Here is a 56,969-nt window from a genome sequence, read left to right on the forward strand (position 1 = left end):
ATCGCGGCGGTCGCGGTGGGCGGCACGCTGTTGAGTGGCGGAAAGGCCACAATCATCGGCACCCTGCTGGGCGCACTGACCATCCAGTTGGTGCGCTACACGCTGCTCGCCAATGGCGTACCCGACGCCGCTGCGCTCGTCGTCAAGGCCGGCATCATCGCATTCGCCGTCTGGCTGCAGCAGCAACACCGGGTGTAATCCATGAACAGCGCCAGACTGGTTCGCATCATCGGCACTTACGGTGTCGTCATCGCGCTTGCAGCCCTCGTCCTGTTCGGATTCCTGCGCTACGACCGCTTCCTCGGCCTCTTCAACGTGATGAGCGTTCTGCGCTACAACTCGATGTTCGCGCTCGTCGCGCTCGGCATGTGCTTCGTGATCATGACCGGCGGCATAGACCTGTCCGTCGGCTCCGTCGCCGCCTTGGGCAGCGTCGCGTCAGCCCTGGCGAGCCCGCACGGCATCGTGGCAGGCCTTGCAGCGGGCGTTGGCGCCGGCCTGGCAGCCGGGCTGATCAACGCGCTCCTGGTTACGCGCGGCAACCTGATGCCTTTCATCGCCACGCTTGCCACCATGCTGGCCGCAAGCGGCTCGGCGCTGCTTCTGGCCGGCAACCAGACCGTTTCGGTGTCTTACGATTCGGGTTTCACCGCCATCGGCCAAGGGAATTTCTGGATTTTCCCGATTCCGGCAGTCATCGCCCTGGTTGCCTATGCCGTCGGCTCAGTGGTCCTGAACTACACCAGCACGGGACGGACGGTGCTGGCCATCGGCGGCGGCGAGGATGCCTCGCGGCTGATGGGGCTGCGCACTGACGGCGTCAAATTTCTCGTCTATGTCGCAAGCGGGTGCCTGGCCGGGCTCGCCGGCGTCGTCCTCGCTTCTCAGTTCGGCGCAGGCCAGCCGATCGAGGGCGTCGGCTGGGAACTGTTTGCCATCGCAGCGGTCGTCGTGGGCGGGACGCTGCTGACCGGCGGCTCTGGCTCGGTGTTGACCACGCTGGCCGGCGTGCTGTTGCTCGGCATCCTTTTCAACGTCCTGAACTTCGAAAACGGCATGGGCTGGATTTCGCTGTCAGCCTACTGGCAGTCGGTGATCCGCGGGCTGTTTTTGCTCGTCGTCGTCCTTCTCCAGGCACGGCTTACGGCAAGGCGCGAAACTGCCTGAGGATGGCGAGCGCCTTCGAGCACGATGGCGCTGCAGAATCAGTGCGCGTTGCGCACCCGGCCGATGAGCGCATCCCGCAGACTTTCTGCGGCGATGCTTCCCCGGTGCACCTGGGGTCCGACACCCTTGGAGCAGGATCCGCAAGCGGATCCTGGTGCAGTCACATGGCCGTCCTGGAGACGGTCATTTCCCGGCGACCGCCACGAACACGGACTGCCCCTGCCTTTCCAGCCGAAACAGGATGGGCTTGCTCTGCCGGCGAGAGTTCGCCCACTCCTCGACGATATCCGAAGGCTCCGTCACGCGGCGATTGTTGGCCGATATGATGACATCGCCGGGCTGCAATCCGCTCCGGGCGGCAAGGCCATCGGGAACCACTTCCACGACGAAGACGCCGGTCGTTCCTGATTTGATGCCTAGCTGCTGACGCGCCTGATCCGGAATCGGGCTGAGGGATAGGCCGAGGCCTTCGGCCGCCGACTTCTTGTCGGGAACAGCGCCGGTCTTCACCTCCGCATCCTTGCGCTCACCGATGACAAGCGCGATCTCCTGGTCCTTTCCGCCGTTACTCCGTGTCAGAGTGGCCTTGCTGCCAGGCTTCTGGCTAGCCGTCGCAAGCGTGAGGTCATGGACACCCTCAATGCCCTTGCCGTTGAACCGGGTGATCACGTCACCCGGCTTCAAGCCGGCTTTCTCCGCCGGGCTGCCGGGCTCGACCGAAGCAACCAGCGCGCCCTTGTCATCTTTCATCCCGAGGGCCTCAGCCAGCGACGGCGTGATGTCCTGCAGGCGGACCCCGATGAAGCCACGCTCGATCCGGCCGGTTCTGATCAACTGGTCGGCGATGCTTTGGGCGGTGCGCGATGGCACCGCAAACCCGATCCCGATGCTGCCGCCGGACGGCGAGACGATGGCGGTGTTGACGCCGATCACCTCGCCACGTGCGTTGAACAGCGGACCGCCCGAGTTGCCTCGATTGATCGACGCGTCCGTCTGGAGAAAATCGTCATACGGCCCGGCTTGAATGTCTCGCGAGCGGGCCGAAAGAACGCCGACAGTGACAGTCCCTCCGAGCCCGAAGGGACTGCCGATCGCGATTGTCCATGCGCCCGGCTGCATTGCATCCGAGTCACCCCATTTGGTCGTGGTCATGTTGGGCCGCGGGTCGACCTTCAGCACCGCTATATCGGTGGCGGGGTCACGGCCGACCAATTGCGCCGGCGCCGTTTCCTTGTCGGAAAATACGACATGGATCTCTGTCGCATCGGCAACGACATGGTTGTTGGTGACGATGTAGCCGTCGGCACTGATCACAAATCCGGAGCCAAGCGCCTCCCTCACCTGCGGCTGAACGGGTCCGAGGCCCTGGCCGTCGAACGGACTTGTAAAGTCGCCCGCCGTCGTCTGGTCCTGGACAACCTCCCGGGTCGTGATCGCGACCACGGCCGGCAATTTCTGCTGGATGATCGCTGTGAAGTCGGTCGGGGTATCCTGGGCCAGGACAGGCGCCACGCCACTGGCCGAGAGCATCAGCGCAACCGCGATCAAGCGCGTTGCAAATCGTCTTTGCATATCGTGAGACATTGCTGGACCTCCTGCCGGACAGCCCCGGCCGCTCGGCCGCGCCGCGCGGAGCCGGTGCTCCGGACGCTAGAACTGCCAACAAAGCTGTTTGTTTCAGCCCCCCGGAAAAATGGCACGGCCAGGAAAAATAGCCCGACCGCGGGGGTCCGGAAGGCAGCAGCCGGGAACCATTGAGGCCGTCGAGTTCAACCGTCCACAGGACTGGTCCCGGACGTGGCAGAAATCAGCAAAGCGACTGCGTCAGCTCCGGCAAATGCCCGATATGCCGATGGAGCCAACCTAGCGGCTGAGGTGCCTCTACCGGGCCTGGTGCGAAAAGGATCTGCAATGAAAGAGGGAGCTCCACAGCCGCCGAGAGACGCGGCTGTGATCACCACCGCTCGAACTCCCTCAAGGGAACAAAAGGGTACCAACTAAGTTCGGCCCCCATAATGAGGATGCCTATATGGACCTGTTGCCCCAGTCAGCCGAACACACCGTCTCCCCGCCGCCCGCTCCAGACCTTCACCGGCTTTTGTTCGATCCAAACTTGCGTATACACGGCTTGATTGATGACACTGTCGTCACCAAAGCCTTGGACGATTTGAAAGCCGTGCGTTCCGGGGAAGACGATCTCTACGTTGAAATCGACACGCCCGGAGGCGACGCCGACGGCGCGCGACGTCTAGCTCTAGAGTTCAAACTTTTTCTGAAACACTCGGGCCGCAACGGCTACATCATTGGCAAGAATACGGTTTACTCTGCCGGGGTAACGGTCCTTGCCGCTTTCCCGAAAGCCTGCAGGTTCCTTTGCCCGCAAGCAGTCCTGCTGATTCATGAAAGAAGGCTTGAGAAAGACTTGGTTCTGAATGGACCAATTCGAAGCTGTCTTCAGATCGTTCGCGAACAACTTGCGCTGTTGGAAACGGCAGAGCGACTCGAGAATGAAGGGTTCGCCGATCTCGTCCAAGGTTCTCGAACATCGCTGGAAGAGCTGCGCGACCATGCCCTGAACAGCTGCTACCTGATGGCAGCAAGAGCTTTGGAGCTAGGCCTTGTTGAAGACATTGCCCATTAACTTGATGCCTCGATGCAAACGGCAGAGCGGAGTCCAACACGCTTCCCTCACTCATGTCGGCGGCGACCATGAACGACGAGGTTGACAAGATAGAGCGGACCGGCGGCTGTCTTTGCGGGTCTGTGAGGTATGTTGTTACCGGCGCGCCGTTGCGCGTTGGCTTGTGTCATTGCCAGGATTGCAAGCGAACCAGCGGCAGCACCTACAGTGCCTTTGCCGTGTGGCCGCGGTCGGCTTACCAGTGCAAGGGCGAGCTTGCGGCGTTCAACGGCAGAGGTTTTTGTCCGGCATGCGGGTCGCGCGTGGTGAATCTCCGCGACGACGAAGCCGAGATCATGACCGGCACTCTCGACGATGCGCCAAACGACCTTCTCCCGACATACGAGCTTTGGACCCCCCGGCGCGAAGCCTGGCTCCACAACCTGCCTTGGGCTGACCAATTCGCGGGCGATCGCACCGAAGAAGGCCAAAATTGGCGCGAAGCCCGACGAGTATGACCATGCTCGAATGGCCCTCCACCCCGTGAACCGTGAAAGTCAGCTTGATGCGCGATGAATCACTCAAGTTCTTGAAGGAAATTGTGGCGACCCCGTCGCCGAGCGGCTTCGAGCAACCCGTAGCGGAGCTTTTCCGCGAGTATGTTCGTCCCTATGCCCACAGGTTGACGACGGACGTCATGGGCAATGTCACGGCGATCATCAATCCTGAGGCGTCTATGCGCTTCATGTATGCCGGGCACATGGATGAGGTCGGCTTCATCGTCCATTACATCGACGATGACGGCTTTCTTTTCTTCAGCACCATAGGTGGAACGGACGTTGCCACTGAAATCGGCCAGCGTGTCTGGGTGCACGGCAAGGAGCCGATCCTGGGCGTCGTGGGTCGCAAAGCAATCCAGACCTTCAAAGCCTCTGACACGTCTCAGACTCCCTCGCTGATGGAACTGTGGATCGATATCGGCGCGAGTTCGCGAGAGGAAGCGTTGAAGGTCGTAGAGGTCGGCAGCGCGGTCACTATCCACGGCGAGTTTGCGGCGCTACAGGCCAACCTTGCTGTCGGACGAGCGTTCGACAACAAGGTTGGCCTCCTCATCGGCGCCGAGGTCCTGCGCTGCCTCTCCGAGGAGGGAGGCGTTCACCCCGGCGTGGGCCTCTATATCCTGGGTACGGTTCAAGAGGAAATTGGGTCCCGAGGCGCGATGACCTCAGCGTTCAACATCGCACCTCGAACCGGCCTCGCAATCGATATGGGCGTGGCGATGGACTATCCGCGCGCTCGCGCCGAGGATCAGGGCAAACTGGACCTTGGGAAAGGGCCGGCAATCACTCAAGGCGCGAACACCAACCCGGTGGTGTTCAATCTGCTGAAGTCGGTGGCCGAGAAAGAGGGCCTACCTTATCAGCTTCAGGCGGTGGGCAGCTCAAGCCCTACCGACGCGCGTGTCATGCAGCAGAACCGAGGCGGCGTGGCAAGTGGAGTGCTCTCCGTGCCTGTGCGTTACATGCATACCCCGTCCGAAGTTGTTTGCCTGGATGATGTGCAAACGACGATTGACCTTGTTTGTGCATATTGCCGGCAATTGACGCCGGAGATCGACTTCACGCCAAGATGATCGCGGCGGGATTGATTGTGGAAGTCCTAGCTCCAACAGTCGCTGATCTGGTGCCTGTCGGCCACCGCCTGGTGCGTCGGTCACCGCGCACCTGAGAAAACCCAACTGCAGTCCACTGGGGAGCGCGCCTCAGGTCACCCCCACCGCTTCCACCAAACGCCTGAGGAAGTCCGTCAGACCGGCTTCAGGATCATCACCTGCGCCAACGAGCACCGAAATACCCCAGCGCCCAAGCACGGCCTCCTCCACAGGGTTGCGGCTGGGCATGAAGATGAACGAAGGGGGACGATCTTTCTCATATCCAGACCGGTGCCAGGTCTGCCAAAGCCGGTGCAACAGCAGCCGGATGTTTGGATCGGAGAGGCTATAGCCAATGAACAGGATCGTGCTGCCGAGAGCATCGGAGCGAAAGCGGACATCAAGGGGAGAATTGAAGGACAGGCGGTCAAGATAGTCGGTTTCGGTGAGGACAAGGGAAGAGTCCTCGTCAAAGTCGCCGTGAAATTTCACGATGTGCGTTACGCCTCGACGGGCCTGCGCAACGTGCCGTGCGTTGGCCACTTTCACGTACTCTCGACCGTGGATTTCAAAAGCGAGTTCCAGGTTCCGGTCATAGTTCGTCGTATAGATGACGGGAAAATCGAGCGTCACGATGAGTCGGTGCAATTCCGATTTCTCGATCCGTTCCTTGGCGACAGACCAGTTTCTGTCCATCCAACTGCGAAGTGGTCCGATACTGCCATGCTTGATCCGATAGTATTCGGCCAAGGTCTGAAAACGATCGCGTCGCGTGGAAAATTCATCGTCGACGCCGAGCTCCTTTGCCATTCGCTCGATGAGCTTCTCCCAAGACGGAAGTCCGACGCTGATCGATACCCCCGCCCCCACAAACAAAATTGCGCTGCGATGACGAATTGCATTGGCGAGCGAATCTATAGGATCATCATCGTTCATGGATAGGTCCTCCGAAGCCACTCGCGTGGGCCGGACCTAAAGGTGCGTGCCCCGTGAGCGGATCGTGGACGCGGCCCCGCAATTCGAGCCAGCACGGCGCACTGCGGGAGCATCGTGCTCCGCCCTCATCGACGAAATCGGATCGACCACGCACCAGCCAGCCCAGAGGGGGCGGCCCTTGCAGTCCTGCCGAGCCGCTTGCCACCCGAACCGAGGTAGCGGCCGCGAGGACACTGGCTGTGAACTGGAACCGGCGGTGTTGCGGTTTACTGGCCACGTTGATTCAGTTCTGCGCCAGCCATATTGCGCAAAACTCTATCGAGTTTCGCATTCACCAAGAGGTTGCGCCGCTTCGCGCCGATAAAGATGGCGAGAGAGTAAATCATTGTAAGAACAGAGATCATCGTCATTCCGGCCTAAACATCAGCGGCCGGAGATGTTCCATGCGCCCGGAAATATTCCAGTGCAGGTGTTTTTAAATCGCCGAAGCTACGCGCTCAATGCGCGGTTGGTTTCGTGTCCAGGGCGGACGAATTAGCGCAAGGCGGTATTCATCCTCCCACATCGGCGGCGGACTGAAGCGAAATGCTGGTTGTGTCCCCCAGAATTGCAATGAAACGCCGATGCTTTGCATGCGGCCCGGAACAAATGCTCGCTTGCACAGTTCGAGCCATGCAGCGGTCGACCCCCGCGCTGCAAGATCGGTAGCCCGATCGCCCGCGCCGGCCCCTCCCACGGCGCGGGCTTTCGTTTGAATTCACGCTGTCGGGGTTGGAGTCGCTCCGCCGTTGTCGCGAGCCGGCTGATATACGCGCTGTCCGGGGCTCGCGGGATGCCGGCGACATCGGCATTCGCGCAGTCCGGCAGGTCAGCCGATGCACGGGAACAACGCGGCACTGTGATGGTTTGGTGGCCTCGGAAGGTGGCAGAGAACGATGGGCAAAAAGCCCAAACAGCACGCAAAATCCACGGCGGATCGCGAAAAGGCGATCGAGGCGCTCTACTTCGCGCGCAAGTGCGGCCTTACGAAGGAAGAGGCACTCAAGATGCTTAGGGAAGCCCCGATCGGGATCGATGATGAAGCCGAAGAGCGCTCCGGCAGTTAGACGCGATCGCCGGTCGCGCGTCGCAGCCGGCCGCGGCGCATGATCTTCTTCACTTCCGATACGCATTTCAACGATCCGCGCATTCTGCGCCTCGACCGGCGTCCCTTCGCCTCGTTGGTCGATCATGACCAGGCGCTGGTTGCGTTTTGGAACGAAACGGTTGGCCCGAACGACGAGGTCTGGCACCTCGGCGATTTCGCCAAGGGTCCAGCCGAGACCGTGTCTTCACTGCTGTCGTCTCTTAACGGGTCCAAGCACCTGATAATTGGCAACAATGATGGCGCCGCCACCATTGGCGACCCGGCCTGGGCGAGCGTGCACCACTACATGGAGCTTCTTGTCGAGGGCAGCTTGCTGGTTCTGTGCCACTATCCTTTTCGCACCTGGAACCAGATCGGCAAGAGGTCGGTAAACCTGCACGGTCATTCGCACGGTCGTCTGAAGCCGATGACGCGCCAGCATGATGTCGGCGTCGACGCATGGGGGTTTCGTCCGGTAACCTTTGCTGCCATTCAGGCCAGTCGCCGGCGGGGTTAGCCCGACAGAACGCCGGGCGAGCGAAGGTCTTCAGCTTAGCGGGATTGGAGCCGACGAGAGGCCGTCTGTAATCCTGCCGGACCCGCAACAATGCGACAATTCTGGTTGGGCGACTTCAAATAGGAGAACTGCTTCATATATGCGGTTTTCGCGGTACGCGGACCGCGCCGCACCATCAGCTTGAGTGTGGCGAAGTCTTACGGAAGCCCTACCGGCCGTCGCAGCGCGAGATCGAACCCGTCGCCTGAGCTCAGCACGTGAACCCTAAGATCATGGATGGAAAGGGCGGCATCAGGCTCACCTTCCGCGATGTTGGAATGCGTCACGCCGGCTGCATCGACCAGATAGACAGCGCCGCTGCCGATGACCTTGAACATCTCGCCCTTCACCACGATCGCGGTGTCTTCATCGATGCCGATGCCGAGGACGCGCGGGTTCTGCGACACCGCCCCGATGAGCCGCCCAATGCGGCCCCGTTCCGCAAAGTGCTGGTCGATAATTACATTCGGCAGCAGGCCCAGTCCCGGCGCCATCCGAATGTGGCCGATCCGAAAGGAGGCTGCGTTCGGCCCCTTCACCATCATCGTGTCGCTCATGACCGACGCGCCCGCGGAGGTGCCGGCAATGACGCCGCCGGCTTCATAGATTTCGTGCACCCGCTCGTCGATGGGCGTGTCGCCGATCTGGCTGGTGATCCGGAGTTGGTCGCCGCCGGAGAAGAACACCGCGCTCACGTTTGCGAGCGCACTTATTTTCTTTTCATGAGCTGCCTCGAGGCGGTCGTTGACGTAGAGTTCGATGACATCCTTGATGCCCAGCTCACCGAAGGACCTCTGATACTTCTCGAGATAGCCATCCGGCTCATGAGACGCTATGGTGGCAAGCACCAGGCGGCCGTTCGGAACCAGGCTCGCTACCTCCTTCAAGATGACACGATCGCCATCATGGTCCTCGTGGCCGCCGATGATGACGAGCGTTCCAGCTTTACCGTTCGAGGATCGTTTTTTCTTCTTGTCGGTCATTTGCCCACGTCTTTCTTGCGCAGGAAAACGTGCGGGTGGTTGTCCTCGCTGGTCATGAAAGCGACTGCGAACTCCCTGCTGTTATGCGCCCATCCAGACACGCCGGTCGCGGTAAGCACGATGGCTCCGGCTTCGCCGCCGATCGCCTCGACTTCCTTGAGCGCGGGATTCAGCACCTGCTCCAGGCCGCCTTCAGCCTGTCCCGAGGACAATGCCTGCCGCGCCGAGAGTGACTGCATGACACGGGCCGCGAGAGCCTTTCGCGCAATATGCTCACCGTCTCCCGAGAAGGCGACGGCTCCCAACCGGTTGTCGGCATAGTAGCCGCAACCGGGTTGCGGAGAATCCCCCACACGACCCGGAGCACTGCCGTCCAGTCCGCCGGTCGAAGTGCCCACGGCGATGTCCCCGTACTGATCCAGGGCAACCACACCGATCGTATCCTTCGCCTCCGACTTGCTGGAGGCGTCGCGCTGCTGCGGCGTGATCAAATCCGCCGGATCGCAAAGCTCCAGCTGCTTGTCGGCGGCGAAACGCCGGGCCCCCTCCGACGCCAGCAGGATCGGCTCCTCATGCAGCATTGCCTTCGCGACACTGATTGGATGGCGCACGCCCTTGATCACTGCGACGGCACCCACATTGAAGTCCCTGCCCTCCATCAGGCCAGCGCACATCTCGACCTCGCCGTCCGAATTGAGGGCACTTCCATATCCCGCATTGAACGTCGGGTCCGCCTCGAGGATGCGACCGGCCGCTTCCACGGCATCGACCGCCGTTCCGCCGCCGGCCAGGACGGCCCGACCTGCCTCGAGTGCCTCGATGCATCCGTTGCGATGCGCCTCCTCCTCTTGCGGATCGATCTCCTTGGCGCCGCCGTGCAGGATCAGCGACCACATCAGCCAGCCCTCAGATGGCGAATATGGGTCTGATCGGGCCCTCCCCTCGAAGGCGTCGCGCCTCCGAAGCCGGTTACCTGCCGCCACACGGCTTCAACGTCGTCGACGGTCAGCACGACAAGGTCGTTTTCCCGTGCAAGCCTGAGACACACGTCGACGGCCTCCTTCTCGGGACAGACGGCGTGAATGCGGCCTGGGGCGCAGCCGGCGTTCAAGGCACCTTCCCGCAGCAAGCCGGCGATCGCTCCGGGGGCTCGGCCGCGCAGCTCCTGCTCATCCTCCTTGAAGACGATGACGTCGAATATCCGCGAAGCGATCGCGCCCATCTCGCGTATGTCGCAATCGCGGCGGTCGCCCGGTATGGCGACCAGGCCGATCGTGCGCTGATAGCCGCGCCTCATGTGGGAAACGAGCTTTCCGAGCGCCTTCAGCCCCTCCGGATTGTGCGCATAGTCGACGATGGTGCGGAAACCATGTCCGTCGAAGACGTTGAGGCGACCGGGAGATTGCTCGAACGAGGTGCCAAACTCGGCCAGCGCCGCCCGGATCGTTGCCGCCGGAACGTCGTGGCAATGCGCCATGGCGACGGCTGCCAGGCTGTTGGCAACGTTGAATTCGGCCGAACCCTCGAAGGTCGCGGGAATTTCGTCGACGCTCATCAAGAACATCGATTCCCCATCCTCGTGGATGAAAATGTCCCAGCCGTCGCTGCTGGGCTCCCGCGTCACGGCGCGGCCGCCTTCCGCCAGGTGGCTGCGCAAGAAACCGGGCCACTCGCTCCTGCTCGCCAGCGAGAAGTAGCAGATCCTGCCGCCGGCATCGCGCGACATTGCGGACGTATGGACGTCGTCGGCATTGAGAATGCTCCATCCGCCGCGGCGGACGGACTCGACCACGACCGATTTCACCTCCGCCAGGTCCTCGATTGTGTCGATGCCCCTCAGCCCGAGATGATCGCCGTGGACGTTCAGCACCGCGCCAACATCGCATGCATCGAAGGCAAGCCCTTCGCGCAGGATGCCGCCGCGTGCACATTCCAGCACCGCGACATCGACACCCGGCTCGCGCAGCACGATCCTGGCGCTCTGCGGGCCTGAGCAATCGCCTGTGATGATTCGTTCGCCGTTCAGGTACACGCCGGTGGTCGAGGTGAGCCCGACGGTTGCGCCATTCGCCTGCAGGATGTGCGCCAGCATTCTGGCAGTGGTCGACTTGCCGTTGGTCCCGGTGATCGCGAAGATCGGAATCCGGCCGTCCTTGCCGCCTTTGAAGAGAAGATCGAGCACGGGCCGTGCGACGTTGCGGGCGCGCCCCGACGAGGGTTCGAGATGCATGCGAAAGCCAGGACCGGCATTCACCTCTATGATGCCGCCGCCGGTTTCGCTCACCGGCCGTGAGATGTCGGGACAGACGAAGTCGATCCCGGCAATGTCGAGGCCGACGATCTGTGCCGCCCGCCTGGCGATCAGCGCGTTTTCGGGATGGATTTCTTCCGTTCGGTCGATCGCGGTCCCACCGGTGGAGAGATTGGCGGTGGGCCGCAAGAGCACCATTTGACCCGGCGCTGGAACGCTCGCCAGGGTGAGCTGCGATTTTGACAGGAAATGCTCGACACATTCGTCGATCTCGATGCGGGTCAATACCGAGGAATGGCCCTCTCCCCTTCGTGGGTCGCGGTTCGTCTCCTCGACGAGCTCGGCGACAGAACTCCGGCCATCGCCGACCACATGGGCCGGAACCCTCTCGGCGAGCGCCACCACCTTTCCGCCGATCACCAGGATCCTGTGGTCCGAGCCGACGAAATGCTGCTCGACTATAACGCTACGGCTGTGTTCTCGCGCCTGTTCGAAGCCCCAGCGGACCTCGTCTTCTGTTGCCAGACCGATGTTGACGCCGCTTCCATGATTGCCATCGAGTGGTTTGGTGACCACGGGGTAGCCCAGCCGTGCTGCCGCCGCGACTGCGTCCTGCGCCGATCGCACCAGCTCCCCGCGTGGCACCGGCAGGCCGGCCTGTTGCAGCAGGAATTTGGTCAGGTCCTTGTCCGAGGCGATCTCGGTCGCAATCTCGGAAGTGAGGTCGCTGCAACTGGCGCGGATCCGCTTCTGATGCTTTCCGTGACCAAACAGCACGAGGCTGCTGTCGTCGATCCGCGCGGCGGGTATGCCCCGCCTCTCGGCCTCGCGCACCAAGGAAGCAGTCGTAGGCCCCAAGGCACGCTCGGCGGCCAGACGCTTGAGCTGCTGCAGCCTGGCTGCGAACTCGAATGGCCCCTGCGTTTCCGCAATGTCGCCGAGCCCCTCGACACCATGCAGATTGGCCGGCAGCAGGCTGTCCACCAGTTCGAGCGCGACGCGTCCGGCGAGCAGCCCGACAAGCTCATCCTTGTAGGCGAACATGACGTTATAAGTGCCGGGACTGCCTTTGACCGACCGTGTCTTTCCTCGTGTCACCCGGTGACCGAGCATGCTCTGCAGTTCCAGGGCGACATGCTCGACGACGTGGCCGAGCCAGGTTCCTTCCTGCATGCGGCGGACGAAGCCGCCGGCGGCGCCATAGCTGCAGCCATGGCCCGCAAGGCCGGGCAACAGTCGGACGATTTGTTCGGAAAACCCGGGCAGTTTGTCTGTCGGGAACGCCTCAAGGGCTCCGAGGTCGATCCGAATCTGGACCATTGGCGTCATACTATAGAGGTGCGGCCCGCGAAACACGCGGGCGTCCACGACGCGGATAGGGCGAAAACGCGAGGCGCCCCGATGAATTTCTTTGTCCGACATAGTCCGTTTCTCCTGACTAACTCCGCAACATCCGGAGGATCGGTTAGTTCCCGGCTCTTTCAGCCCAAATATTTTTGCAGGAGAGAGAAACAAAAGTGGCCGTTAACATATGTTGGCCCAAGAACACCCTCTGGTCATCTCGGCCACGTGCGGTCGCTGTTCTGAGGGCTACTTATCTCTCGGGACGAGGCGGGCCAGGCATTCGCTCGTTTTCACAAGCATTCGCCGGGCACATCGCGCCCGTTGAGCTAGTGCCCGGCTTTAGCTCATGGCGACCCATTGTGCGGGTCCAGCACTGAGGCATTAATCTTCAGCACGCCTTCGGCACCCGGGAACATTTCCAGACGCGTCAGGTTTGGAACCATCCTTGCACCGGAACTACAGCCATGCAGAGTCGAAAATCGGTGAAGGCCGCGCTCGTCAAGGAGATCGACGCGGTCCGCCTTCGTATCTCGCTGCTTGAAAGCGAGCTATGCAGAGATGGCAGACCCAGGCAAATTGGATGGCGTTCAGGATACGAACTGAACGCCCACAAAGCCCGCCTTGTTCGACTGGAGACCGTGCTTGCCCACTATCCGTCGGCACCGACGGCCCGGGCATCGAAACAGCAACAGCTTGAGTTGCGCGCAAGGCAACCAAGTAGTTTTGGGGAAACGCCATGGCTGACAGACCCTCAATCAGAACTCCGCTAGCTCGAGTGCGGGGCCTTGGATCGGCGAAACACGGAACCGAAACGTTCATGCTGGAGCGGCTGACATCTGCTGCCCTGTTGATCCTTGTCATTTACATCGTCGCGGTCGTTATAATGCTGGTCGGTGAGCCTCGAGACGCCGTCCTCAGCGTCGTAGGATCGATCTATGTCGCGCCAGCCCTTATTGGCTTCATTCTCGTAAGCTGCGTTCACATGCGGCTTGGAATGCAATCGATCATCGAAGATTACTGCCATGCCACCGTGCTCAAATCGCTTCTTCTGATCGCCAATTGGTTATTCTGCTGGGCAGTCGCGCTCGCAAGCTTGTTCGCTGTGCTGTTAATCAGCTTCAGATAGCGATCCGGTTCTCAGCTGCAGCCAACGTCTGCCACCAGCAGGCTGAAGTTCGCCTCAGCGGCGAACCGGGCTGGCTTGCGCAAAGGAGTTCGACAACCCGGCCTCATCTGATTTGCGGCAGCCTGTCCCATTGATGGAAAGGGGGTGGAGAGGTCAGCTCCCACTCCAATGTGGTAGCTCCTGGCCCCCATGGGTTCATGCCGGCGGCTCTTTGCCGGTAGAAAGCTTCCAAGATGCCGAAGAGGAAAATCACGACACTCGCGGCCGACAGGTACGATCCATACGAGGACACCATGTTCCAGCCGGCGAATGCGTCGGGATAGTCGACATAACGACGCGGCATGCCAGCCAATCCAAGGAAGTGATGGGGGAAGAAGACGAGGTTCACGCCGACGAAGGTCGTCCAGAAATGGACCCCAGCCAGAAGCGGGTTGTAGAGATATCCCGTCATTTTCGGAAACCAGTAATACCAGCCCGCGAAGATGCCGAAGATCGCTCCCAGTGAAAGTATGTAGTGGAAATGCGCGACGACGAAGTATGTGTCGTGCAGTTCACGGTCGAGGCCGGCATTTGCGAGTTGAACGCCCGTCACCCCGCCTACGGTGAACAGGAATATGAAGCCGAGGGCCCAGAGCATCGGCGTCCGCAGGCTGACCGAACCGCCCCACATGGTTGCAATCCAGGAGAACACCTTTATCCCGGTCGGCACTGCGATCACCATCGTGGCGAAGGTGAAGTAGCGCTGCGTGTCGAGGCCTATCCCGCTGGTGTACATATGGTGGGCCCAGACGACGAAGCCGATCACCCCGATCGCCACGATTGCGTAGACCATCCCGAGATACCCGAAGATCGGCTTTCGCGAGAAGGTCGAGATCACCTGGCTGACGATGCCGAACGCCGGCAGGATCATGATGTAGACTTCCGGGTGGCCGAAGAACCAGAAGAGATGCTGGTACAGCAGCGGGTCGCCTCCGCCGTCCGGCGCGAAGAACGTGGTTCCGAAATTGCGATCGGTCAGGAGCATGGTGATGGCGCCGGCCAGCACCGGCAGAGCCAGCAGCAGCAGGAAGGCGGTGATGAGGATCGACCACACAAACAGGGGCATCTTGTGCAGGGTCATCCCCGGCGCGCGCATGTTGAAGATGGTGGTGATGAAGTTGATGGCTCCCAGGATCGAGGAGGCGCCCGCAATGTGCAGAGACAGGATGACCAAATCCACGGCGGGACCGGGATGGCCGGAGGTCGACAGCGGCGGGTACAGGAACCAGCCGGTCCCAGGGCCATAGCCGCCGGGGACGCTGGGCATGAAGATCGACAATAAAAGCAACATCAATGCCGGCGGCAGCAGCCAGAACGAGATGTTGTTCATGCGCGGGAAGGCCATGTCGGGGGCGCCGATCATGATCGGAACCATCCAGTTGGCGAAGCCGCCGATCAGGGCGGGCATCACAGTGTAGAAGATCATGATCAGCGCGTGGGCCGTGGTGAAGACGTTGTAAAGCTGCTTGCCGGCGTCGATCGCTGCGTCGCCCTGGTAACCGTAGATCATCGACGCCAGTCCGGGGAAAAACTGGATCCCGGGTTGCTGCAGCTCGATTCGCATGCTCACCGACAAGAGCATGCCGATCACCCCCGCGATGAAAGCGAAGACCAGATAGAGTGTGCCGATGTCCTTGTGGTTGGTCGAAAACAGCCATCGGGTGATGCCGGTCGGCTGGTGGCTGTCGAGACCGTCCGGATCTGCCGCCGTATATTCGTTCATGACCTTCTCCGCTTGAGCCGTCCGTCGCCAGCATCGAACCGTGCTGGAACTTGATTGTTCCCTCCACCGAACCGGCGGTAGGAACATTCCACGGAAGCCGCGGTTAGGTTCCGCGCGGCCGACCCTGCGCGGCTGAGGATCGACGTCCATGCTGGCGATAATTGCTGCGACACTGGTTCTGACGACGGTGGTTGGTGGGCTGATATCCGCCTTCTGGCTCGAGGCGCGTCATGGTTTCCATGACCCCATGCCGCCGGACATGTCGGTGCCCAGGCAACTGAACGCCCCGGCCTGGAGCCGGTGGTCCTGACATGGACGCGATCACCGCGACACTCGACCCGAGAACGCGAGCCGGCTGGCTGCTGCTCGGCTTCGCGCTCGGCGGTTTCTTCGACGGCATCGTCCTGCATCAGATCCTGCAATGGCATCATCTTCTCTCGGGCGTCGCCGATCCGGTGGGTTCCGACCTGCGCTTCCAGATCATGGCCGACGGCCTCTTCCATCTTTTCATGTATGTGCTCGCCGTCGCCGGCACGGTGCTGCTGGTGGCCGCGAGGGCGGCCGGCGCGCGGCCCGGGACCACCACGGAGATCCTGCGGCTCGCCTTCGCCGGGTTCGGCGTCTGGCATGTCGTCGATGCCGTCGTGTTTCACTGGCTGCTGGGTCTGCACCGGATCAAGATGAACAGCGACTTGCCGCTCGCCTGGGATATTGCGTGGCTGGTCATCTTCGGCATCGTGCCGCTTGTGTTGGTGCTGGTGCTGCCCAACCGCGGCGGACCGGCACGCGGTGCTTCGGCAGCGCTTACCAGCATCGTCCTGCTCGCGGGATTGGCAGCCGGCGCCGGCCCGTTCTTCAACGGTGCCGCCAATTCCATCATCGTCTTTCGGGCCGGGATGGAACCGGCGGCGATGATGCGGGCCGTTGAAGTCGCCGACGCCCATCTCAAATGGGTCGACGCCAGCGGCACCATCTGGGCGGTCGACCGCGTCTCATGGCGCGGGTTGGTATCCCTTCACGCGCGCGGCGCCCTTGTGGTCAGCACGACGCCTGTCATTGCCGGATGCCTCGCCTGGACCGATGCCGCCGGAATGAGCAGTAGCTCCAGCCAGCAGCGAGGCACTCCTGCCAGGCTATGACTTCCGGACAGGGATAGGGGAGTATCAAGCATGCAGTTCGCCACCGAGAGCAGCCACGGCCGGAGCCTGACACCGCGCATCGTCGTGGTCGGCGGAGGCTTTGCCGGTCTGGAGGTTGCCAAGGCGCTCGGCAAGGCGGAAATCGGGGTGACGATCATCGACCGCCACAATCACCACCTGTTCCAGCCCTTGCTCTATCAGGTTGCAACCGCCGCCTTGTCGGCGCCTGATATCGCCGAGCCCATCCGCAAGATCCTGGGCCGCTATCCCTCGGTTCAGGTCCTCTTCGGCGATGTCACCGAGATCGGCACCGAGGCCAGGATACTGGTGCTGGCCGATGGGACCACGGTCCCCTACGACATCCTGGTCTTGGCCACTGGTTCGCAGCCATTCTATTTCGGCCAGGAGAGCTGGGCTCGGGTTTGTCCCGGTTTAAAGACCATCGAGGACGCGCGCACGATCCGGTCACGGCTGCTGCTATCGTTCGAGCACGCGGAACGGACCACCGATCCAGTCGAGCAATCCCGGCTGATGACGATCGCCATTATCGGCGGCGGCCCGACCGGTGTCGAACTGGCGGGCTCGATCGCCGAACTCAGCCGGCACACACTGGCGCGCGACTTCCGCAACATCCGGCCCGAGAAGACAAGGATCATACTGGTAGAAGCCGGCGAGCGTCTGCTCGCCGGATTCGCCCCGGAGCTTTCCAGATATGCACGTCTGCGCCTTGAAAGCCTGGGCGTCGAGGTCGCGCTCGGCAACCGGGTCGAGGCGATCGAAGCGCATCAGATCACCGTCGGCGGCCAGGTGATCCCGGTGGCCTTGACGCTCTGGGCCGCCGGGGTGGCGGCTTCTCCGCTGGTCGCCCAGCTTGGTGTCGGGCTCGACCGCGGCGGTCGGGTGAAGGTCGAATCCGACCTGCAGGTCGTTGGCCATCCCGATGTCTTCGCGCTTGGCGACGTCGCACTGGTCCTCGATGGGAACGGCCAGCCATTGCCGGGTCTTGCCCAAGTCGCCAAGCAGCAGGGCGAGCACCTCGGCAAGGCACTGTCACGCCGGATAGATGCTGGCGACACGCTGCCCGCTTTTGTCTTCAGCAATCGAGGCAACACGGCCATTGTCGGCCGCCACGCTGCCGTGTTCGAATCGGGCAGGCTGAAACTGAAAGGCTGGTTCGCCTGGTCTGCCTGGGCGCTCATCCATGTTTATCTGCTCGTCGGTTTTCAGCACCGCGTTCAGGTCTCGATCCAGTGGCTCTGGCGCTACCTGACCTATGAGCGTGGCGCCCGACTCATCGCCGAGGAACGAGTCGAACCGGGTTCGAAATCATCGCCGGGAGCGGCCCCGAGAGAGCCGCTGCCACCCAAGGCAGACGCCGCCCCGGCATTGCCCGCCCGCACTGACTAGATTGCCGGGTGCTCAGTTCGGAGACAGTGGCGATGCGGGGGTCATCTCTGGATTCCGCCACGGCCCGTCGTCCCACGGCAGCCTGAACCTCGAAAATCGAGGCGGGTGGTTCCCAGCTTGTATCCGGTGCCGGCCTGATGGGATCCGGATGGCACCAGCGGCGTTGCGTCCCTATATGCTCAAATGAACACAGGCTCCTCGAAACGGGAGCTGTTGAACCCTCCTCTTCAGAGACAGCTTGTCATGACGTCACCTGCGACTGCTGAACAACCCCCGGTCATTCAGACGGGGCTTCCCGCCCTGAGCAACAGCTATGGGCAATTGCCGGAGCGCTTCTTCTCGCAAACAGATCCGAAGCCGGTATCCGAACCGCGGCTGATCCGGTTCAACCGGCCCCTCGCGGAGGAACTCGGGCTCGATGCCGACCAGCTTACCAGCCCGGATGGAGTGGCGATGCTTGCCGGCAACAGATTTCCGGAAGGCTTGCAGGCAATCGCCCTGGCTTATGCGGGCCACCAGTTCGGAAACTTCGTGCCTCAGCTTGGCGACGGGCGCGCTCTGCTTCTTGGCGAAGTGGTGGACGTCAACGGCATTCGCCGTGACATCCAGCTGAAGGGATCGGGACCAACGCGGTTCTCGCGCAACGGTGACGGCCGCGCCGCACTCGGCCCTGTCCTGCGCGAATATGTCGTCAGCGAAGCGATGGCGGCGCTCGGCATTCCGACGACGCGAAGCCTTGCGGCGGTGCTCACCGGCGACCCGGTCTATCGCGAGGTCCGGCTGCCCGGCGCCGTCCTGACACGGGTGGCGGCAAGTCATATCAGGATCGGCACGTTCCAATATTTCGCCGCGCGCCACGACACCGAGGCGCTCAAGATATTGGCCAACTATGCCATTCAGCGTCACTTCCCACAGCTGGCGGGGGAAGCACGGCCGTACCGGGCTTTGCTGGAGGCCGTTGTCGCCGCACAGGCGGACCTGGTGGCGCGCTGGATGCTGGTCGGCTTCATCCATGGCGTCATGAACACCGACAACATGTCGATCTCGGGCGAGACGATCGACTATGGCCCATGCGCCTTCATGGACGCTTACGACCCCGGCGCGGTGTTCAGTTCGATAGACCGCGCCGGTCGCTATGCCTATGCCAACCAGCCTCGTGTCGCCACATGGAACCTTGCGCGCTATGCCGAGACCCTGCTGCCGCTCATGAGCACGGACGAGAATGAAGCAGTGTCTGAAGCGGAAGAGGTGCTGAGGTCGTTCCAGGCCTCCTATGAGGCTGTGTTGCAGCGCGGCTTCCGCAGAAAACTCGGACTGCTGACCGAAGCGGAAGGCGACTTGCAGCTCGCTGCCGACTTTCTGGACGTGCTGGCTCACGGCGAAGCGGACTTTACGCTCGGCTTTCGGCGCCTGGGCGATGACCTCGACGCTGCGGACGGCCAAGGCACGGCGCGGCAGTTGTTTAAGGATCCAGGCTCATTCGATGCCTGGTCGGCGCGGTGGCGCCAGCGCATTGCAAGCGAAGCAGCCGACACGGCCACGCGCCGGGCAGCCATGCAATCCGTCAATCCCAAATTCATCCCCCGCAATCATCGCATCGAGGCGATGATCCAGGCGGCGTTGGGCGGCGACTTCACACCGTTCGAGGAGATCCTGGCGGTCGTCAGCCGTCCCTTCGATGAGCAGCCGGGAATGGAACGCTATGCTGAGCCGCCACGCCCGGATGAGCGCGTCCTGCAGACATTCTGCGGTACATGAGACATTCGTGATGGTCGCTTAACATGTGCAAATGCGGAAGACCCATTTGCAAGCTATCGTCACGGGCACTCTCGTAGGGGCTGAGCTATGACGATCATAGAATTGGCATTCGAATTGCTGGCACGGAAGCTCGTAGACCGTACCGGAATATCAGACGAAGATGCTCGAGACCTTGTCTCAGCCATGGGAGCTGACTGGTCATCGCTCGTGCGAGCAGCGAGGGCGATCAAAGAGGCTTAGGTCTTTTGACGTCGTTTTAGCTGCCATCAGCTGCAGGCAGATCGGACCAGAGGCTGCTGCCGCGATCCAGGCGCGACACCGCGCTCGTCACCGATCATGTCAGCAACGTGGTCAAGCACTGTATTTCGGTCGCTCCAATTGACCGGGTACAACACGCTGCTCTCCTGAAAGCCACTGCAGCCCGCTACGCAAGTCGCCGGAAGCTCGCAATAAACTGCGATAGCAGCCCAGGCTTAGGATTTATATTGCAGGCCCGCACCACTGGCGGGGCGACGCGGGCAGGCCGCTGCCGTTCGTTGAAATCCGCGTTGGGAATCAGATTCCGTCGGCACCGAAATCACAGGTGCTGACGAAGCAGACGGAACTTCCCCCCACGATCACGGTTTGGAGTCACGAGACCAACCCAAGGAGATGCAGATGTCGAGCAAAATGCCGCCCGTGCCGCCTGAGAACCAGAGCCAGAAGGGTCGAGGAGAAGGGCGACAGGTTAGCCACGATGATGCCCAGCACGGCACTCACGGAGCGCCGGATCCGGAGCGCCAAGGGCAGCAAGCCAACACCAAGGTCAACACCACTCATCAGGGCCGTCAGCAGGATCGGTGATCATGTCCACATCGAAGAAACACCCGAACACGATCCGGCAGGGCGGGCCAGGCGCATCGCACGAGAACGCCAGAAAACCCCTGCAGGTCAACAAACCCCCGGCGGATGAAGACCGTCGATCCAAAAGCCGAGTTTCAGGGGGTGGCGGTGAAAAGGACAGTCATCATTCGCACAATCCAGCCAAGAAGGGTAGCAACAGTTGAACCCACGGCTTTGTGAATGATTGTGCTAAAGCGCGCCGCGTGTGCATGTCATTGTCTCACAACCGAGCCTTTTTTTGAGTGACATGCATAGCCGGACCAGGGTGAGGATCAGCGAGTCGAGACGCCCGGAAAAACCGGAGGCCGTGGGCCCGCACCACTGGCGGAGCGATGCGGGCCCGGCCAAGGGTTACGGCCCTCGACCAGCAGCGAGGGGCTCGCTGCCGCATGCAGAACAAGCCCCGTAATTTCAGGTTCCGCTAATATACAAAAAAGCCGGCCACCTTTCGGCAGCCGGCCAGTTCCAACAGAACAAGGGAACGTGCACTGATGGGGCAGTGCAACGCCCGAAGTGTTTCGAGGCGACGATGTTCCACCGGAAATCCACGGATTCGCCGTTTCGATCTACATTGGCCGGATTGAAAGATCTTTGACGATCTCTCCCAAGTTCTCGCGGAGCCCGGTCCGACGTGTGGCGCCCTGTCTGCGCCTTGGCTCTCTATGCGGCCAGCAAGCTCATCTTTGAAGAATGCCCGCCGCGACTGCCGCGCGCGTCAAACACCGGCGTGCAATTGGTCGAGCGCGCGGCAGACCGGGGACGCGTCAAGTCGAGCGTCGGTCGACGTAGGTGTAGACGCCGGCCCCAATGGCGACCGCGCCGACCGTGATCACGATCGATGGCGCGCCCATCAAACTGGCAAAGACCGCCCAGATGAGGGCGATGACGATAGCGCCGAGTGTTCCCAGGATCAGTCTCGGCATTGTCTACCCCTCCACGTTCGGGCCGCCTGTGGATGGTCGTCACCCACCGGTCATGCGAAACGCCGCATGAAAGCACAGTGTGGCCCATGAGGTGAAGGGCCGCGCCGGAATACTCCGGTGCGGAAAAGATGATGCCCGCGCCGCCAAAGCCCGGGTGTTCAATAGCCAAATGGCTGGACCGGCGCCTAGCGCCTCAGCGCGTGGACTTCCGCCATGCTTTCGCCGCCCATCGGCAGGGCCATGTCATCATCGAGCAGCCGGGTGATGCGGGCAAAGCCCGTAAACGCCTTCCTGGCTGCTTCGGCCGACATTCTGCCCGACAGGGCCGCGGAGCAGCAATTCACGGCGCACTGATACACAGGCCCACGCCGTCCCAATGGCCATTTCTGCAAAAAGACCATCGCTTCGGCAACGCTATCGACTTCCTCGACGGGGTGTCCCTGCCCGCGCGCAATGCGCACGGGCGTAAAGAAATGCAAGCGGTCCATTTTGTTCTCTCCCTGGTCGGCCGCAGCGCGAACCAACCCTACTAAATTCGCGGATGGCGCGTTTGTTCCGCTTATTGCAAAAAAATCTGCGCTGGTGGGCTTGGGTTGCCGACGCCCGCTTTTGTCCGGAACGTTAGGCCGGCTGATGCATTTCGCTCTCGTGATTGCCTTGAGGGACACGTTCAAACCATGCGCATAGCCCATGTCGCCCCTTTGCACGAATCGGTGCCACCCCTTCTCTATGGCGGCACCGAGCGCATCGTTTCCTATCTGACCGAAGGGCTGGTCGAACTCGGCCATGAGGTGACGCTGTTCGCCAGCGGCGACAGCCGGACGTCGGCCAGACTGATACCAGGTCGCGAACGCGCGCTACGCCTCGATCCGCGTCCACTGAAATCGGACACGGCGGCGCATCTTGCGATGCTTGCCGATGTGAGGAACCGAGCCCACGACTTTGATATCATTCATTTTCATCTCAGCCATTTCCTGCATTTCTCGTTCTTCGAGACCATGCCGGACAAGACGGTGACAACGCCTCATGGCCGGCTCGATTATGTCGATCTGGCGCCAGCCTATGAGCGTTTTCCGCGCTTTCCGCTGATCTCGATCTCGCATAGCCAGAAGACCGGGCTTGCGAATGCCAATTGGCTGGCCACCATCCATCACGGGCTGCCGACGGGTCTCTATCAGCCGACCTTCGAGACGGCGGCAGGCGAACCATACCTCGCCTTTCTCGGCCGGCTTTCGCGCGACAAGCGGCCGGACCGGGCCATCGACATCGCCTTGCGCTCGGGCATGAAACTCAAGCTGGCGGCCAAGATCGGCGACGATGATCGCGCCTATTTCCATGAGACGATCGAGCCGTTGATCGATGGCGACCGCATCGACTATGTCGGCGAGATCGCCGAGAGTGAGAAGACTGAATTCCTCGGCAATGCCGCTGGTCTGCTGTTTCCGATAGACTGGCCCGAGCCGTTCGGCCTTGCCGCGATCGAGGCGATGGCGTGCGGTACGCCAACCATCGGCTGGAACTGCGGTGCGTTGCCGGAAGTCATCGACCATGGCGTTACCGGATTTGTCGTCGATTCTCTCGACGCCGCGGTCGCCGCGGTGCCGGCCTTGCTGCAACTCGACCGGCGAAAGGTGCGCGCCGTCTTCGAAAGTCGGTTCTCCGCCAACAGGATGGCGCGCGACTATCTCACTGCCTATGCGCGTCTCATCGGCGCCCCGGCTGAATCGAAAGCGTCGTGAACGACGGCGGACGTTCCGAGCCCGAAACAGAGATTTGTGACTGATGACCGAACTTGACGAGCGCAAGCTCGACCCTGCCGTGGCCCTTGCCTCCCTGGACGAAACCGCGCCGCGCGAGCCGCACCGGCTGTTTGCCCTAAAGCAAGGCGACTGTTTTGCCGTGGCCGATGCCTACGGCGATATCAGGGGTGCGGGCGACGGTTTCTTCCGTGACGACACCCGGGTGCTGTCGGAGTTCAGGCTCACCGTCGGCGGCCGGCAGACATCGCTGCTCGGCGCCTCGCTCAGCCAGGACAATGTGCTGTTCACCAGCAATATGACCAATTTGCCGATGCAAAGCGTCGGTGGCCGCGACATCCCGCAGGGCGCCATCCATATCGAGCGCGTCAGGCTGTTGTGGCAGGACCGGCTGTTCGAGCGCATCACCCTTTCCAACTACAGCCAGGAGCATTCGGCAATCCGCGTCTCGCTGCATTTTGCCGCCGATTTCCGCGACATGTTCGAGGTGCGCGGTTCGACCCGGCCGAAGCGCGGAATGGCGCATGCAGCGGAGATCGCGCCTGCCTCGGTGCTGCTGCGCTATGACGGACTGGACGGGCTGGCGCGGGTGTCGGCGATCTCGTTCTCGCAGCCGCCAGACCAGTTGAGCGCCGAGCGCGCGGATTTCCTCATCGCAGTGACCAAGCGCAGCAGCAAGATGCTTTACGTCGAGGTCGGCGCGGAACTGACCGAAACGCCCGACCGCGACCGCTTCCGGGCGGCCGCGGCGCGCGCCCGTTTCGGCATGCGGGCCAAGCGCCGCCATGGCGCGACGGTGCACAGTTCGGGTCGCGTCTTCAACGATTGGGTCGAACGCGCCCGCGCGGATGTCGCCTTGCTGACCACCGAGTTGTCGACCGGCCCCTACCCCTATGCCGGCATCCCCTGGTTTTCGACGGCCTTCGGCCGTGACGGCGTCATCTCGGCGCTGCAGATGCTATGGCTCAACCCCGGCCTGGCGCGCGGCGTGCTTGCCTTCCTCGCCCAGCACCAGGCGACCGAGACATCGCCTTTCAGCGACTCGCAGCCCGGCAAGATCATGCACGAGACGCGCAAGGGCGAGATGGTGGCGCTGCAGGAACTGCCTTTCGGCCGCTACTATGGCGGCGTCGATACCACGCCGCTCTACATCCACCTCGCTTGCGCCTATGCCGAACGCACCGGCGACATGGACTTCATCGCCAGCCTGTGGCCGTCTCTCTGCGCCGCCGCCAAGTGGACGGAAGAGGCGAGCCGCGCAACCGGCTTCGTCACCTATCAGCGCGCTGCCGAATCCGGCCTTGCGAACCAGGGCTGGAAGGACAGCTTCGACTCCGTCTTCCACGCCGACGGGCGCATCCCCAAGGGGCCGATCGCGCTGGTCGAAGTGCAGGGTTATGTCTTCGCCGCCTTCAGGGGCCTTGCCGCTCTCGCCCGCCGCCGGGGCGAGTTCGCGCAGGCCGAGCACTGGGAAAATCGCGCCGAAGAGATGCGGATCGCCGTCGAGCGTGATTTCTGGCTGGACGATCTCGGGTTCTATGCGCTGGCGATCGACGGCGCCGGAGAGCCGTGCAAGGTGCGCACCTCGAATGCCGGACACCTGCTCTATGTCGGCCTGCCCGAACCGGCGCGGGCTAAGATGGTCGCCGACCAGTTGCTTTCGGCTTCCTTCCACTCCGGCTGGGGGGTGCGAACGCTTTCCGACGATGCTGTGCTGTTCAACCCGATGTCGTACCACAATGGTTCCATCTGGCCGCATGACACGGCGATGTGCGGCGCCGGCCTGGCGCGGTTCGGCGAGCGTGACAGCGTGGTGCGGCTGATGAGCGGTACGTTCGAATCGGCAGTGCATTTCAACATGCGACTGCCAGAACTGTTCTGCGGTTTCACCCGCTCGCCGGGCGAAGCGCCGATCGCCTACCCCGTCGCCTGCCTGCCGCAAGCGTGGTCCGCAGGCTCGGCCTTCATGCTGATGCAGGCGTGCCTCGGTCTGGAAATCGACGGCTGGAACGGCGAAATCCACGTCACTCGACCCCGTTTGCCGATCGGCATCGATACGCTGACGCTCAGGCATCTGGGTGTCGGCGAAAAGAGGGTCGATCTTACCTTCCAGCGCGTCGGCGACCGCGTCGTCGCCTTTCTCGCCGACCGCCATGAAGGGCTGGTTCCGCTGATCGTGCGGACATGATCTGAACGGCCTTCAACGGGAACCGAACCCAGGGTTTGTGCGTTGCGAAAAACACAGGTTCTCACGGGCGATCGTCGGCTGCGAACACTCAAATCGAACCATGAAGAAAAAGGCCCTGGCGGCCAAAATTGAGTTGGAATTGGAATGACTGATTATGGCATGGCCCTGCTCTGGGTCTTGATCCTTGCAAGCCTTGGCCTTTCGATTCTAGCCGTTATGTTATCGATCTCCAGGCAACGTCGTAGCCATAGCTTGACGGTTGCACCGACTGCCGGCGAGGACGTCGCATCGGAAGCGACGCGCAAGGTCTTGCGGGAGTTCGAGAAGAACGGACAATCTCCCGACGCGGCGCTGGTGAACTGGTCGCCCGACACCTTGCGCAAGATACTTGCCGACGACCTGCCGGACGCGCAGGTCATCGTCGTCTCGAACCGAGAACCCTATATCCACAACATCAAGGACGACGGCGTCGAGCTTCTGGTGCCGGCCAGCGGCCTGGTGTCGGCGCTTGAGCCTATCACCCGCGCCTGCAGCGGCACCTGGATCGCCTATGGCGGCGGAACGGCGGATCGTCTGACGGTCGACAGCAACGATCGGGTTCAGGTGCCGCCGGACAATCCGTCCTATACGCTGCGCCGCGTGTGGCTGAGCGACGACGAATATCAGGGCTACTATCTCGGCTTTGCCAATGAAGGGCTTTGGCCGCTCTGCCATATCGCCTTCACACGGCCGGTCTTCCGTGCCTCGGACTGGGAGGCCTATGAGGCCGTCAACCGCAAATTCGCCGATATGGTGGTTGCCGAGGCGCGCAATGAGCGGCCGATCGTGCTGGTTCAGGATTACCATTTCGCGCTCCTGCCGCGCATGATCCGCGAGCGCCTGCCGGAGGCGATCATCATCACCTTCTGGCACATCCCGTGGCCGAACTCCGAAGTGTTCAGCATCTGCCCATGGCGCGAACGCGTTCTTGATGGACTGCTCGGGAGCTCGATCATCGGCTTTCACACCCAGTTTCATGCCAATAATTTCACTGAAAGCGTAGACCGGTTCCTGGAAAGCCGCATCGAGCGCGCCGACGCCGCGATCTCGTATGGCGGGCGGACGACCCTGGTGCACGCCTATCCCATCTCCATCGAATGGCCGGCCGAACTCCTGGCCAAACTGCCGCCGGTCGAGGAAAGCCGCGCCCGCCTGCGTGAGCGGTTCGGCCTGTCGGCGGACGTCAAGCTGTGCGTCGGCGTCGAGCGCCTGGACTACACCAAGGGCATCCTCGACCGCTTCCATGCGCTGGACGAATTGTTTACGCGCCACCCCGAGTGGATCGGCAAGGTAGTGTTCCTGCAGATTGCTGCCCCAAGCCGCGGCACGCTGCCGGCGTACCAGCAATTGCACGATGAATGCCTGCGTTATGCCAACGAGCTCAACCAGCGCTACGGTCATGACGGCTACAAGCCCGTGGTCATGGTGGCTGAGCACCATTCGCAGCAACAGGTCTATGAGATCTATCGCGCCGCCGACATCTGCATGGTCACCAGCCTGCATGACGGCATGAACCTCGTAGCCAAGGAATTCGTCGCCGCGCGTGACGACGAACAGGGCGTGCTGTTGCTCAGCACGTTTGCCGGCGCGTCGCGCGAACTGCTGGAAGCACTGATCGTCAATCCTTACGACGCGGCGATGATGAGCCAGGTGCTGCTGCAGGCGCTGACCATGTCACCGGACGAACAACGCGAGCGCATGCGCCCGATGCGCGAAATAGTGCGCGACAACAATGTCTTTCGCTGGGCCGGCAGCATGCTGCTCGATGCGGCGCGCCTGCGCAAACGCGGCGACCTCGAAAGAGCGACAAGTGTCGCCGAGCGGCCCGCAAACACCGACACCAACATCGTCTCGCTGTTCGACCGCATGCGGAAGGTGGCGTCATGAATAGCCTGTCAAAAGCACCGGGCCTGCCAACCGCACCCGACCTGCCGGAAGGACAATGGGCGCTTTTCCTCGATATCGACGGCACGTTGCTGGAGCACGCGGCGCACCCCGACGCCGTGTCCGTAAGCGACGAACTGCGCAACCTCCTCGGCGTCGTCGACAAACGGCTGGACGGCGCTGTCGCCTTTATCACCGGCCGCTCGGTCGAAGGCGCCGACCGCCTGTTTCATCCGTTGAAGCTGCGTGTTGCCGGTCTCTATGGGCTGGAACACCGGCTGACGCCGGACGGCCCGGTCGTTACCGCGGATGCTCCCGCCGATATCGCTGCCCTTGCCGACGCCATCGAAGCCGAACTGGATGACGGCCTTGTTCATATCGAGCGCAAGGGTCCGATCCTCGCCATCCATACGCGTGCGGCGCCGCATCTGCTGGCCAGGGCAACGCATCTTGTCGAACAGGCTTTGACCGAGCTTCCCAAGGGCTATCGGGTTATCCCGGGCAATGCCGGCGTCGAACTCATGCCGCTCGAAGCCGCCAAGGGCGCTGCCGTGCGGCGTTTCATGGCAATCCCGCCCTTTGCCGGACGCCGGCCGGTCTTTCTCGGCGACGACACCGCCGACGAAAACGGTTTCGAGGCGATCAACGAGGCCGGCGGCATCTCGATCCGGGTCAAGCCGCGTGGGCCGACCGTGGCCCAATACAGGCTCGATGATGTCACCTGCGCGATAGCCTGGCTTGCCGCCAATTTCGACGCATCACCGGCCCTCAACCGCAAAGCGTCCTGATCCCTGCCGTCTGCGGGTCGAATCAAGATCGCCGCGATTGCGCCGACCTTCGCCAAAAGCCGATCGATAAGCGCTGTTCTCATTGAATATCTTTAAGGCCAAAGCCGGCAAATGGATTGCTTGCCGGTTCCCCTGCGTCAGGCATAACCTGCGCAGTCGACGCGTGAGGGCGCGTGCGGCATCAAGGGGAGGACATCGCAGTGACCATACAAGGCGCATCACCCGATCTATACAATGAGGATCTGGCTCCGGCCAAAGTCCGAAACTGGGGGCCGTTCTCGATTTTCAACGTCTGGACGTCGGACGTCCACAGCCTCTGGGGCTATTATCTCGCCGCAAGCCTGTTCCTGTTTTGCGGCGGCTTCGTCAATTTCATCATCGCCATCGGCATCGGTTCGCTGATCATCTACGCGCTGATGAACATGGTCGGCTATGCCGGCGTGAAGACCGGCGTGCCCTACCCCGTGCTGGCGCGCGCGTCCTTCGGCATCTGGGGCGCCAACATTCCGGCCCTGGTGCGCGCCATCGTCGCCTGCTTCTGGTACGGCGCGCAGACGGCAGCGGCATCGGGCGCGATCGTGGCGTTGCTGATCCGCTCGCAATGGTTCGCCGATTTCAACGCCAACACGCATTTCCTCGGCCATACGGGTCTGGAAGTGATCTGTTTTGTGGTCATCTGGGCACTGCAATTGCTGATCATCCAGAACGGCATGGAAACGGTGCGCCGCTTCCAGGATTGGGCCGGCCCGGCGGTGTGGGTGATGATGTTGATCCTGGCGATCTATCTCTGTGTAAAATCCGGGAGATTTGCCTTTACCAGCGACATCCCGATGGATGTGCTGCTCGACAAGACAAAGGATGCCGGCGTACCCGGAACCCCTGGCTCCTGGACGTCGCTGTTTGCGGTGGCGGCGATCTGGGTCACCTATTTCTCGGCGCTCTATCTCAATTTCTGCGATTTCGCCCGCTATGCCCCAGACAAGGCATCGCTGCGCAAGGGCAACATCTGGGGCCTGCCGATCAATCTCATCCTGTTCTCGCTGGTCGCCGGCGTGACCACCATCGCTGCCTTCGACGTGTATGGCGAAGTGCTTCTGCATCCCGACCAGATCTCGGCGAAATTCGACAGCTGGTTCCTGGCAGCGCTTGCAGCCCTGACCTTTGCCGTGGCGACGCTCGGCATCAATGTGGTGGCAAACTTCGTCTCGCCGGCCTTCGACTTCTCCAACGTCTTTCCGCGGCAGATCGACTTCAAGAAGGGCGGCTATATCGCGGCCGTAATCGCGCTGGTGCTCTATCCCTTCGCGCCGTGGGAAGGCAGTGCGGCGTCTTTCGTCAACGTCATCGGCGCGACGATGGGGCCGATCTTCGGGGTGATGATGGTCGACTACTATCTGATCCGGAAGGGCGAGGTCGACGTCGAGGCACTGTACCGCGAAGATGGCGAGTTCCGCTTCCAGGGCGGCTGGCACATCAACGCCTTCATAGCCGCCGGCATCGGCGCCATCTTCTCCTCGGTCCTGCCGAACTTCACGAACCTGCTACCGGCATGGTGGGGCGTTTATGGCTGGTTCTTCGGCGTCGGCATTGCAGGGGTCATCTACTACGTCCTTCGCACCGCCGCCCTTGGCGCAGGGGCCAGGACGGCAAAGGCGTGAAATGAGAGATAGGGAGTAGTCAGTAGTCAGTAGTCAGTAGTCAGTAGTCAGTAGGGAATAGTATAACCCCTACTCCCTACTCCCTACTCCCTACTCCCTACCATCTCAGCCAATCTCCGCACCGTGTTCCAGTTGCGTGCGGTGCCGATGCCCATGCGCTTGTGGTTCATGGCAGCGAGCAGCCGCGAGCTTGGCCGCTCGCGCGAAAAGACGACCCAGATGTCGCCATCGACCGAAGCCACCTTCTCGTCCTCGGCGGCATAGGCCTGGAGCGCGGCCACACCATCCGCTGGCGCTGGCTTGCGCATCACCCGCACAGCCACCTGATCGCCTGCCTCGGCAGAGTCGGCCGGGAATGGGTTGCCGGCGGCAAGTTTCAGCCAATCCTCGGCAGTGCGCACGATGATGACGACGTTGCGGCCGAAGGTTTTTTCGAAGGCCGTTTCCAGCCGCTGTTCCAGCTTGGCGATGCCGGTCGCCCGTGTCTCGAAGACCAGATTGCCGGTCGCCACCAGGGTGCGCGGGTTCTTCAGCCCAAGCTGTTCAGCCATCGCCTTGAGGTCGGCCATGACGACCCGGCGGCCTTCGCCGAGGATAATGCTGTAGAGCAGCGCAACATAGGTCTGCATCAGCTGCGAAACCTCACCGTGGCCCTAGACCAGTCGCGACTGGTCCACCGCGGCCGAGATGAAGCTGGCGAACAGGGGATGCGGCTCAAGCGGCCGGCTCTTCAGCTCCGGATGGTACTGGACGCCGATAAACCAGGGATGGTCGGGATATTCGACGGTTTCCGGCAGCACACCGTCGGGCGACATGCCGGCAAACACCAGGCCGCAATCTTCTAGCCGCTCCTTGTAGTCGATATTGACCTCGTAGCGGTGGCGATGGCGCTCGGAAATCTGGGTGTCGCCATAGATGTCGGCGATCTTCGAACCCTTGGCGAGTTCAGCCTGATAGGCGCCAAGCCGCATGGTGCCGCCGAGATCGCCCGTTTCGCGGCGCTTCTCCAGCATGTTGCCTTTCAGCCATTCGGTCATCAGGCCGACGACCGGCTCGTCGGTCGGACCGAATTCGGTCGACGAGGCGTGTTCGACGCCGGCCAGCGAGCGCGCTGCCTCGATGCAGGCCATCTGCATGCCGAAGCAGATGCCGAAATACGGCACCTTGCGCTCGCGGGCGAATTTCGCCGCCAGGATCTTGCCTTCCGAGCCGCGCTCGCCGAAGCCGCCGGGCACCAGGATGCCATGCACCTTTTCCAGCCACGGCGTCGGGTCTTCCTTCTCGAAAATCTCGCTCTCGATCCAGTCGAGCTTGACCTTGACGCGGTTGGCCATGCCGCCATGCGACAAAGCCTCGATCAGCGATTTGTAGGCATCCTTGAGGCCGGTGTATTTGCCGACAATGGCGATCGTTACCTCGCCTTCCGGATTGTGGATGCGGTTGGACACGGCCTGCCAGGGCTCCATGCGCGGCTTCGGCGCCGGATCGATACCGAAGGCGGCCAGCACTTCCGAATCGAGCCCTTCCTTGTGGTAAGCCATCGGCACGTCATAGATGTGGGGCACGTCGAGCGCCTGGATGACGGCGCTCTCGCGCACATTGCAGAACAGCGACAGTTTTCTGCGCTCTTCCTTGGGGATGGCGCGGTCGGCGCGGACCAGCAGGATATCGGGCGCGATGCCGATGCCGCGCAGTTCCTTGACCGAATGCTGGGTCGGCTTGGTCTTCAACTCGCCGGCCGTGGGGATGTAAGGCATCAAGGTCAGGTGGACATAGACGGCGTTGTTGCGCGGCAGATCGTTGCCGAGCTGGCGGATAGCCTCGAGAAACGGCATCGCCTCGATATCGCCAACCGTACCGCCGATCTCGCACAGCACGAAATCATAGTCGTCATTGCCGTCGAGCACGAAATTCTTGATCTCATCGGTGACATGCGGAATGACCTGCACGGTGGCGCCGAGATAGTCGCCGCGCCGTTCGCGCTCGATGATGTTCTTGTAGATGCGGCCGGTGGTGATGTTGTCTTGCTGGTTGGCCGAGCGGCCGGTGAAGCGCTCGTAATGGCCAAGATCGAGATCGGTCTCGGCGCCGTCATCGGTGACGAAAACCTCGCCATGCTGGTAAGGCGACATCGTTCCGGGATCGACATTGAGATAGGGATCGAGCTTTTTGATGCGTGCGCGATAGCCTCGCGCCTGCAAGAGAGCCCCAAGGGCCGCTGCAGCGATGCCTTTTCCAAGTGAGGAAACCACGCCGCCTGTGATGAATACATATCGCGCCATGGGAGTCATCGCTTAACGCGGCCGAATTGATTCCGCCAGAGAAAAAACCGCCGCTGAGGCTTTTTCCAGAGAAGGCGCGATAGTCCCGAGGTTCGAGACTGGTGTTTTGGTCAAAACAAAAGGGCCGGCAAAAGCCGGCCCTTTCGGCAGGTTTGTGAAAGCGTCAGATGATGACGACCTTGGTGCCGACCCTGACGCGGCTGTAGAGGTCCATGACGTGCTCGTTGATCATGCGGAAGCAGCCATTGGAAGCGCTGGTTCCGATCGACTGCGGCGCGATGGTGCCGTGGATGCGCAGATGCGTGTCCTTCTTGCCGTCGTAGAGATAGATGGCGCGGGCGCCGAGCGGGTTCTGGCCGCCGCCGGGCATGCCGTCCTTGTACTGGCCATAATGCTTGGGTTCGCGCTTCTGCATGTCGAGCGTCGGGATCCAGCGCGGCCATTCCTGCTTGTCGCCAACGGCAACCTTGCCCTTGAACTGCAGGCCTTCGCGGCCGACCGCGATCGCATAGCGGCGGGCGGTGAAAGCCGATTCGACGAGGTAGAGGCGGCGCGCGCTGGTATCGATGACGATCGTACCCGGCTCATAGCCGCTGAATTCGACGTCCTGCGGCACGAATTCCGGCTTCACCTTGAACTGCTTCTTGGCTTGCCGCTTGGCGAGAGCCTGGTCGAGCGCGCGCGTTTCGGGGAGATAGGCAATCGACGAGGCAGAGGACGTGCCGCCGAACAGGCCGGCGAACAGTCCGCCACTCGTCGGCTTCTGGCCCGGGGCCTCGCTGCGCAATTCGCCATTGTTGCCGGTCAGCGCGATATTCATCGCTTCGGCCGGAAGCGGTTCAGCCGATTCGATCGGCTCGACCGGCGCGATCGGGTCAACCGGAGCGATGATCTTGGTGATCTTCTTGCCTGGCTTGGCGTCAGCGATCACCACCGGCTTGCCCTTGCTGGCCAGGAACGCCTGGCGCTGGGCATCGGCCCTGGCTTTCGCCGCATCGCGCATCGCCAGCTTGCGGGCCTCGAGCGCCTTGACGCGGGCGAGATCCCTGTCGGCGGCGATCTTGTCTTCGAGCTTGCTGATCTGAGCCAGATCGTCCGGGCTCGGGTTTTTCTTCTTCTTGAGAAGCTTCAGCTGCGTCGCATCGCTCTTGGCGGCGACGTTGATGACAGCGGTTTTGCCAACCGCCTGCGGTGAGGTCATTGCCGGAGTGCCGGCGAAGGCCGCGGAGCTCATGCCGAATACGGCACAAAACCCCATGAAAATGAAGCTGCGAAGCTGCATGGCGAAGATCCGATCGTTCAATGCTTGTTGCCCACGGCGTCGCCCGGCGCCCCCCAAGGGCGCAGAAAGTGCCGCCGGCAATCTATAATCGAAGTGGCGTACGGGCCTCAAGCACGGGGTGCGGTCGAATCTTCGTGATCGTGTGCCATTTGCCGCGACTGTGTTGAAACAACAACAGATCGCGGCATCCGACCCTACCGACTACTGGTTCGGAACCTGCGGCGTGACCGGCAAGGTAACGCCATTGGTAGCCGGCGGCGCAGCCGAATCGGTTGCAGGTGGCGTCGCCGGAGATGGAGCCGTCGCCGGGGCCGTGGTGGCGGGCGGCGTGGTGGCGGCGCCGTTGGCCGCGGGCGCGGCCGGTGCGGTGTTGCCCGAAGGCGGCGTCGGCGCCGTCGTGCCGGGCAACTGATTGAGCACGCCGTTGCCGCTGTCGGCCGGCACGCGGTCGAGAATGTCGATCGGTTTTTCGCCATAGCGGGCAACGATCGAGAGTGTCAGCGACGTCACGAAGAAGGCCGCGGCCAGGATCGCCGTCGCCCGCGTCAGCGCATTGGCGGCGCCACGCGCGGTCATGAAACCGGAACCGCCGCCAATGCCGAGACCACCGCCTTCGGAGCGTTGCAGCAGCACCACGCCGACAAGGGCGAGCACGACCATGAGGTGGATGACGATCAGTACGGTTTCCATATTTTATCCTGGCAAGCCCTGCCGCTCCCTGGCGATCAGGGCCGGTGATTTGGAGGCGGCTCCATACAATGCTTTAACGGCATTTCCAAGCCCGTGGCCGGAATATGGGAAGCAATGCGCCCTTTGCAACGATTTCCGCCGAACTGCTGCGTTCATAAGTCGATGACGGAACTGGTCGGCAACGAAATTCCGGGGCCTACGCGATATTCTGGTATGCCTCGGCGATGGCGAGAAAGTCGGACGCCTTCAAGCTGGCGCCGCCAACCAGCGCGCCGTCGACGTTTTTGACGCCCAGCAGTTCGACCGCGTTGGACGCCTTGACCGAGCCGCCATAGAGGATGCGCATCTTGCCGGCCACGGCTGCGCCGAGCGCTTCCGCCAGTTTTTGGCGGATATTCGCGTGCGCCTCCGCCACGTCTTCGGCGGTCGGCGTCAGGCCGGTGCCGATAGCCCATACCGGCTCGTAGGCGATAACGGTGTTGGCGGGCGTTGCGCTCGGTGGCACCGAGCCGGCGACCTGCCGCGACAACACGTCGAGTGCTGTGCCCGCTTCGCGCTCGGCCTTGGTCTCGCCGATGCAGATGATGGCGACGAGCCCTGCCCGCCACGCCGCCGAGGCCTTGGCGAGGACGATGGCATCGTCCTCGCTGCGCTGTTCGCGGCACTCGGAATGGCCGACAATGACGTGGCTGGCGCCCGCATCCTTCAGCATCTCGGCTGAGACGCAGCCGGTGAAGGCGCCGCTTTCCTTGATGTGGCAGTCCTCGCCACCGGCCCGCACCGGCGTGCGCGACAGGATTTCGACGGCGCGCGACAGTAAGGTCGCCGGCACGCAGACCAATGCTTCGGTCTCTGCGTCGAGCCCGCTCATGAAGCCGTTGCCGATCATCCTGAGCTCGTTCAGCGAAGCGCTGGTGCCGTTCATTTTCCAGTTGCCGGCAACGAGCGGTCGAATTCCTGGCGTCATGGGGATCTGGTTCTCCGGGCGACATTGGGGTCTCGCCCTCCCTATCAAAATCAGGCCACAAAGCAATCGACAGTGAGCCGGAAGGGCGCTATTGCGCTTGTTTCAGACTCGGGCGCACGCAAAACTGCGCAAAAATCGGAAGTAACAATGCTTGGTATATTGAGAAGCGCGGCAGGGACCTGGGTCGCGAAAGCCCTGCTGTCGCTGCTGGTGTTGAGTTTCCTTGCCTGGGGCGTCACCACGCGGATGACGGGCGGCTTCCTGGCTGGCCATCATGCGGTGATCACCGCCGGCAGCACCACCGTGTCGATCACCGAGTACCGCCTCGCCTACGATCGCCAGATCGCCATGCTGCAGCAGCAGATCGGCCAGCGCATCAGCCGCGACCAGGCCAAGGCCTATGGCATCGACAACCAGGTGCTGGCTCAGTTGGTGTCCGGCGCCGTCCTTGACGAACAGGCGCGCAAGCTCGGGCTTGGCTTCTCCAAGGACAGGCTGGCCGAACTGACGCGGCAGGAACCCGCCTTCCAAGGCCCGAATGGCCAGTTCGACCGCCGGCTGTTCGAATCCCGGCTGCGCGAACTGGGAATGCGGCCGGAGGATTATCTGAAGAACCGGGCTCAGGTGGCGGTGCGCCAGCAGATCGTCGAAGCGGTTTCGGACGGCCTCAAGGCTCCGGACACCTTCTTCAAGGCAGTTGCGCTCTATCGGGGCGAAGACCGCACCATCGACTATCTGATCTTGCCAAAGGCGTTGGTGGAGCCCATCGAGGCGCCATCCGACAGCGTGCTTCAGGCTTATTTCGAGGCCAACAAGAAAACCTACGCGGCGCCAGAATACCGCAAATTCTCCTATGTCCGGCTCGAGCCCGAAGACATCATGGATGTCAGCGCCGTAACGGACCAGCAGGTCAGCGACGACTACAACAAGAACAAGGGCCGCTACACCACGCCGGAAATGCGCACCATCGAACAGCTGGTGTTCCCTTCCGCGGACGCCGCCAAGGCGGCATCCGATTCGCTGAAGACGGGCGCCACTTTCGACAAGATCGTCACCGCGCAGGGCAAGACCCCGGCCGACACGCTGCTCGGCACGCTCTCCAAGGATAAGATCACCGACAAGGCGGTCGCCGATGCCGCATTCGCGCTTGCCGTCAACGAAGTCAGCCCGGTCGTCCAGGGCGCGTTCGGTCCGGTGCTTTTGCGCGTCACCGAGATCAAACCGGAAACGGTGAAGCCGCTGGCGGAAGTGTCAGACCAGATCCGAAAGGATCTGGCGCTCGGCGAAGCAAGCCGCATCCTGCTCGACGTGCACGACAACTACGAAGACACCCGCGCCGCCGGCAGCACGCTGGCCGAAGCCGCCGCCAAACTGAAGCTCAAGGACGTCACCGTCGAGGCCATAGACCGCACCGGCCTCAAGCCGGACGGCACCATCATCAAGGACCTGCCGGCATCGCCGGACCTGATCAAGGCGGTGTTCGAGGCCGAGCCCAACACCGAGAATCAAGCCCTGACCACGCCTAACAACGGCTTCGTGTTCTATGAACTGACATCGATCACGCCGGCTCGCGACCGCACGCTGGACGAAGTCCGCCAGCGCGTGGTGGCGGACTGGACGACAGAGGAAACGACCAAGCGGCTGACCGCGAAAGCAGACGAACTCGACAAGCGCCTCAAGGCTGGCACCACACTCGACGTCATCGCCGGCGAACTGAAGCTTGAAAAGCAGACCAAGCGCGGCGTGAAGCGCGAGGCCGACGATGTCGATTTCGGCAAGGAGGGTGCTGCTGCGATGTTCGGCGTCGGCGAAGGCGGCACCGGGCTGATCCCCTCGCCCACCGGCGACGGCCAGATCCTGTTCAAGGTCGCCGAAGTGTTCGAGCCGGCCGGAGCCGACGCCAGCTCGGTACCCGACGATGCGCAAAAATCCTTCACGCAAGGCATGTCCGACGATCTGCTCGACCAGCTGGTGGCGCAGTTGCAGACGCAGTACGCCGTCAGCGTCGACCAGGCCGCCGTTGCCCAAGCCCTCGCCCAATGAATGGCCTTAGCCCAATGAACGTCTTGGCCCAATGAGCGCCCTGAAGACCCATATCGCCAAGGTCGCCACGGGAACCGGGCTTACCTTCGAGGAAGCGCGCGAAGCTTTCGACATCATCATGTCTGGCGACGCGACGCCGGGCCAGATCGGCGGCTTCCTGATGGCGTTGCGCGTGCGCGGGGAGACCGTGAGCGAGATTTCCGGCGCCGTCGCCACCATGCGTGCCAAGATGCTGCGCGTCGAAGCTCCTGAGGGCGCCATCGACATTGTCGGCACGGGCGGCGACAATTCGCATTCAGTCAACATCTCGACCGCTTCGGCCTTCGTCATTGCCGGCTGCGGCGTGCCGGTCGCCAAGCACGGCAATCGCGGCCTGTCGTCGCTGACGGGCGCCGCCGATGTGCTGGTCGCGCTCGGCGTCAAGATCGATATCCCGCCAGAGGTGATCGGCCGCTGCATCCAGGAGGCCGGCGTCGGCTTCATGTTCGCGCCGGCGCACCACCCGGCGATGAAGCATGTCGGCCCGACCCGCGTCGAGCTCGGCACGCGCACCATCTTCAACCTGCTCGGACCGCTGTCCAATCCGGCCGGCGTCAGCAGGCAGATGGTCGGCGTGTTCCTGCCGGAATGGATCGTGCCGGTGGCCGAGACATTGAAGGCGTTGGGCACCGAGCATGCCTGGGTGGTCCATGGGGATGGCTATGACGAAATCACCACCACCGGCGAAACGCACGTGGCGGAATTGGCCGGCGGCGAGATCCGCCATTTCACGCTCACCCCGGAAGCCGTCGGCCTGCAGCGCCACACCAAGGACGAGTTGCGCGGCGGCGACGCCGCCTACAACGCCAAGGCGTTGCGCGACATGCTGGGCGGTGCTGCCGGCGCCTATCGCGATACGGTGCTGATGAATGCCGGCGCCGGCATGGTGGTAGCCGGCAAGGCGACGACGCTTGCCGACGGCATGGCCGCGGCCACACAGGCCATCGACAGCGGCCGGGCGCTGGGCGTGCTCGACAGGCTGGTCGAGATTTCGAACGGATGAGCCGTGGCTGACATTCTGCGCAAGATCGAGGCCTACAAACGCGACGAGATCGCGGCGGCGAAGGCGCGGATACCGTTGGCCGAGATCAAGGCGCGAGCCAAGGATGCCGACGCACCGCGTGGCTTTCTGAGGGCGCTTGAGGCGAAGCGCAGATCGGGCAGCTTCGGCCTGATCGCCGAGATCAAAAAGGCTAGCCCTTCCAAAGGCTTGATCCGTGCCGATTTCGACCCGCCCGCACTGGCGCAGGCCTATGAGAAAGGCGGTGCCGCCTGTCTTTCGGTGCTGACCGATGCGCCATCCTTCCAGGGCGCGCCGGAATTTCTCACCAATGCGCGCAACGCCGTCGCCCTGCCCGCGCTGCGCAAGGATTTCCTGTTCGACCCTTACCAGGTTTACGAGGCTCGCGCCTGGGGCGCTGATGCCATCCTGATCATCATGGCCAGCGTCGATGATGCCTTGGCCAGCGAATTGGAAGCGACCGCATTCGAACTCGGCATGGATGCGCTGATCGAGGTGCATGACGAGGCCGAGACGCAGCGCGCGGTAAAACTGTCGTCGCAGCTGATCGGCATCAACAACCGCAATCTCAGAACATTCGAGACCAGCCTCGAAACCTCGGAACGGCTGGCGTCGATGGTGCCGGGCGGCCGATTGCTGGTCAGCGAGAGCGGCATTTTCACCCACGACGATTGCTTCAGGATGCAAAAGACCGGCATCAGCACCTTCCTCGTCGGCGAGAGCCTGATGCGGCAAGAGGATGTCGCTGCGGCAACGCGGCTGCTTTTGACAGGCAAGGCGAAGGCAGAGGTAGCCTGACAATGGCAGCCGCCCTCACCCATCTCGGCGCCAAGGGCGAGGCCAACATGGTCGATGTCGGCGACAAGGCGGAGACGACGCGCACGGCGGTCGCCGAGGGCTTTGTGTCGATGCGGGCCGAAACCCTGAAGATGATCCTCGACGGCGACGCCAAGAAGGGCGATGTGCTGGGTACCGCGCGCATTGCCGGCATCATGGCGGCCAAGAAGACGCATGAGCTGATCCCGCTCTGCCATCCGCTGCTTTTGACCAAGGTGTCGGTCGACATCGAACCGGACACCACGCTGCCCGGCCTCAGGGTCACCGCGCTTGCCCGCGTCACCGGCAAGACCGGGGTCGAGATGGAGGCGCTGACCGCGGCGTCGGTGGCGTGCCTGACCATCTACGACATGGCCAAGGCGGTCGACCGTGCCATGGTGATTTCCGGCATCAGGCTGGTGGAAAAGACCGGCGGCAAGTCCGGCGACTACAGGGCGGGTTCGTAATGGCGCTGGTTCCGGTCGCCGAGGCGCTTCAACGCCTACTCGACGGCGCTGTGGCGTTGCCCGGTGAAAGCGTCGCGCTGGCGGATGCGGCCGGCCGGGTCCTGGCGGAGCCGGTCGTGGCGCTGCGTACCCAGCCGCCTTTCAATGCATCTGCCATGGACGGCTATGCCGCAAGGGCGCAGGATGTGGCGTCCGCTCCGGCGAGGCTTTCGGTGATCGGCATGGCGCCCGCAGGGCGGGGCTTTAACGGCACTGTAGGTAAGGCGGAAGCCGTGCGCATCTTCACCGGCGCGCCGCTGCCGGAAGGCGCAGACACCATCGTCATCCAGGAAAATGTCCGCGATCTCGGCGGTAGCCGGATCGAGGTCACCGAGCCGACGGCGAAGAACCGCAATATCCGCCGCCTTGGACTGGATTTTGCGCAAGGCGACGTGCTGCTGGAAAAAGGCCGCGTGCTCGATCCGGCTGCATTGTCCCTGGCGGCATCGGCCAATCATCCCCGGTTGAACGTGGTGCAACGGCCGCTGGTCGCCATCATCGCCACCGGCGACGAATTGCTGCCACCGGGCAGCGAACCTGGCCCCGACCAGATCATCTCGTCCAACGCCTATGGCGTCGCTGCTGTGGCGCAGTCGGTCGGCGCCCGCGCCCTCGATCTCGGCATCGCTGCCGACCGCAAGGAGGCGATTGCGGCACTGGTGAAAAAGGCGGTCGCTGCGAAAGCCGACGTCATCGTCACGCTGGGCGGCGCTTCGGTCGGCGACCATGATCTCGTCCATGACGTGCTGACCGGCGAAGGCATGAAGCTCGACTTCTGGAAGCTCGCCATGCGCCCGGGCAAGCCGCTGATGTTCGGGCGGCTGGGCGATATCAGGTGCATCGGCCTGCCCGGCAATCCGGTGGCGAGCCTGGTCTCCTCGCAATTGTTCCTGAAGCCGCTGTTGGCGCAGCTCGGCGGCCGTCCCCACCGGCAGGACATCCGCCAGGCTCAGCTTGGCGCCGCGATGCCGGCCAATGATCTAAGGCAAGACTATGTGCGCGCCGTGGTCCGGGAAGAAGCCGGCGCATTGGTGGCGACGCCATTCGGCATCCAGGATTCCTCGATGCTGAGAATGCTGGCCGACGCCAACGGCCTGATCGTGCGCGAGCCCTTCGCTCCGGCGGCAGAAGCAGGCGCTGCTTGCAGCGTTCTGATGTTGCGCTGAAGGTCGCGGATCCAAGCCGTTAATTCCAAGAGATAAGACTGGTTGTTACTCCGCCAGCAATGTCCGCGTCAGCGGATGTGTCGGATCGGCAAGCCCGTCGACGATGCTGAAATGATGCCGGTCCGGCTCGACCACTGTGCTGGTCGTGGCGCCGAGGCCGATCCAGATATTGGCAAGCAGCGCATTCTGGCGCAGGAACTCCGCCCGCTCGCCGCCGCCGGCCCAGCAGGTGATGCGAGCGCCCTCCATGGGGCGCAGCAGCGCCGGGCTTTCGGCCAGTGCTTCCGCTTCATCGATGGCCAGTGTCGCGTTCATCCCCGTCCGCATGATCGGCCGCAGATCATGAACCCCGGAGATCGAGACGACATTCCGTATGCGGCCGGCCACATCGGCGGCCAGGGGTGTCGTTGTCGTCACCATCCTGGAGGCGAGATGGCCGCCGGCGGAATGCCCGGTCAGGATCACCGGCCCGCCGACCATCGTCGCCGCCTTGCCGATCGCCGCCGCGATTTCCCTAACGATGCCGGAAATGCGTATGTCGGGACAAAGCGTGTAAGTCGGCATTGCCACGGCAAAGCCATTGGCAACCGCGCCGTTGGCCAGATGCGACCATGGCTTGTTGTCGAACGCCTTCCAGTAACCGCCTTGGATGAAGACGACGAGCCCTTTGGGCATGACATCGGGAAGGAACAGATCGAGCCTGTTGCGCGGGCTGTCGCCATAGGCGATGTCGAGCTTGGCCCGACCGGACGCCGACATTGTGTCGCGAAAAGCCTGTGCCGGTGTGTCCCACGCGGCCGGCCAGCGATTGCTGCCGGCAATGTTGTCGCCGTTGGCGTAGGCATTGTCCCAATCGGCAACACGATGTTGGAGCATCTGCATCCCTCCCGGATGGCTTCAGTTCAGTCGACAGGAATGGCCGCCGAACAGGGCGGCGTCAATCCTGCGACCTAAAAACATTTTAGGCTTGAAACAAATTTCGACTGGTGCGATCCTGCGCCTTGTTCAGCCATGGGCGCGAGGCAGACAGGGGCAGCCGAAAATGCTTGGGCCATCAGCGCATATCGACACATTCACGCGCGACAACCTGCCGCCGCCGGAGCAATGGCCGGAGTTTTTGCTCGACGGCTTCGACTATCCCGACCACATAAATGCCGGCGTCGAATTGACCGACAGGCTGGTCGAAAAAGGGTTCGGCGACCACACCGCGCTGATCGGCAATGGCCGCCGCCGCACCTACAAGGAACTGTCCGACTGGACCAACAGGCTCGCCCATGCCCTGGTCGAGAATTATGGCGTCAAGCCGGGCAACCGGGTGCTGATCCGCTCGGCCAACAACCCGGCCATGGTCGCCTGTTGGCTGGCCGCCACCAAGGTTGGCGCGGTGGTCGTCAACACCATGCCGATGCTGCGCGCCGGCGAACTCGCCAAGATCGTCGACAAGGCGGAAATCACGGTTGCGCTTTGCGATACAAGGCTGATGGACGAGATGACCGCCTGCGCCAAGGGCAGTGCGTATCTCAAGCAGGTCATTGGCTTCGACGGCACGGCCAACCATGACGCGGAACTCGACCGCGCCGCCCTCGACAAGCCGGTCACCTTCACTGCCGTCAACACCGGCCGCGACGATGTCGCCCTGCTCGGCTTCACCTCCGGCACCACCGGCGTGCCGAAGGCGACGATGCATTTCCACCGCGACCTGCTGATCGTCGCCGACGCCTATGCCCGCGAAATCCTGGAGGTGACGCCCGACGACATCTTCGTCGGCTCCCCGCCCCTTGCCTTTACCTTCGGTCTTGGCGGGCTCGCCATCTTCCCGCTGCGTTTCGGCGCCGCGGCGACGCTGCTGGAACAGGCGACGCCACCCAACATGATCCACATCATCGAGACCTACAAAGCGACCATTTCCTTCACCGCTCCAACCGCCTATCGGGCCATGCTCAAGGCCATGGATCAAGGCGCTGACTTGTCCTCGCTGCGCGTCGCGGTTTCGGCGGGCGAGACGCTGCCGGCGCCTGTCTTCGAGGAATGGACTGAGAAGACCGGCAAGCCGATCCTCGATGGGATCGGCGCCACCGAGATGCTGCATATCTTCATCTCCAACCGCTTCGACGACATGAAGCCGGCCTCCACCGGCAAACCCGTCGGCGGCTATCAGGCACGCATCGTCGATGACGAGATGCGGGAGTTGCCGCGCGGCTCTACTGGCCGGCTGGCGGTGCGCGGCCCGACCGGCTGCCGCTACATGGCCGATGCCAGGCAAAAGGACTATGTCCGCGACGGCTGGAATCTCACCGGCGATACGTTCACGCAGGACGAGGATGGCTTCTTCCACTTCGCCGCGCGTTCCGACGACATGATCGTCAGCGCCGGCTACAACATCGCCGGCCCCGAGGTCGAAGCGGCGCTGCTCTCGCATCCCGACGTCGCCGAATGCGCGGTGACCGGCGCCGAGGACGGTGAACGCGGCCAGATCGTCGAGGCGCATATCGTGCTTGTGCAAGGTGTTTCGCCGGACGCATTGACCGTCAAACGCCTGCAGGACCACGTCAAGGCAACGATCGCGCCCTACAAATATCCGCGTTCGGTGAAGTTCATCGACGCCTTGCCCAAAACCCAGACCGGCAAGATCCAGCGCTTCCGGTTGCGCGCGGAGAAGAGCAATTGATTAAGCCGCACGATCCGGCGTCCGATGGCGCGCAGATGTCGTTCAAGGAGCGGATGTCCTACAGCGACTATCTGCAGCTGGACAAGGTGCTCGATGCGCAGGCGCCGCTGTCTTCGGCCCATGACGAGATGCTGTTCATCATCCAGCATCAGACATCGGAATTGTGGATGAAGCTCGCTTTACACGAGATCGGCGCCGCGATCCGCTCTATCCGCGCCGACCGCCTCGAACCGAGCTTCAAGATGCTGTCTCGCGTCGCGCGCATCTTCGAGCAGCTCAACAATGCCTGGGACGTGCTGCGCACGATGACGCCAAGCGAATACACCGAGTTTCGCGACGCGCTCGGCCAATCCTCGGGCTTCCAGTCGTGGCAGTACCGCGCCATCGAGTTCATGGCCGGCAACCGCAACCTAGCCATGCTCGGGCCGCACAAGCACCGGCGCGATCTTACGGACAGGCTGGAAGCGATCCTGGCCACGCCGTCGCTGTACGACGAGGCGCTTCTGCTTTTGGCGCGCAATGGCTTCGACATCGGCGCCGATGCCGGGCGCACGGACTGGCGCGAGACGCGCGGTGAGAACGAAGACGTGCTGGCTGCCTGGCAAACCGTCTACCGCGACCCGCAGCGCTACTGGATGCTCTACGAACTGGCCGAGAAGCTGGTCGACTTCGAGGATTACTTCCGCCGCTGGCGCTTCAACCACGTCACAACGGTCGAGCGCATCATCGGCTTGAAGCGCGGCACCGGCGGCACCTCAGGCGCCTCCTATCTGAAGAAGATGCTGGAGGTCGTGCTGTTTCCGGAGCTCTGGACGGTCCGCACCCGGCTCTAGAGCATTTCACCGTTTAACGGAAACGGCGAAATGCTCTAGCTCTTTGATTGACGCAATTTCGGACGGAAAACCGCTTCACACTTTTCCTGAAATTGCTCTGGTTTCTCACGTAACCGCGGTCTTCACCGCGAAGCGGGCGTCCTGCCAGGCGCCGGTGCGCAGAATATCCTCCAGGACTTCGACCGCCTGCCAGACATCGCCATATCCGACATAGAGCGGCGTGAAGCCGAAACGGATGGTCGACGGCGCCCGGAAATCGCCGATCACGCCGCGCTCGATCAGCGCCCGCATCACCTGATAGCCATGCGGGTGGAGGAACGACACCTGGCTGCCGCGCTGGCTGCCGTCGCGAGGACTTTCCAGTTCAAGCCGGTAGGCGCCGCATCTGGCTTCGACGAGCTGGATAAACAGGTTGGTCAGCGCGATGCTTTTTCTGCGCACCGCCGCCATGTCGACGTCGTTCCAGATATCGAGCGCGCCCTTGAGCGCCCGCATCGACAGCACCGGCTGCGTTCCGCACAGGAAGCGGCGGATGCCGCTGCCGACGGCAAAGCCCTGCTCGAAGGCAAAGGGCCGCGCATGGCCCCACCAGCCGCTGAGCGGCTGGCTGATATCACCATGGTGGCGCTCGGCCGCGTAGATGAAGGCCGGCGAGCCCGGGCCGCCATTGAGGTATTTGTAGGTGCAGCCGACGGCGAAATCGGCATTGGCACGGTCAAGTTCGACCGGCAAGGCGCCGGCCGTGTGGCAGAGATCCCAGATGATCAGCGCGCCGGCGTCATGTGCCTTGCGCGTCAGCGCCGCCATGTCGCGCAACTGGCCGGATTTGTAGTTGACGTGGTTGACCAGGATGACGGCAACGCTGTCGTCGATCAGCTCCTCGATTGCGGCCGCGTCGACGCCCTCCAGCCGCAGCCGCGTTCCCGGCCGGGTCGAGGCGACGCCTTCGGCCATGTAGAGGTCGGTCGGGAAACTGTCGCCCTCGGCAACGATGACCGACCGATCCGGCCGCATGCCGAGCGCTGCGTGCAGCAGCTTGTAGATGTTGATCGAGGTTGTGTCGCAGACCACCGTCTGCCCATCAGCCGCGCCGATCAGTCGCCCGAGCTGATCTCCGAGTTCCACCGGCATGTTGAACCAGCCGGCGGTGTTCCAGGCGCGAATGAGGTCGTGCGCCCATTCCTGCGTGGCGGCCTGCTGCAGTTCGCTGAAGACGACCGCTGACGCGGCGCCCAGGGAATTGCCGTCGAGATAAATCACGCCTTGCGGCAAGACAAAGCGTTCACGCATGGAGCGCAGCGGATCGGCGGCATCCATTGCTTCGATTGTAGCGAGATCGGGTGTCGTGCTCATGATCCGGCGCCCCTCCATGGACAAACGCGCGCGGCGGAGCCTGCCGCCCAAACATGCCGGCGATCTTGAGTGGTCGCCCTTGAACTGTCAAACATTATATATAATTCACCCACTGAAAGGCTTTGATATATAATGATCCGCCCGAGCGTTTATGTCTGATGGATCACGATGCTGGATGACGAGCAGACCTCGAAGACGGAAGTGGCCTATCGCCTGCTCAGGCGCGATATTCTTGCGACCCGGCTGGCGCCTGCCGCGCCGTTGAAGCTGAGCACGCTGCGCAACACCTACGGCATCGGCTGGACGCCGTTGCGCGAGGCGCTGTCGCGGCTGGAGGCGGAACGGCTTGTGACCGCCATCAGCAACCGCGGGTTTGCGGTCGCTCCCGTCTCTCGGGCGGAGCTCGAGGATTTGGCGCGTGCGCGGCTGGTGGTCGAACTGCCCCTGCTGGTGGAATCGATCGAGAAGGGCGACCGTGAGTGGGAAGACGCGGTCGTTGCCGCCCACTATCGTCTCTCACGGTGCGGGTCTGTTCTCGACGATCCATCGGATGATGCGGTCGACGCGTGGTACGAAAAACACGATGCCTTCCATGCGGCGCTGCTCAGTGCCGCGACATCCAGCTGGCTGCTGCGCTTCAATGCGACGATTTCCGACCAATTGCATCGCCATCACCGCTTTCTGGGTCTGGCCCCGACGCTGCGCGCCGCCGCCGGCCGCACGGATGGCCACCGGAAGGCCGTGGCGGCCCTGCGCGACGCCGTGGCGATCGAACACCATACCGCCCTGATGGAAGCGGCCCTCGATCGCGACGTCGAACGTGCGAAAACTCTGATGACCGCTCACATCGGCTACACGCTGCAGGTCTATGCCCAGAGTGAACCCGGCGCGGATGCTGCGCAGCCCCGTCCGAAAAGGAAGCGGCGATCGTAGCCGACGACGCAGGGCACCTTGTCTTTGTTTCACCCCGTTGCCGGCCAACGACTACGAGCGCCGCTCGCGGTGCCGAACGTTACGCTGAACAAAACGTCAACACATTCATTAAACTTTAAAAGGTTGCGGAACACAACTGGAACAGATAGTGTTTGTTCTGGGTTTGTTTTTTCTGATTCTGGTTTCAGAACCCCTGGGGGCCGCGATGCTGACGCGCAAACAACATGAGCTTCTGATGTTCATCCATGAACGCCTGAAGGAGAGCGGAATCCCGCCGTCCTTCGATGAGATGAAGGAAGCGCTTGACCTCGCCTCCAAGTCCGGCATCCACCGCCTGATCACGGCGCTTGAGGAGCGCGGTTTCATTCGCCGGCTGCCGAACCGGGCGCGCGCGCTGGAAGTGCTGCGGCTGCCCGACTCGATCGCACCAGGCCTCAATGCGGCGAGGAAGTTTTCGCCGAGCGTCATTCAGGGCAGTCTTGGTCAAACCGGCCAAGGGCAAGGCGGCCAAGGACAAGGCGCGATGGGCCAAGGCGGTCTCGGCCGCCAGATCAGGCCGGGCTCGCCGTCGCGTTCGATGTCTGCCGGCAATGACGATGCCGTTTCCTCGATTTCAATCCCGGTGATGGGACGCATCGCCGCCGGCGTGCCGATCGACGCCATCCAGCATCAGACCCATTCGATCTCGGTGCCGCCCGACATGATCATGGGCGGTGAACACTACGCGCTCGAGGTCAAGGGCGATTCGATGATCGAGGCCGGCATTTTCGATGGCGACACGGTCATCATCCGCAATGCCGACACAGCCAGCCCCGGCGAGATCGTGGTGGCGTTGGTCGACGATGAGGAAGCGACCCTGAAACGCTTCCGCCGCAAGGGCGCCTCGATCGCCCTGGAAGCCGCCAACCCGGCCTACGAGACCCGCATTTTTGGACCGGACAGGGTGAAGGTGCAGGGCAAGCTTGTCGGATTGATCCGGCGCTACTGAGCCGGCTTGGGTTTGTACTTTTCACGCTGGTTGTAAGGCGGCAGGCCGCGCGCTTCGCGGGAGAAGCGGCGTTGCTCGTGCCAGGGGCGATACGGCTTGTCGACGGCGAAGCGGATGGTTGGCGCTGCAGCTGCCGATTGCGGATCGAAGAAGACGGCGGCGCTGCCGTCGCGGGCCAGCTGTTTCTTCGTCACGACCAGCACCAGCGGGTCGCGGCACGGATTGTAGGCCGTGGCGTCATCGATGACGATCAGGCTAGCGAAGGCACAGGCCGGCCGCGCCGTCTTGCGGTCTTTCGCAAGCGCTACAATGGCTCCGGAAGGGTGCCGGGCGATACAGAGATCGCCGGTGCAATAGAAGGGCGAGCCGGGCGGCAGATCGAGCGGATCGAGATCGAACCGCGTATCTGTTGCCTCGAAAATCTCAGGTGGGATAATGGTTTCGGCCCGCAGCGCCCGTTTCCAATTGTCCGTGGTGAATTCGTTGGAGCGTTCGCGGTTGAGGGCGAGTTCGCCGCCACCGATCGGCATGGCCACCAGATGCGCATCCTCGGATATGAGCACGTCTGGCGTAAGCACCTGCGGCACCGTCAACAGGCCGGCCAGCGCGAAAGGCACGGCCGCCAACCTGAGCCAGGTGGTGGCCATGGTGGCGATGACGAGGGCGACCGCCACTAACAGCACCGAGCGGATGGAGATCAGCCCGACGGCGTCGACCGGCGAGCGCTCGGAAATCCAGGCCGATATAGCGATCATCGCCATCAGACCTTTGCCCATCACATAGAGGAACGGCCCGTCGGCGCCGAACGGCATCGCCAGTGCGCTGAGCACGGCAAAGGGCATGACGATCAACGAAACAATCGGCATCACGGCCAGATTGGCGATCAGGCTGAGCGGCGACACACGCTGAAAATGCCAGATGGCGAACAGCAAGGTTGCACTGCCGGCGATGATCGAGGTCATTGCGAGGCCGCCCATGGCCAGCGCGAATTTTCGCGACAGGAAGCCGACGAAGGAGCGCTTTGCCGGCGGCGTTCTCACCTTGTCGGCGCGGTAATCGGCCCAGCCGGCATAGGCGCCGACAAGGGCGGCAGTGGCGGCAAACGACATCTGGAAGCTGGGACCGACCACCTCGTGCGGCGACACCAGGATGACGGCAATGGCGGAGATCGCCAGATTGCGCATGGTGAGTGCGGCGCGATCAAACAGCACGGCGACAAGCATGACCGCCAGCATGATGAAGCTGCGCTCGGCGGCAACCACGACGCCTGAAATAACGAGATAGGCGGCGATCGAGACAAGCGCTGCCGCGGCCGCATATTTCTTCACCGGCCGGCGCGAAGAGAAATCGGGAAACAGCGCAAAGGCGCCACGCAGCAACGCCATGATGGTGCCGGCAACCAGCGCCATGTGCAGGCCGGAGATGGAGATGATGTGGTAGATGCCGGTGCGCCGCATCGCTTCGTTGACCTCGTCCGGGATGCCGGCGCGCACCCCGACAATCAACGCCGCGGCAATCTCGCCTTCGGCGCCACCGATCTTGCCCCTGATATGGTCGGCAATGTTTTCGCGCGCGTTCTCGATTGCCGAGGAGAGCCATGCGGTCAGCGGCGGCGGTCCCTGCGTAGCAATGGTTTTCGGATTGCCGAGAAAGAAGCCGCTGCCGCCGATACCGGTGAAATAGCTGTCGAAGGAGAAATCGTAGCTCTCCGGCCGCACCGGACCGGTCGGCGGCAACAGCCTGGCATAGCCGGTGATCAGGGAGCCGGCGGTCATATCGGCGGGAACGGTCCGCGCCGAGAGCCTGACCCGCTCCGGGGCGTAGCGCAGCTCGGGGTAAGCGGTCGAAACCACGTCGAGCGTCAGCCTGATGCGGCCGCTTTCCATCTGTTCGAGACTGACGACGCGGCCGGTCAGCCGTGTCTGAATCTCGGAGCCGAGCATCTGCGTTCCGGCGCGCCAGGTCTCGACCTTGGCGGCGACGACGCCGAGCGCGCACAGCATCGCGGCCATGCAGAACAGATGCGTCCTCGGCCGCGATCGCGTGGCGACAGCGCAACATGTCGCCAGCACCACAATGGCGATTGGCTGCGCAAAGCCCGGCTCGCCGGCCAGCGAGAAGTAGACGATGACGCCGGCTGCCAGGAAAACCGGGACCAGCAGGAAGGCGACGCCCCGGTCGAGCTCCGTGTTGGCGGCCACGGCAAGGCTGCGGCGGAGCGCGGGCCATGACGGGCGGCGAAGCCGTCTGCGCAGTCGGGCGATAGATCCGGGCGCTGTGACTTGCGCCGGCAACGCGTCACCGGGCAGCGCGGGCGCTATGCCGGGATGCGGCTCAGGCAGCGCGAGGGGCAGCGGCTCGGCATAGGGACTATCGGCAAACAGCGAGCGTTCGCTGACGCCTGCCTCGGCGCCTTCGCCTTCCTTCGTGCCCCGGCCACGTCCAGCCATCAGGTCTGCCCCTTGCGCCCCAGACCTCCTATGCTACATGAACGCGCAAAGCGCGAAAGTCCGTGCGGTCGCGTCCACCGCGCCGGAATTGACCCGCCAAGGACGCTCAATCCTCAATCATATCCCGGCCCTCCGCCCTCAGGCGAGCAAGCCCATCGTGCATTGCCTTCAATTGTTCCGGTGTATGACCCTGCCATTCACCGAGTTCACCCAGGATGAGCAACGGATCACGGGAGCGGTAGGATTTCGTCGGATTACCGGGAAATTTTTTGTCGGTCAGGTTAGGGTCATCCATAAAAAACCCCGTCGGCTTTACGATGTAAATCCTTTGACGACCGTCACCCGTTGCAAGCTCTGCTCCCCAGATGGCGGCTTCCAGTGTCTGGGTGAAATAGATCCATGACAGTGGTTTACCTCTGAAATTGGAAGGGTGGCCGACGCTCAGCAGATCCCCGGGTTTCAAATCCGCCCGGGTACCATGGTAGAACGGATCACCCTCCGTATGGTCGGCGTTTTCGGTCATCGGTAGTCCTTCTTTCAATCATGCCTCCTTCGTGGCGAGACCGGCCTGCACACAGTTGCGGTGTTCACGATAATGATTGCAGAAAGGTCAATATGCGTGACCAAGCCAACGCTGTCACGGCGGCGTTGTAGTCGGGCAGTGCCGCATCCGTGAAGAAATGTCCGCTCGTCAGAGGGGGCTACCACCGTCGCAGCGATGTTCCAGGCACTGTGACGGACGCTGCAGCCGAATGAAACCCAGACATTGACGCTGCTGCCAAACGAGGTTGCGCGGAGGGTGCGAACAGATTTTGTGCTACAAGGCTCCAGCGCCAGTTGACGCAACCGATAATTGCCGACGTGCCCCGGCCACGTCCAGCCATCGGGTCTGCCCCTTGCGCCCCAGACCCCCTATGCTACATGAACGCGCAAAGCGCGAAAGTCCGCGCGATCACGCTCCGCTTTCCAAGGTTCCAAGAGTTCCATGTCCGACACGGTCGTCACCCGTTTTGCCCCCTCGCCCACCGGCTATCTGCATATCGGCGGCGCGCGCACGGCGCTGTTCAACTGGCTGTACGCCAAGCACACCGGCGGCACGATGGTGCTGCGCATCGAGGACACCGACCGCGAACGCTTCAACGAGGCGGCGACACAGGCCATTCTGGATGGGCTGACCTGGCTCGGCCTTTCCTGGGACGGTGAGGCCATATCGCAGTTCGAGCGCGCGCCGCGCCACCGTGAGGTGGCCGAGGAGCTGGTGCGCCTGGGCAAGGCCTATTACAGCTACGAGACGCCTGCCGAGCTCGAGGCGATGCGCGAGGCCGCACGCGCCAAGGGTCTGCCGCCGCGCTACAACGGCCAGTGGCGCGATCGTGCCCCCTCGGAGGCTCCCGGCGTCAAGGGCGCCATCCGCATCAAGGCGCCGACCGAGGGCGAAACCGTGGTGCACGACCGTGTGCAGGGCGAGGTGCGCTTCCCCAACAAGGACCTCGACGATTTCATCATTCTGCGCTCGGACGGCAATCCGACCTACATGCATGCCGTCGTCGTCGACGACCATGACATGGGCGTCACCCACATCATCCGTGGCGACGACCATCTGACCAACGCCGCGCGCCAGACGGTGATCTACAACGCCATGGGCTGGGACGTCCCGTCGATGTCGCATATCCCGCTGATCCACGGCGCCGACGGCGCCAAGCTGTCGAAGCGGCACGGCGCACTCGGTGTCGAGGCTTATCGCGCCATGGGCTATCTGCCCGAGGCACTGCTCAACTATCTGGCAAGGCTCGGCTGGAGCCATGGCGACGACGAGATCATGTCGATCAAGGACATGATTTCGTGGTTCGACATCGGCGATGTCAACAAGGGTGCGGCGCGCTTCGACTTCGCCAAGCTCGAGTCGATCAACGGCGCGCATATGCGCAAGATGGCCGATGCCGAGCTGTTCGACATTTTCGTCGCCACTCTGCCATACCTGGAAAGCGGACCGGCTATCGCCGCCCGTCTCGACGACGCCAGGAAGGCGCAGCTGCTGGCTGCCTTGCCGGGTCTGAAAGAGCGCTCCAAGACGCTGGTGGAACTGGCCGATGGCGCGGCCTTCCTGTTCGTCGAGCGGCCGCTGCCGATCGACGAGAAGGCGGCAGCACTGCTCAGTGCCGACGCGCGCGCGATCCTGCGCGGCGCACATGCCGCTTTGCAGACTGTTTCGGGCGATTGGTCGGCTGCCGCGGCTGAAGCCGCGGTGCGCGAGTTCGCAGCGGCCGGCGGCCACAAGCTCGGCGCCGTGGCCCAACCGCTCCGGGCGGCCCTTACCGGCCGTAGCACCTCGCCCGGCGTGTTCGACGTGCTTGCCGTGCTTGGCCGCGAGGAAAGCCTGGCGCGGATTGCGGATCAAATCGATTAGGAGCGAGCTGGCCCAAAAAGATTGGCATTGAAAGGCGGGTTTCGCAGTGCAACATTAGGCCTTGGCCCAATCAGGCACGCACCTCCCAAAATGCGGTGGCGAGTTCGCGCATTCCGGTGATTTCGACGTGTCGTTTTGCAGGAATTGCCTTGCCGGCATGAGGAACATGAAGGAGTTTGAGAATGAGCGAAGCTGCGACAAGACTGGAAACCGGCAGCAAGACGACGCACCCGTCGACTGCCACGCTCGAACTGGCCGGCAAGACGCATGAATTCAAGGTGCGAAGCGGCTCGGTCGGGCCCGACGTCATCGACATCGGTGCGCTCTACAACACCACCGGCGCCTTCACCTACGATCCCGGCTTCACCTCGACGGCGAGCTGCGAGTCGGCGATAACCTTCATCGACGGGGATGCCGGCATCCTGCTTCACCGCGGCTACCCCATCGACCAGCTGGCCGAGCATGGCGACTTCCTCGAAGTCTGCTACCTCCTGCTCTACGGCGAACTGCCGACCAAGGCGCAGAAGGACGATTTCGACTACCGGGTAACGCGCCACACCATGGTGCACGAGCAGATGTCGCGCTTCTTCACCGGCTTTCGCCGCGACGCGCATCCGATGGCTGTGATGTGCGGTGTGGTCGGCGCGCTGTCGGCCTTCTATCATGACTCCACCGACATTTCGGACCCATACCAGCGCATGGTCGCCTCGATGCGGCTGATCGCCAAGATGCCGACGATTGCGGCCATGGCCTACAAATACCATATCGGCCAGCCCTTCATTTACCCGAAGAACGAGCTGAACTTCGCCGCCAACTTCCTGCACATGTGCTTTGCGGTGCCGTGCGAGGAATACAAGATCAATCCGGTGCTGGCGCGCGCCATGGAGCGCATCTTCATCCTGCATGCCGACCACGAGCAGAACGCCTCGACCTCGACCGTGCGGCTTGCAGGCTCGTCGGGCGCCAATCCGTTCGCCTGCATCGCCGCCGGCATCGCCTGCCTGTGGGGCCCGGCGCATGGCGGCGCCAATGAGGCGGCGCTCAACATGCTGGGAGAAATCGGCCATGTCGACCACATCCCGGAATTCATCGCCCGCGCCAAGGACAAGAACGATCCGTTCCGGCTGATGGGCTTCGGCCATCGCGTCTACAAGAACTACGATCCTCGTGCGAAAATCATGCAGAAGACGGCGCATGAGGTGCTCGGCGAACTCGGCATCAAGGACGATCCGCTGCTCGACATCGCCATGGAGCTGGAAAAGATCGCGCTGACCGATTCCTACTTCATCGAAAAGAAGCTCTATCCGAACGTCGATTTCTATTCCGGCATCACGCTGAAGGCGCTGGGCTTCCCCACCACCATGTTCACCGTGCTGTTCGCGGTCGCGCGCACCGTCGGCTGGATCGCGCAGTGGAAGGAAATGATCGAGGACCCGCACCAGAAGATCGGCCGCCCGCGCCAGCTCTATACCGGCGCCCCGGAACGCGACTACGTGCCGATTGCGAAAAGGTGAAAGAGAGTGAATGGTGAATGGTAAGTAGTGAATAGCAGGTAGTAATAGCAGGTAGTAAGTAGCAGCTTGATTATAGTCGAGAGCTCGTTAATCCTATTCACTATTCACTATTCACTATTCACTATTCACTATTCACTATTCACTCGCTAAGCCCTATTCGCTCTCCCGATGTGGCGAAGAACGACATCGGCGGCGATGTCGCCGGAGGGCCTGTCGGTGGCCATGCGTCTAGCAACCTCGCCAAAGCCGTCCTTTTGCCAAGCGCGGTAGGCGGTGTCTGAGAACAGTGCCTCGAGCTGCCGCGCCAGATAGTGCGGCCGCACATACTGGTTGTAGCTTTCCGGCACGACCGGCCGGTCGGCAATAAGGTTGGGCAAAGCAGCGCTCCACACCGTGATCAGGCTCTGCGCCATCAGCATGATCGGATCGAACTTGTAGCAAGAGATCATCGGGACACCCGACATCGCCAGTTCCAGTGACACCGTTCCAGACGCGATCAGCGCCGCATCGGCCTTGCCGAAGGCCTGCCACTTGCGCTCGGGATCGAGGATGACTTCCGGCTCCTGATCCCAGCGCGCCACCGATGTTTTGACCAGTTCGGCGACATGCGGCACCGTCGGCAGCAACAGCCGCAGCCGGTGGCCACGCGCGCGCAGCGCCGACACCGTCTCGCCGAACGGACCGACAAGCCGGCTCACCTCGCCGCGCCGCGACCCTGGCAGGACGAGCAGCGTCTTGACGTGATCGGCCGAGAGATCGCGTGGCTGGGCTTGCGCCCTGGCCGCTCCCAGCACGCCTGGATCATGCGTGAGGCGATGTCCGACGTAAGTGCCGGGCGGGCCGCCGAGACGGCTGAGCTCCTTTACCTCGAAAGGCAGGATGCACAGTATGTGGTCGACATAGGGCTTCATCGCGGCCGCCCTACCCGGCCGCCACGCCCAGACGCTCGGGCAGACATAATGGATGATCGGGATCGACGGATCGGCGGCGCGGACCTTTTTGGCGACGCGCAGCGAGAAATCGGGGCTGTCGATGGTGATCAGACAGTCGGGTTTTTCGGCGGCGACAGCACTTGCCGTCTGGCTGATCCGCCGCATCAGGCGCGGCAGGTCACGCAGGATCGCGCTGAGCCCCATCAGCGCGATCTCGGCGCCGTCGAACAGCGGCGCCAGTCCGAGCGCCTGCAGATGCCGCCCGCCAGTGCCGACGAGTTGCACCTCGCGCCCGGTCATGCGCTTCAGCGCCTGCACGATGTCGGCGCCCAGCAGGTCGCCGGATTCTTCACCGGCGACGATGGCAATCTTCAGCGGCTTCTCACCTGCCATGGACAGACTCCGCAGCCGGCAGGCCGAACACGAACAGGCCGAGCGCATTGGCGCGCGCGAGAACGGCGGGGCCTTCGAGGATGAGCGAACGGCCGGCTTCGACGGCAATGCCGGCGAGCCCCGCGGCATGCGCCGCCTCGACGGTCTGGGGGCCAATAGATGGCAGATCGGCACGCAATTCCTGGCCAGGCTTGGCGCATTTGACCAGGACACCGCGCGTCTTGCCGGCCAGCCTGCCATGGCCGCGCAACTGCTGCGTCCGCTCGAGCAGTCCGTGGGTGCCCTCGACGCCTTCCAGGGCAACAGTGCGGCCACCGATGGCAATTGCCGCCTGACCAATGTCGAGCGCGCCGATGGCCTTTGCCGCCGCGTGTGCCGCCTCGATATCGCGCCAGTCGGACTTTCGCGGCACTGCTTTGGTCAGCGGCCCTTCGGCCGCGACGAGCCGGGGCACGACTTCATGCGCACCGACAACCTTGACGCCCCGTGCCTCCAGGCCGCGGGTCAATATCTTCAACAGCCCGTCATCGCCGCGGGCAAGCGCCATGGCGAGCGAGGGTATAAGTGCCAGTAGCCCAAGGTTCGGACGCATGTCGACCAACCGCGGCCTGCGCCTGATCTCGCCGGCAAGCACAAGATGGGTGATTCGCCGGCGCCTCAGCAACGCAACCAGCGAGCCGATGTCTTCCAGCGCAAGGCTTTCATGCTCATAGATTGTGAGGTCGGACTGACGGTCGGCCTGACCTTCGACCAGGATGATGACGGGCGGATGTCCGGCCTCCGCCAGGCCGGCGGCAACTTCGACCGGCAAGCTACCGCCGCCGGCAATGATGCCGACCCTGGCGTCCGGCGCAAGATCGAGGCCCGTTGAAGTGGCCTCAGCCTTCGTCATCGGCATCGTCGCCGTCGCCACCCTTAAGCGACGGGACGGCAAAATGCCGCTTGCCGCGACTGGTGATGAAATCGATGATTTTCATGGCCGTCGGCGACGACGCAAACTCGGCCTTGGCGAATTCGATGTTCTCGCCGACAGTGCGGGAGCGGTCGAAGATGGTCTTGTAAGCCTTGCGCAGCAGGTAGATTTCGGCGCGCGGCAACCCGGCGCGCTTCAGGCCGATGATGTTGAGTCCACGCAGGCTGGCGCGATTGCCCACCGCAATGGCGTAGGGAATGACATCGCCGACAAAAGCCGAGCAGCCGCCGAGAAAGGCGTTGTCACCAACACGCACGAACTGATGAACGGCGCTGAGGCCGCCAATATAAACTCTGTCACCAACCTCGCAATGGCCGCCCAGGGTCGCGCCATTGGCGAAGGTGGCGTTTTTACCGACGACGCAATCATGGGCAATGTGGGCATAGGCAAGGAAATTGCCGTTGTCGCCGACGGTCGTCTCGCCGCGGCTGGAATCGGTGCCGAGATGCATGGTCACGCCTTCGCGGATCGTGCAGTTCTGGCCGATGACCAAAGTGGTGCGGCCGCCCTTGTGCTTGGTGTTCTGCGGCGGTCCGCCCAGTGTCGCCATTGGATAGACCTTGGTCGCGGCGCCAATGGTTGTCGCGCCCAGCACCGAAACATGGCTGACCAGTTCGACGCGGTCACCGATCACGGCGTCAGCGCCGACATAGCAGAAAGGTCCTATTGCGGCGCCTTCGCCGATCTGCGCGCCGGCCTCGATGACGGCCGAGGGGTGGATTGAAGTCTGTATTTTCATGAGCATTTCGAACCGTCAGCCGGTAACCA

The 56,969-nt window shown here is 62.8% G+C and carries 50 protein-coding genes (2 of these 50 only partly in view); 29 read left to right on the plus strand and 21 right to left on the minus strand.

The window, feature by feature from the left end:
- On the plus strand, window positions 1–198 hold the 3' end of the coding sequence (locus NLY42_RS22055; protein ID WP_023693472.1) for an ABC transporter permease. It extends 807 nt beyond the left edge of the window; 198 of the gene's 1,005 nt are visible here — the last part of the coding sequence; its start codon lies beyond the left edge, outside the window; its stop codon occupies window positions 196–198.
- Between the two features lie 3 nt (window positions 199–201).
- A complete protein-coding gene (locus NLY42_RS22060; protein WP_023682464.1) occupies window positions 202–1,167 on the plus strand; it encodes an ABC transporter permease in 966 nt (321 codons plus the stop codon).
- 183 nt (window positions 1,168–1,350) lie between these two features.
- On the opposite strand, the gene NLY42_RS22065 is transcribed toward NLY42_RS22060, so the two are convergent.
- On the minus strand, window positions 1,351–2,751 hold the full coding sequence (locus NLY42_RS22065) for a Do family serine endopeptidase (protein ID WP_023707500.1): 1,401 nt from the start codon (window positions 2,749–2,751) through the stop codon (window positions 1,351–1,353).
- A 445-nt stretch (window positions 2,752–3,196) separates the two neighbouring features.
- On the opposite strand from NLY42_RS22065, the gene NLY42_RS22070 reads away from it, so the two are divergent.
- The 3 genes from NLY42_RS22070 to NLY42_RS22080 all read left to right on the plus strand — a co-directional run bounded on the left by NLY42_RS22070 (window position 3,197) and on the right by NLY42_RS22080 (window position 5,420).
- Window positions 3,197–3,808: an ATP-dependent Clp protease proteolytic subunit gene (locus NLY42_RS22070; RefSeq protein ID WP_023672669.1), complete on the plus strand. Its 612-nt coding sequence runs from the start codon at window positions 3,197–3,199 to the stop codon at window positions 3,806–3,808.
- A 68-nt stretch (window positions 3,809–3,876) separates the two neighbouring features.
- Complete coding sequence (locus tag NLY42_RS22075) at window positions 3,877–4,305, plus strand: GFA family protein (RefSeq protein ID WP_050587750.1); 429 nt, start codon at window positions 3,877–3,879, stop codon at window positions 4,303–4,305.
- Between the two features lie 47 nt (window positions 4,306–4,352).
- Window positions 4,353–5,420 (plus strand): M42 family metallopeptidase, encoded by a 1,068-nt coding sequence (locus NLY42_RS22080; protein WP_023755311.1) that lies wholly within the window; start codon window positions 4,353–4,355, stop codon window positions 5,418–5,420.
- A 129-nt stretch (window positions 5,421–5,549) separates the two neighbouring features.
- On the opposite strand, the gene NLY42_RS22085 is transcribed toward NLY42_RS22080, so the two are convergent.
- Window positions 5,550–6,374 (minus strand): SIR2 family NAD-dependent protein deacylase, encoded by an 825-nt coding sequence (locus tag NLY42_RS22085; protein ID WP_023696169.1) that lies wholly within the window; start codon window positions 6,372–6,374, stop codon window positions 5,550–5,552.
- A gap of 935 nt (window positions 6,375–7,309) precedes the next feature.
- Here NLY42_RS22085 and NLY42_RS22090 point away from each other — a divergent pair.
- Together NLY42_RS22090 and NLY42_RS22095 are read left to right on the plus strand one after the other, a co-directional pair.
- Window positions 7,310–7,480 carry a hypothetical protein gene (locus NLY42_RS22090; protein ID WP_023672674.1) on the plus strand — a complete coding sequence of 57 codons (171 nt, stop codon included), beginning with the start codon at window positions 7,310–7,312 and terminating at the stop codon, window positions 7,478–7,480.
- Between the two features lie 39 nt (window positions 7,481–7,519).
- The gene (locus NLY42_RS22095; protein WP_023682458.1) at window positions 7,520–8,017 is read left to right on the plus strand and encodes a hydrolase; all 498 of its coding nucleotides are present in this window, start codon (window positions 7,520–7,522) and stop codon (window positions 8,015–8,017) included.
- A 197-nt stretch (window positions 8,018–8,214) separates the two neighbouring features.
- Here the strand turns inward: NLY42_RS22095 and NLY42_RS22100 are convergent, their stop codons facing one another.
- Genes NLY42_RS22100 through cphA form a run of 3 tightly spaced genes read right to left on the minus strand, consistent with a single transcriptional unit; the run spans window position 8,215 to window position 12,712 of the window.
- A complete protein-coding gene (locus NLY42_RS22100; RefSeq protein WP_023682457.1) occupies window positions 8,215–9,039 on the minus strand; it encodes a cyanophycinase in 825 nt (274 codons plus the stop codon).
- Entirely contained in the window at window positions 9,036–9,935 is a 900-nt protein-coding gene (locus tag NLY42_RS22105; RefSeq protein WP_023682456.1) for an isoaspartyl peptidase/L-asparaginase family protein, read from the minus strand. The genes NLY42_RS22100 and NLY42_RS22105 overlap by 4 nt, the downstream gene beginning before the upstream one ends.
- Window positions 9,935–12,712: a cyanophycin synthetase gene (gene cphA, locus NLY42_RS22110; RefSeq protein ID WP_050586853.1), complete on the minus strand. Its 2,778-nt coding sequence runs from the start codon at window positions 12,710–12,712 to the stop codon at window positions 9,935–9,937. Before cphA ends, NLY42_RS22105 begins: the two co-directional genes overlap by 1 nt.
- Before the next feature lie 658 nt (window positions 12,713–13,370).
- Between cphA and sdhD the strand changes: the two genes are divergently transcribed.
- Window positions 13,371–13,760 (plus strand): succinate dehydrogenase, hydrophobic membrane anchor protein, encoded by a 390-nt coding sequence (gene sdhD, locus NLY42_RS22115; RefSeq protein ID WP_027050929.1) that lies wholly within the window; start codon window positions 13,371–13,373, stop codon window positions 13,758–13,760.
- A gap of 103 nt (window positions 13,761–13,863) precedes the next feature.
- Here sdhD and ctaD read toward each other — a convergent pair whose 3' ends face one another.
- Window positions 13,864–15,522: a cytochrome c oxidase subunit I gene (gene ctaD / locus NLY42_RS22120; protein WP_023693467.1), complete on the minus strand. Its 1,659-nt coding sequence runs from the start codon at window positions 15,520–15,522 to the stop codon at window positions 13,864–13,866.
- A gap of 311 nt (window positions 15,523–15,833) precedes the next feature.
- Between ctaD and NLY42_RS22125 the strand changes: the two genes are divergently transcribed.
- The 5 genes from NLY42_RS22125 to NLY42_RS22145 all read left to right on the plus strand — a co-directional run bounded on the left by NLY42_RS22125 (window position 15,834) and on the right by NLY42_RS22145 (window position 20,872).
- Window positions 15,834–16,661, plus strand: coding sequence for a DUF2243 domain-containing protein (locus tag NLY42_RS22125; protein WP_023696175.1), 828 nt, complete (start codon window positions 15,834–15,836; stop codon window positions 16,659–16,661).
- A gap of 30 nt (window positions 16,662–16,691) precedes the next feature.
- The gene (locus NLY42_RS22130) at window positions 16,692–18,068 is read left to right on the plus strand and encodes an NAD(P)/FAD-dependent oxidoreductase (protein ID WP_023754855.1); all 1,377 of its coding nucleotides are present in this window, start codon (window positions 16,692–16,694) and stop codon (window positions 18,066–18,068) included.
- Window positions 18,069–18,311: 243 nt separating this feature from the next.
- Window positions 18,312–19,826, plus strand: a complete 1,515-nt coding sequence (locus NLY42_RS22135) for a protein adenylyltransferase SelO (RefSeq protein WP_023715805.1) — start codon at window positions 18,312–18,314, stop codon at window positions 19,824–19,826.
- A 657-nt stretch (window positions 19,827–20,483) separates the two neighbouring features.
- Window positions 20,484–20,669: a hypothetical protein gene (locus NLY42_RS22140; RefSeq protein WP_023688550.1), complete on the plus strand. Its 186-nt coding sequence runs from the start codon at window positions 20,484–20,486 to the stop codon at window positions 20,667–20,669.
- A gap of 2 nt (window positions 20,670–20,671) precedes the next feature.
- On the plus strand, window positions 20,672–20,872 hold the full coding sequence (locus tag NLY42_RS22145) for a hypothetical protein (RefSeq protein WP_081725396.1): 201 nt from the start codon (window positions 20,672–20,674) through the stop codon (window positions 20,870–20,872).
- A gap of 600 nt (window positions 20,873–21,472) precedes the next feature.
- On the opposite strand, the gene NLY42_RS22150 is transcribed toward NLY42_RS22145, so the two are convergent.
- The gene (locus NLY42_RS22150; protein WP_023672685.1) at window positions 21,473–21,631 is read right to left on the minus strand and encodes a hypothetical protein; all 159 of its coding nucleotides are present in this window, start codon (window positions 21,629–21,631) and stop codon (window positions 21,473–21,475) included.
- Between the two features lie 185 nt (window positions 21,632–21,816).
- Window positions 21,817–22,323 (minus strand): DUF982 domain-containing protein, encoded by a 507-nt coding sequence (locus tag NLY42_RS32030; RefSeq protein WP_373432840.1) that lies wholly within the window; start codon window positions 22,321–22,323, stop codon window positions 21,817–21,819.
- Here NLY42_RS32030 and NLY42_RS22160 point away from each other — a divergent pair.
- The 5 genes from NLY42_RS22160 (at window position 22,309) to NLY42_RS22180 (ending at window position 29,945) form a co-directional block, all read left to right on the plus strand.
- Window positions 22,309–23,370 (plus strand): glycosyltransferase family 4 protein, encoded by a 1,062-nt coding sequence (locus NLY42_RS22160; RefSeq protein WP_023672687.1) that lies wholly within the window; start codon window positions 22,309–22,311, stop codon window positions 23,368–23,370. The genes NLY42_RS32030 and NLY42_RS22160 overlap by 15 nt on opposite strands.
- A 43-nt stretch (window positions 23,371–23,413) precedes the next feature.
- The gene (locus NLY42_RS22165) at window positions 23,414–25,576 is read left to right on the plus strand and encodes an amylo-alpha-1,6-glucosidase (RefSeq protein WP_023672688.1); all 2,163 of its coding nucleotides are present in this window, start codon (window positions 23,414–23,416) and stop codon (window positions 25,574–25,576) included.
- 144 nt (window positions 25,577–25,720) lie between these two features.
- Complete coding sequence (locus tag NLY42_RS22170; RefSeq protein WP_023754856.1) at window positions 25,721–27,502, plus strand: alpha,alpha-trehalose-phosphate synthase (UDP-forming); 1,782 nt, start codon at window positions 25,721–25,723, stop codon at window positions 27,500–27,502.
- Window positions 27,499–28,287 carry a trehalose-phosphatase gene (gene otsB / locus NLY42_RS22175; protein WP_031244659.1) on the plus strand — a complete coding sequence of 263 codons (789 nt, stop codon included), beginning with the start codon at window positions 27,499–27,501 and terminating at the stop codon, window positions 28,285–28,287. The genes NLY42_RS22170 and otsB overlap by 4 nt, the downstream gene beginning before the upstream one ends.
- A gap of 200 nt (window positions 28,288–28,487) precedes the next feature.
- On the plus strand, window positions 28,488–29,945 hold the full coding sequence (locus tag NLY42_RS22180) for an NCS1 family nucleobase:cation symporter-1 (protein ID WP_023693457.1): 1,458 nt from the start codon (window positions 28,488–28,490) through the stop codon (window positions 29,943–29,945).
- Window positions 29,946–30,028: 83 nt separating this feature from the next.
- Here NLY42_RS22180 and NLY42_RS22185 read toward each other — a convergent pair whose 3' ends face one another.
- The 5 genes from NLY42_RS22185 to tpiA all read right to left on the minus strand — a co-directional run bounded on the left by NLY42_RS22185 (window position 30,029) and on the right by tpiA (window position 35,166).
- Window positions 30,029–30,574, minus strand: coding sequence for a DUF1697 domain-containing protein (locus NLY42_RS22185; RefSeq protein WP_023743360.1), 546 nt, complete (start codon window positions 30,572–30,574; stop codon window positions 30,029–30,031).
- A gap of 24 nt (window positions 30,575–30,598) precedes the next feature.
- Window positions 30,599–32,236 carry a CTP synthase gene (gene pyrG / locus NLY42_RS22190; protein WP_081725397.1) on the minus strand — a complete coding sequence of 546 codons (1,638 nt, stop codon included), beginning with the start codon at window positions 32,234–32,236 and terminating at the stop codon, window positions 30,599–30,601.
- 154 nt (window positions 32,237–32,390) lie between these two features.
- Entirely contained in the window at window positions 32,391–33,509 is a 1,119-nt protein-coding gene (locus NLY42_RS22195; protein ID WP_023724398.1) for a L,D-transpeptidase, read from the minus strand.
- Window positions 33,510–33,710: 201 nt separating this feature from the next.
- Window positions 33,711–34,199 carry a preprotein translocase subunit SecG gene (secG, locus tag NLY42_RS22200; protein WP_023724397.1) on the minus strand — a complete coding sequence of 163 codons (489 nt, stop codon included), beginning with the start codon at window positions 34,197–34,199 and terminating at the stop codon, window positions 33,711–33,713.
- A 196-nt stretch (window positions 34,200–34,395) separates the two neighbouring features.
- A complete protein-coding gene (tpiA, locus tag NLY42_RS22205) occupies window positions 34,396–35,166 on the minus strand; it encodes a triose-phosphate isomerase (RefSeq protein WP_023754858.1) in 771 nt (256 codons plus the stop codon).
- 147 nt (window positions 35,167–35,313) lie between these two features.
- On the opposite strand from tpiA, the gene NLY42_RS22210 reads away from it, so the two are divergent.
- The 5 genes from NLY42_RS22210 to NLY42_RS22230 are packed head-to-tail and all read left to right on the plus strand — an operon-like array spanning window position 35,314 to window position 40,757.
- A complete protein-coding gene (locus NLY42_RS22210) occupies window positions 35,314–37,209 on the plus strand; it encodes a peptidylprolyl isomerase (protein WP_023738725.1) in 1,896 nt (631 codons plus the stop codon).
- Between the two features lie 31 nt (window positions 37,210–37,240).
- A complete protein-coding gene (trpD, locus tag NLY42_RS22215; RefSeq protein ID WP_023754859.1) occupies window positions 37,241–38,251 on the plus strand; it encodes an anthranilate phosphoribosyltransferase in 1,011 nt (336 codons plus the stop codon).
- Window positions 38,252–38,254: 3 nt separating this feature from the next.
- On the plus strand, window positions 38,255–39,067 hold the full coding sequence (trpC, locus tag NLY42_RS22220; protein WP_023750454.1) for an indole-3-glycerol phosphate synthase TrpC: 813 nt from the start codon (window positions 38,255–38,257) through the stop codon (window positions 39,065–39,067).
- A 2-nt stretch (window positions 39,068–39,069) separates the two neighbouring features.
- A complete protein-coding gene (moaC, locus tag NLY42_RS22225; RefSeq protein ID WP_023726639.1) occupies window positions 39,070–39,552 on the plus strand; it encodes a cyclic pyranopterin monophosphate synthase MoaC in 483 nt (160 codons plus the stop codon).
- Window positions 39,552–40,757 (plus strand): molybdopterin molybdotransferase MoeA, encoded by a 1,206-nt coding sequence (locus NLY42_RS22230; protein WP_023754860.1) that lies wholly within the window; start codon window positions 39,552–39,554, stop codon window positions 40,755–40,757. Before moaC ends, NLY42_RS22230 begins: the two co-directional genes overlap by 1 nt.
- Window positions 40,758–40,802: 45 nt before the next feature.
- On the opposite strand, the gene NLY42_RS22235 is transcribed toward NLY42_RS22230, so the two are convergent.
- Window positions 40,803–41,639, minus strand: coding sequence for a hormone-sensitive lipase (locus tag NLY42_RS22235; RefSeq protein WP_502882120.1), 837 nt, complete (start codon window positions 41,637–41,639; stop codon window positions 40,803–40,805).
- Window positions 41,640–41,799: 160 nt separating this feature from the next.
- Between NLY42_RS22235 and NLY42_RS22240 the strand changes: the two genes are divergently transcribed.
- Both NLY42_RS22240 and kynA read left to right on the plus strand, forming a co-directional pair.
- On the plus strand, window positions 41,800–43,425 hold the full coding sequence (locus NLY42_RS22240) for an AMP-binding protein (protein WP_023671045.1): 1,626 nt from the start codon (window positions 41,800–41,802) through the stop codon (window positions 43,423–43,425).
- Window positions 43,422–44,258 carry a tryptophan 2,3-dioxygenase gene (gene kynA / locus NLY42_RS22245; RefSeq protein ID WP_031196583.1) on the plus strand — a complete coding sequence of 279 codons (837 nt, stop codon included), beginning with the start codon at window positions 43,422–43,424 and terminating at the stop codon, window positions 44,256–44,258. Before NLY42_RS22240 ends, kynA begins: the two co-directional genes overlap by 4 nt.
- 105 nt (window positions 44,259–44,363) lie before the next feature.
- Here kynA and kynU read toward each other — a convergent pair whose 3' ends face one another.
- Complete coding sequence (gene kynU / locus NLY42_RS22250; RefSeq protein WP_023754862.1) at window positions 44,364–45,611, minus strand: kynureninase; 1,248 nt, start codon at window positions 45,609–45,611, stop codon at window positions 44,364–44,366.
- 168 nt (window positions 45,612–45,779) lie between these two features.
- Here kynU and NLY42_RS22255 point away from each other — a divergent pair, with 168 nt between their 5' ends.
- Both NLY42_RS22255 and lexA read left to right on the plus strand, forming a co-directional pair.
- Entirely contained in the window at window positions 45,780–46,544 is a 765-nt protein-coding gene (locus NLY42_RS22255; protein ID WP_023693450.1) for a GntR family transcriptional regulator, read from the plus strand.
- A 205-nt stretch (window positions 46,545–46,749) separates the two neighbouring features.
- Window positions 46,750–47,532: a transcriptional repressor LexA gene (gene lexA, locus NLY42_RS22260; protein ID WP_023754863.1), complete on the plus strand. Its 783-nt coding sequence runs from the start codon at window positions 46,750–46,752 to the stop codon at window positions 47,530–47,532.
- Here the strand turns inward: lexA and NLY42_RS22265 are convergent.
- Both NLY42_RS22265 and arr read right to left on the minus strand, forming a co-directional pair.
- A complete protein-coding gene (locus NLY42_RS22265) occupies window positions 47,526–49,982 on the minus strand; it encodes a ComEC/Rec2 family competence protein (protein WP_023754864.1) in 2,457 nt (818 codons plus the stop codon). The two genes, lexA and NLY42_RS22265, sit on opposite strands and share 7 nt — an antisense overlap.
- Before the next feature lie 106 nt (window positions 49,983–50,088).
- Entirely contained in the window at window positions 50,089–50,505 is a 417-nt protein-coding gene (gene arr / locus NLY42_RS22270; RefSeq protein ID WP_023754865.1) for an NAD(+)--rifampin ADP-ribosyltransferase, read from the minus strand.
- 462 nt (window positions 50,506–50,967) lie between these two features.
- On the opposite strand from arr, the gene gltX reads away from it, so the two are divergent.
- Complete coding sequence (gene gltX / locus NLY42_RS22275; RefSeq protein ID WP_023754866.1) at window positions 50,968–52,389, plus strand: glutamate--tRNA ligase; 1,422 nt, start codon at window positions 50,968–50,970, stop codon at window positions 52,387–52,389.
- Between the two features lie 182 nt (window positions 52,390–52,571).
- Entirely contained in the window at window positions 52,572–53,903 is a 1,332-nt protein-coding gene (gene gltA, locus NLY42_RS22280) for a citrate synthase (RefSeq protein WP_023671037.1), read from the plus strand.
- A 146-nt stretch (window positions 53,904–54,049) separates the two neighbouring features.
- On the opposite strand, the gene lpxB is transcribed toward gltA, so the two are convergent.
- The 4 genes in view from lpxB to fabZ are tightly spaced (at most 15 nt apart) and all read right to left on the minus strand, a layout consistent with a single transcriptional unit that may run on beyond the window.
- Entirely contained in the window at window positions 54,050–55,228 is a 1,179-nt protein-coding gene (lpxB, locus tag NLY42_RS22285) for a lipid-A-disaccharide synthase (protein WP_023754867.1), read from the minus strand.
- Entirely contained in the window at window positions 55,218–56,120 is a 903-nt protein-coding gene (locus NLY42_RS22290; protein WP_023754868.1) for an LpxI family protein, read from the minus strand. The genes lpxB and NLY42_RS22290 overlap by 11 nt, the downstream gene beginning before the upstream one ends.
- The gene (lpxA, locus tag NLY42_RS22295; protein WP_023754869.1) at window positions 56,107–56,940 is read right to left on the minus strand and encodes an acyl-ACP--UDP-N-acetylglucosamine O-acyltransferase; all 834 of its coding nucleotides are present in this window, start codon (window positions 56,938–56,940) and stop codon (window positions 56,107–56,109) included. Before lpxA ends, NLY42_RS22290 begins: the two co-directional genes overlap by 14 nt.
- 15 nt (window positions 56,941–56,955) lie before the next feature.
- Window positions 56,956–56,969: the 3' portion of a 3-hydroxyacyl-ACP dehydratase FabZ gene (gene fabZ / locus NLY42_RS22300; protein ID WP_023684696.1), read on the minus strand. 439 nt of this gene lie beyond the right edge of the window; 14 of the gene's 453 nt are visible here — the last part of the coding sequence; the start codon falls outside the window, past its right edge — the gene reads right to left on this strand; its stop codon occupies window positions 56,956–56,958.

The sequence above is a fragment of the Mesorhizobium sp. C372A genome, from assembly GCF_030323245.1.
In the GTDB taxonomy this organism is placed as follows: domain Bacteria; phylum Pseudomonadota; class Alphaproteobacteria; order Rhizobiales; family Rhizobiaceae; genus Mesorhizobium.

What these genes read in the sequence shown, in the direction of transcription:
- gltA (WP_023671037.1), top strand. Translation starts at nt 52,572, where the DNA reads ATGAGCGAAGCTGCGACAAGACTGGAAACCGGCAGCAAGACGACGCAC.
- trpD (WP_023754859.1), top strand. Translation starts at nt 37,241, where the DNA reads ATGAGCGCCCTGAAGACCCATATCGCCAAGGTCGCCACGGGAACCGGG.
- moaC (WP_023726639.1), top strand. Translation starts at nt 39,070, where the DNA reads ATGGCAGCCGCCCTCACCCATCTCGGCGCCAAGGGCGAGGCCAACATG.
- arr (WP_023754865.1), bottom strand. Translation starts at nt 50,505, where the DNA reads ATGACCGAAAACGCCGACCATACGGAGGGTGATCCGTTCTACCATGGT.
- secG (WP_023724397.1), bottom strand. Translation starts at nt 34,199, where the DNA reads ATGGAAACCGTACTGATCGTCATCCACCTCATGGTCGTGCTCGCCCTT.
- NLY42_RS32030 (WP_373432840.1), bottom strand. Translation starts at nt 22,323, where the DNA reads ATGGGCTATGCGCATGGTTTGAACGTGTCCCTCAAGGCAATCACGAGA.
- NLY42_RS22255 (WP_023693450.1), top strand. Translation starts at nt 45,780, where the DNA reads ATGCTGGATGACGAGCAGACCTCGAAGACGGAAGTGGCCTATCGCCTG.
- NLY42_RS22090 (WP_023672674.1), top strand. Translation starts at nt 7,310, where the DNA reads ATGGGCAAAAAGCCCAAACAGCACGCAAAATCCACGGCGGATCGCGAA.
- NLY42_RS22150 (WP_023672685.1), bottom strand. Translation starts at nt 21,631, where the DNA reads ATGCCGAGACTGATCCTGGGAACACTCGGCGCTATCGTCATCGCCCTC.
- NLY42_RS22195 (WP_023724398.1), bottom strand. Translation starts at nt 33,509, where the DNA reads ATGCAGCTTCGCAGCTTCATTTTCATGGGGTTTTGTGCCGTATTCGGC.
- NLY42_RS22130 (WP_023754855.1), top strand. Translation starts at nt 16,692, where the DNA reads ATGCAGTTCGCCACCGAGAGCAGCCACGGCCGGAGCCTGACACCGCGC.
- NLY42_RS22165 (WP_023672688.1), top strand. Translation starts at nt 23,414, where the DNA reads ATGACCGAACTTGACGAGCGCAAGCTCGACCCTGCCGTGGCCCTTGCC.
- NLY42_RS22100 (WP_023682457.1), bottom strand. Translation starts at nt 9,039, where the DNA reads ATGACCGACAAGAAGAAAAAACGATCCTCGAACGGTAAAGCTGGAACG.
- lexA (WP_023754863.1), top strand. Translation starts at nt 46,750, where the DNA reads ATGCTGACGCGCAAACAACATGAGCTTCTGATGTTCATCCATGAACGC.
- NLY42_RS22230 (WP_023754860.1), top strand. Translation starts at nt 39,552, where the DNA reads ATGGCGCTGGTTCCGGTCGCCGAGGCGCTTCAACGCCTACTCGACGGC.
- cphA (WP_050586853.1), bottom strand. Translation starts at nt 12,712, where the DNA reads ATGTCGGACAAAGAAATTCATCGGGGCGCCTCGCGTTTTCGCCCTATC.
- lpxA (WP_023754869.1), bottom strand. Translation starts at nt 56,940, where the DNA reads ATGAAAATACAGACTTCAATCCACCCCTCGGCCGTCATCGAGGCCGGC.
- gltX (WP_023754866.1), top strand. Translation starts at nt 50,968, where the DNA reads ATGTCCGACACGGTCGTCACCCGTTTTGCCCCCTCGCCCACCGGCTAT.
- NLY42_RS22265 (WP_023754864.1), bottom strand. Translation starts at nt 49,982, where the DNA reads ATGGCTGGACGTGGCCGGGGCACGAAGGAAGGCGAAGGCGCCGAGGCA.
- kynU (WP_023754862.1), bottom strand. Translation starts at nt 45,611, where the DNA reads ATGAGCACGACACCCGATCTCGCTACAATCGAAGCAATGGATGCCGCC.
- otsB (WP_031244659.1), top strand. Translation starts at nt 27,499, where the DNA reads ATGAATAGCCTGTCAAAAGCACCGGGCCTGCCAACCGCACCCGACCTG.
- pyrG (WP_081725397.1), bottom strand. Translation starts at nt 32,236, where the DNA reads ATGACTCCCATGGCGCGATATGTATTCATCACAGGCGGCGTGGTTTCC.
- ctaD (WP_023693467.1), bottom strand. Translation starts at nt 15,522, where the DNA reads ATGAACGAATATACGGCGGCAGATCCGGACGGTCTCGACAGCCACCAG.
- NLY42_RS22240 (WP_023671045.1), top strand. Translation starts at nt 41,800, where the DNA reads ATGCTTGGGCCATCAGCGCATATCGACACATTCACGCGCGACAACCTG.
- NLY42_RS22060 (WP_023682464.1), top strand. Translation starts at nt 202, where the DNA reads ATGAACAGCGCCAGACTGGTTCGCATCATCGGCACTTACGGTGTCGTC.
- NLY42_RS22065 (WP_023707500.1), bottom strand. Translation starts at nt 2,751, where the DNA reads ATGTCTCACGATATGCAAAGACGATTTGCAACGCGCTTGATCGCGGTT.
- lpxB (WP_023754867.1), bottom strand. Translation starts at nt 55,228, where the DNA reads ATGGCAGGTGAGAAGCCGCTGAAGATTGCCATCGTCGCCGGTGAAGAA.
- NLY42_RS22085 (WP_023696169.1), bottom strand. Translation starts at nt 6,374, where the DNA reads ATGAACGATGATGATCCTATAGATTCGCTCGCCAATGCAATTCGTCAT.
- NLY42_RS22095 (WP_023682458.1), top strand. Translation starts at nt 7,520, where the DNA reads ATGATCTTCTTCACTTCCGATACGCATTTCAACGATCCGCGCATTCTG.
- NLY42_RS22070 (WP_023672669.1), top strand. Translation starts at nt 3,197, where the DNA reads ATGGACCTGTTGCCCCAGTCAGCCGAACACACCGTCTCCCCGCCGCCC.
- NLY42_RS22075 (WP_050587750.1), top strand. Translation starts at nt 3,877, where the DNA reads ATGAACGACGAGGTTGACAAGATAGAGCGGACCGGCGGCTGTCTTTGC.
- NLY42_RS22160 (WP_023672687.1), top strand. Translation starts at nt 22,309, where the DNA reads ATGCGCATAGCCCATGTCGCCCCTTTGCACGAATCGGTGCCACCCCTT.
- NLY42_RS22140 (WP_023688550.1), top strand. Translation starts at nt 20,484, where the DNA reads ATGTCGAGCAAAATGCCGCCCGTGCCGCCTGAGAACCAGAGCCAGAAG.
- NLY42_RS22125 (WP_023696175.1), top strand. Translation starts at nt 15,834, where the DNA reads ATGGACGCGATCACCGCGACACTCGACCCGAGAACGCGAGCCGGCTGG.
- NLY42_RS22145 (WP_081725396.1), top strand. Translation starts at nt 20,672, where the DNA reads ATGTCCACATCGAAGAAACACCCGAACACGATCCGGCAGGGCGGGCCA.
- NLY42_RS22210 (WP_023738725.1), top strand. Translation starts at nt 35,314, where the DNA reads ATGCTTGGTATATTGAGAAGCGCGGCAGGGACCTGGGTCGCGAAAGCC.
- NLY42_RS22170 (WP_023754856.1), top strand. Translation starts at nt 25,721, where the DNA reads ATGACTGATTATGGCATGGCCCTGCTCTGGGTCTTGATCCTTGCAAGC.
- tpiA (WP_023754858.1), bottom strand. Translation starts at nt 35,166, where the DNA reads ATGACGCCAGGAATTCGACCGCTCGTTGCCGGCAACTGGAAAATGAAC.
- NLY42_RS22235 (WP_502882120.1), bottom strand. Translation starts at nt 41,639, where the DNA reads ATGCAGATGCTCCAACATCGTGTTGCCGATTGGGACAATGCCTACGCC.
- NLY42_RS22105 (WP_023682456.1), bottom strand. Translation starts at nt 9,935, where the DNA reads ATGTGGTCGCTGATCCTGCACGGCGGCGCCAAGGAGATCGATCCGCAA.
- sdhD (WP_027050929.1), top strand. Translation starts at nt 13,371, where the DNA reads ATGGCTGACAGACCCTCAATCAGAACTCCGCTAGCTCGAGTGCGGGGC.
- NLY42_RS22185 (WP_023743360.1), bottom strand. Translation starts at nt 30,574, where the DNA reads ATGCAGACCTATGTTGCGCTGCTCTACAGCATTATCCTCGGCGAAGGC.
- NLY42_RS22290 (WP_023754868.1), bottom strand. Translation starts at nt 56,120, where the DNA reads ATGACGAAGGCTGAGGCCACTTCAACGGGCCTCGATCTTGCGCCGGAC.
- NLY42_RS22135 (WP_023715805.1), top strand. Translation starts at nt 18,312, where the DNA reads ATGACGTCACCTGCGACTGCTGAACAACCCCCGGTCATTCAGACGGGG.
- NLY42_RS22080 (WP_023755311.1), top strand. Translation starts at nt 4,353, where the DNA reads ATGCGCGATGAATCACTCAAGTTCTTGAAGGAAATTGTGGCGACCCCG.